At 65.0% G+C, this 57,671-nt stretch carries 46 protein-coding genes (1 of these 46 running past the window's edge); 32 read left to right on the top strand and 14 right to left on the bottom strand.

Annotation, left to right across the window (positions count from 1 at the left end; all coding sequences use genetic code 11):
* From RBA40_RS14350 to RBA40_RS14340, 3 genes are all read left to right on the top strand, one after another.
* On the top strand, positions 1 to 296 hold the 3' portion of the coding sequence (locus RBA40_RS14350; RefSeq protein WP_306648496.1) for a DUF2310 family Zn-ribbon-containing protein. Its footprint begins 466 nt before the window's first position; only the last 296 of its 762 coding nucleotides appear in the window; the start codon falls outside the window, past its left edge; its stop codon occupies positions 294 to 296.
* Positions 284 to 1,015 (top strand): ATP-grasp domain-containing protein, encoded by a 732-nt coding sequence (locus RBA40_RS14345; RefSeq protein ID WP_306648495.1) that lies wholly within the window; start codon positions 284 to 286, stop codon positions 1,013 to 1,015. Before RBA40_RS14350 ends, RBA40_RS14345 begins: the two co-directional genes overlap by 13 nt.
* 374 nt (positions 1,016 to 1,389) lie before the next feature.
* A complete protein-coding gene (locus RBA40_RS14340) occupies positions 1,390 to 2,790 on the top strand; it encodes an MbnB/TglH/ChrH family RiPP precursor modification enzyme (RefSeq protein ID WP_306648494.1) in 1,401 nt (466 codons plus the stop codon).
* Between the two features lie 17 nt (positions 2,791 to 2,807).
* On the opposite strand, the gene RBA40_RS14335 is transcribed toward RBA40_RS14340, so the two are convergent.
* A complete protein-coding gene (locus RBA40_RS14335; RefSeq protein ID WP_306648493.1) occupies positions 2,808 to 3,581 on the bottom strand; it encodes a glutaminyl-peptide cyclotransferase in 774 nt (257 codons plus the stop codon).
* Between the two features lie 136 nt (positions 3,582 to 3,717).
* On the opposite strand from RBA40_RS14335, the gene RBA40_RS14330 reads away from it, so the two are divergent.
* The 5 genes from RBA40_RS14330 to RBA40_RS14310 all read left to right on the top strand — a co-directional run bounded on the left by RBA40_RS14330 (position 3,718) and on the right by RBA40_RS14310 (position 11,851).
* The gene (locus RBA40_RS14330; protein WP_306648492.1) at positions 3,718 to 4,215 is read left to right on the top strand and encodes an arsinothricin resistance N-acetyltransferase ArsN1 family B; all 498 of its coding nucleotides are present in this window, start codon (positions 3,718 to 3,720) and stop codon (positions 4,213 to 4,215) included.
* 85 nt (positions 4,216 to 4,300) lie between these two features.
* A complete protein-coding gene (locus tag RBA40_RS14325; protein ID WP_306648491.1) occupies positions 4,301 to 7,582 on the top strand; it encodes a DUF2339 domain-containing protein in 3,282 nt (1,093 codons plus the stop codon).
* A gap of 17 nt (positions 7,583 to 7,599) precedes the next feature.
* Positions 7,600 to 9,018, top strand: coding sequence for a DUF3999 family protein (locus RBA40_RS14320; RefSeq protein WP_306648490.1), 1,419 nt, complete (start codon positions 7,600 to 7,602; stop codon positions 9,016 to 9,018).
* A gap of 118 nt (positions 9,019 to 9,136) precedes the next feature.
* Positions 9,137 to 11,539 carry a M66 family metalloprotease gene (locus RBA40_RS14315; protein WP_306648489.1) on the top strand — a complete coding sequence of 801 codons (2,403 nt, stop codon included), beginning with the start codon at positions 9,137 to 9,139 and terminating at the stop codon, positions 11,537 to 11,539.
* A 3-nt stretch (positions 11,540 to 11,542) separates the two neighbouring features.
* Entirely contained in the window at positions 11,543 to 11,851 is a 309-nt protein-coding gene (locus RBA40_RS14310) for a hypothetical protein (RefSeq protein WP_306648488.1), read from the top strand.
* 31 nt (positions 11,852 to 11,882) lie between these two features.
* Here RBA40_RS14310 and RBA40_RS14305 read toward each other — a convergent pair whose 3' ends face one another.
* Both RBA40_RS14305 and RBA40_RS14300 read right to left on the bottom strand, forming a co-directional pair.
* Complete coding sequence (locus RBA40_RS14305) at positions 11,883 to 13,115, bottom strand: DUF445 domain-containing protein (RefSeq protein ID WP_306648611.1); 1,233 nt, start codon at positions 13,113 to 13,115, stop codon at positions 11,883 to 11,885.
* Positions 13,116 to 13,129: 14 nt separating this feature from the next.
* Positions 13,130 to 13,633: a pyridoxamine 5'-phosphate oxidase family protein gene (locus RBA40_RS14300; RefSeq protein ID WP_099879016.1), complete on the bottom strand. Its 504-nt coding sequence runs from the start codon at positions 13,631 to 13,633 to the stop codon at positions 13,130 to 13,132.
* Positions 13,634 to 13,868: 235 nt separating this feature from the next.
* On the opposite strand from RBA40_RS14300, the gene RBA40_RS14295 reads away from it, so the two are divergent.
* From RBA40_RS14295 to RBA40_RS14285, 3 genes are read left to right on the top strand one after another with little or no spacing between them, the layout of a single operon-like run.
* Entirely contained in the window at positions 13,869 to 15,845 is a 1,977-nt protein-coding gene (locus RBA40_RS14295; protein WP_306648487.1) for a serine protein kinase, read from the top strand.
* A gap of 20 nt (positions 15,846 to 15,865) precedes the next feature.
* Entirely contained in the window at positions 15,866 to 17,035 is a 1,170-nt protein-coding gene (locus RBA40_RS14290) for a DUF444 family protein (protein WP_306648486.1), read from the top strand.
* Positions 17,032 to 18,411 carry a SpoVR family protein gene (locus RBA40_RS14285; RefSeq protein WP_306648485.1) on the top strand — a complete coding sequence of 460 codons (1,380 nt, stop codon included), beginning with the start codon at positions 17,032 to 17,034 and terminating at the stop codon, positions 18,409 to 18,411. The genes RBA40_RS14290 and RBA40_RS14285 overlap by 4 nt, the downstream gene beginning before the upstream one ends.
* Before the next feature lie 155 nt (positions 18,412 to 18,566).
* Here RBA40_RS14285 and RBA40_RS14280 read toward each other — a convergent pair whose 3' ends face one another.
* Entirely contained in the window at positions 18,567 to 19,625 is a 1,059-nt protein-coding gene (locus RBA40_RS14280) for an SDR family oxidoreductase (protein WP_306648484.1), read from the bottom strand.
* 357 nt (positions 19,626 to 19,982) lie between these two features.
* On the opposite strand from RBA40_RS14280, the gene prsT reads away from it, so the two are divergent.
* Positions 19,983 to 22,772, top strand: coding sequence for an XrtA/PEP-CTERM system TPR-repeat protein PrsT (prsT, locus tag RBA40_RS14275; RefSeq protein WP_306648483.1), 2,790 nt, complete (start codon positions 19,983 to 19,985; stop codon positions 22,770 to 22,772).
* A 387-nt stretch (positions 22,773 to 23,159) separates the two neighbouring features.
* On the opposite strand, the gene RBA40_RS14270 is transcribed toward prsT, so the two are convergent.
* A complete protein-coding gene (locus RBA40_RS14270; RefSeq protein WP_306648482.1) occupies positions 23,160 to 24,851 on the bottom strand; it encodes an FAD-binding oxidoreductase in 1,692 nt (563 codons plus the stop codon).
* Entirely contained in the window at positions 24,838 to 25,605 is a 768-nt protein-coding gene (locus RBA40_RS14265) for an N-acyl amino acid synthase FeeM domain-containing protein (protein WP_306648481.1), read from the bottom strand. The genes RBA40_RS14270 and RBA40_RS14265 overlap by 14 nt, the downstream gene beginning before the upstream one ends.
* 306 nt (positions 25,606 to 25,911) lie before the next feature.
* Between RBA40_RS14265 and RBA40_RS14260 the strand changes: the two genes are divergently transcribed.
* From RBA40_RS14260 to RBA40_RS14245, 4 genes are all read left to right on the top strand, one after another.
* Positions 25,912 to 26,853, top strand: coding sequence for an EDSAP-1 family PEP-CTERM protein (locus tag RBA40_RS14260; protein ID WP_306648480.1), 942 nt, complete (start codon positions 25,912 to 25,914; stop codon positions 26,851 to 26,853).
* A gap of 370 nt (positions 26,854 to 27,223) precedes the next feature.
* Complete coding sequence (locus tag RBA40_RS14255) at positions 27,224 to 28,753, top strand: XrtA system polysaccharide chain length determinant (RefSeq protein ID WP_306648479.1); 1,530 nt, start codon at positions 27,224 to 27,226, stop codon at positions 28,751 to 28,753.
* 16 nt (positions 28,754 to 28,769) lie between these two features.
* Entirely contained in the window at positions 28,770 to 29,537 is a 768-nt protein-coding gene (locus RBA40_RS14250; RefSeq protein WP_306648478.1) for an XrtA-associated tyrosine autokinase, read from the top strand.
* A 120-nt stretch (positions 29,538 to 29,657) separates the two neighbouring features.
* Entirely contained in the window at positions 29,658 to 30,842 is a 1,185-nt protein-coding gene (locus RBA40_RS14245) for a TIGR03088 family PEP-CTERM/XrtA system glycosyltransferase (RefSeq protein ID WP_306620250.1), read from the top strand.
* A gap of 23 nt (positions 30,843 to 30,865) precedes the next feature.
* Here the strand turns inward: RBA40_RS14245 and RBA40_RS14240 are convergent, their stop codons facing one another.
* Positions 30,866 to 31,930 carry a glycosyltransferase family 4 protein gene (locus RBA40_RS14240; RefSeq protein ID WP_306648477.1) on the bottom strand — a complete coding sequence of 355 codons (1,065 nt, stop codon included), beginning with the start codon at positions 31,928 to 31,930 and terminating at the stop codon, positions 30,866 to 30,868.
* Positions 31,931 to 32,113: 183 nt separating this feature from the next.
* Between RBA40_RS14240 and RBA40_RS14235 the strand changes: the two genes are divergently transcribed.
* A complete protein-coding gene (locus tag RBA40_RS14235) occupies positions 32,114 to 33,010 on the top strand; it encodes a polysaccharide deacetylase family protein (RefSeq protein ID WP_306648476.1) in 897 nt (298 codons plus the stop codon).
* 2 nt (positions 33,011 to 33,012) lie between these two features.
* Here the strand turns inward: RBA40_RS14235 and RBA40_RS14230 are convergent, their stop codons facing one another.
* Complete coding sequence (locus RBA40_RS14230) at positions 33,013 to 34,584, bottom strand: acyl-CoA ligase (AMP-forming), exosortase A system-associated (RefSeq protein WP_306648475.1); 1,572 nt, start codon at positions 34,582 to 34,584, stop codon at positions 33,013 to 33,015.
* Positions 34,585 to 34,840: 256 nt separating this feature from the next.
* Here RBA40_RS14230 and RBA40_RS14225 point away from each other — a divergent pair, with 256 nt between their 5' ends.
* Positions 34,841 to 35,689, top strand: a complete 849-nt coding sequence (locus tag RBA40_RS14225; RefSeq protein WP_306648474.1) for a hydrolase 2, exosortase A system-associated — start codon at positions 34,841 to 34,843, stop codon at positions 35,687 to 35,689.
* Positions 35,686 to 36,489, top strand: a complete 804-nt coding sequence (locus RBA40_RS14220; protein ID WP_306648473.1) for a hydrolase 1, exosortase A system-associated — start codon at positions 35,686 to 35,688, stop codon at positions 36,487 to 36,489. Before RBA40_RS14225 ends, RBA40_RS14220 begins: the two co-directional genes overlap by 4 nt.
* Here the strand turns inward: RBA40_RS14220 and prsR are convergent.
* Together prsR and RBA40_RS14210 are read right to left on the bottom strand one after the other, a co-directional pair.
* A complete protein-coding gene (prsR, locus tag RBA40_RS14215; protein ID WP_306648472.1) occupies positions 36,481 to 37,836 on the bottom strand; it encodes a PEP-CTERM-box response regulator transcription factor in 1,356 nt (451 codons plus the stop codon). The genes RBA40_RS14220 and prsR overlap by 9 nt on opposite strands.
* A gap of 29 nt (positions 37,837 to 37,865) precedes the next feature.
* Positions 37,866 to 39,257, bottom strand: coding sequence for a TIGR03013 family XrtA/PEP-CTERM system glycosyltransferase (locus RBA40_RS14210; protein WP_306648471.1), 1,392 nt, complete (start codon positions 39,255 to 39,257; stop codon positions 37,866 to 37,868).
* 183 nt (positions 39,258 to 39,440) lie between these two features.
* On the opposite strand from RBA40_RS14210, the gene nadB reads away from it, so the two are divergent.
* The 4 genes from nadB to RBA40_RS14190 are packed head-to-tail and all read left to right on the top strand — an operon-like array spanning position 39,441 to position 43,228.
* On the top strand, positions 39,441 to 41,057 hold the full coding sequence (nadB, locus tag RBA40_RS14205) for an L-aspartate oxidase (RefSeq protein WP_306648470.1): 1,617 nt from the start codon (positions 39,441 to 39,443) through the stop codon (positions 41,055 to 41,057).
* Positions 41,058 to 41,081: 24 nt separating this feature from the next.
* The gene (locus tag RBA40_RS14200) at positions 41,082 to 41,987 is read left to right on the top strand and encodes a DMT family transporter (protein ID WP_306648469.1); all 906 of its coding nucleotides are present in this window, start codon (positions 41,082 to 41,084) and stop codon (positions 41,985 to 41,987) included.
* A 10-nt stretch (positions 41,988 to 41,997) separates the two neighbouring features.
* On the top strand, positions 41,998 to 42,399 hold the full coding sequence (locus RBA40_RS14195; protein ID WP_306648468.1) for a PPC domain-containing DNA-binding protein: 402 nt from the start codon (positions 41,998 to 42,000) through the stop codon (positions 42,397 to 42,399).
* A complete protein-coding gene (locus tag RBA40_RS14190) occupies positions 42,389 to 43,228 on the top strand; it encodes an NAD-dependent protein deacetylase (RefSeq protein ID WP_306648467.1) in 840 nt (279 codons plus the stop codon). The genes RBA40_RS14195 and RBA40_RS14190 overlap by 11 nt, the downstream gene beginning before the upstream one ends.
* On the opposite strand, the gene RBA40_RS14185 is transcribed toward RBA40_RS14190, so the two are convergent.
* Positions 43,218 to 43,595, bottom strand: a complete 378-nt coding sequence (locus RBA40_RS14185; protein WP_306648466.1) for a hypothetical protein — start codon at positions 43,593 to 43,595, stop codon at positions 43,218 to 43,220. The genes RBA40_RS14190 and RBA40_RS14185 overlap by 11 nt on opposite strands.
* A 224-nt stretch (positions 43,596 to 43,819) precedes the next feature.
* Here RBA40_RS14185 and RBA40_RS14180 point away from each other — a divergent pair, with 224 nt between their 5' ends.
* Genes RBA40_RS14180 through RBA40_RS14150 form a run of 7 tightly spaced genes read left to right on the top strand, consistent with a single transcriptional unit; the run spans position 43,820 to position 51,823 of the window.
* A complete protein-coding gene (locus tag RBA40_RS14180) occupies positions 43,820 to 46,006 on the top strand; it encodes a TonB-dependent siderophore receptor (RefSeq protein WP_306648465.1) in 2,187 nt (728 codons plus the stop codon).
* A 10-nt stretch (positions 46,007 to 46,016) separates the two neighbouring features.
* Positions 46,017 to 48,209, top strand: a complete 2,193-nt coding sequence (locus RBA40_RS14175) for a TonB-dependent siderophore receptor (protein ID WP_306648464.1) — start codon at positions 46,017 to 46,019, stop codon at positions 48,207 to 48,209.
* An 18-nt stretch (positions 48,210 to 48,227) separates the two neighbouring features.
* Positions 48,228 to 48,956: a DUF4198 domain-containing protein gene (locus tag RBA40_RS14170; RefSeq protein ID WP_306648463.1), complete on the top strand. Its 729-nt coding sequence runs from the start codon at positions 48,228 to 48,230 to the stop codon at positions 48,954 to 48,956.
* 1 nt (position 48,957) lies between these two features.
* Positions 48,958 to 49,263 carry a DUF3649 domain-containing protein gene (locus RBA40_RS14165; protein WP_306648462.1) on the top strand — a complete coding sequence of 102 codons (306 nt, stop codon included), beginning with the start codon at positions 48,958 to 48,960 and terminating at the stop codon, positions 49,261 to 49,263.
* Positions 49,260 to 50,876, top strand: coding sequence for a PepSY-associated TM helix domain-containing protein (locus RBA40_RS14160; RefSeq protein ID WP_306648460.1), 1,617 nt, complete (start codon positions 49,260 to 49,262; stop codon positions 50,874 to 50,876). The genes RBA40_RS14165 and RBA40_RS14160 overlap by 4 nt, the downstream gene beginning before the upstream one ends.
* Positions 50,873 to 51,229 (top strand): DUF3325 domain-containing protein, encoded by a 357-nt coding sequence (locus RBA40_RS14155; RefSeq protein WP_306648459.1) that lies wholly within the window; start codon positions 50,873 to 50,875, stop codon positions 51,227 to 51,229. The genes RBA40_RS14160 and RBA40_RS14155 overlap by 4 nt, the downstream gene beginning before the upstream one ends.
* A gap of 12 nt (positions 51,230 to 51,241) precedes the next feature.
* Complete coding sequence (locus RBA40_RS14150) at positions 51,242 to 51,823, top strand: lipocalin family protein (RefSeq protein ID WP_445352052.1); 582 nt, start codon at positions 51,242 to 51,244, stop codon at positions 51,821 to 51,823.
* Here RBA40_RS14150 and nadC read toward each other — a convergent pair.
* From nadC to RBA40_RS14135, 3 genes are all read right to left on the bottom strand, one after another.
* The gene (gene nadC / locus RBA40_RS14145; RefSeq protein WP_099878956.1) at positions 51,813 to 52,679 is read right to left on the bottom strand and encodes a carboxylating nicotinate-nucleotide diphosphorylase; all 867 of its coding nucleotides are present in this window, start codon (positions 52,677 to 52,679) and stop codon (positions 51,813 to 51,815) included. The genes RBA40_RS14150 and nadC overlap by 11 nt on opposite strands.
* On the bottom strand, positions 52,676 to 53,809 hold the full coding sequence (gene nadA, locus RBA40_RS14140; protein ID WP_306648458.1) for a quinolinate synthase NadA: 1,134 nt from the start codon (positions 53,807 to 53,809) through the stop codon (positions 52,676 to 52,678). The genes nadC and nadA overlap by 4 nt, the downstream gene beginning before the upstream one ends.
* A 122-nt stretch (positions 53,810 to 53,931) precedes the next feature.
* Positions 53,932 to 55,530 carry an ABC-F family ATPase gene (locus tag RBA40_RS14135; protein ID WP_306648457.1) on the bottom strand — a complete coding sequence of 533 codons (1,599 nt, stop codon included), beginning with the start codon at positions 55,528 to 55,530 and terminating at the stop codon, positions 53,932 to 53,934.
* Positions 55,531 to 55,943: 413 nt separating this feature from the next.
* Between RBA40_RS14135 and RBA40_RS14130 the strand changes: the two genes are divergently transcribed.
* Complete coding sequence (locus RBA40_RS14130; RefSeq protein ID WP_306648456.1) at positions 55,944 to 56,345, top strand: RHS repeat domain-containing protein; 402 nt, start codon at positions 55,944 to 55,946, stop codon at positions 56,343 to 56,345.
* A 1,015-nt stretch (positions 56,346 to 57,360) separates the two neighbouring features.
* Positions 57,361 to 57,671, top strand: a 311-nt coding sequence (locus RBA40_RS14125) for a cache domain-containing protein (RefSeq protein ID WP_306648455.1), incomplete at its 3' end; no start/stop codon positions are given.

Raw genomic sequence — 57,671 nt, 5'->3', positions numbered from 1 at the left:
ATAGCGCACTGTCGCTGGCGGGCCGCGCATGCTGCGCCAGGTTGTCAGAACGGTCCGGTAAGCCATTCTATTATTATCTGTACCGGGGCAAGGGCCGCAGTGCTGCCCAGGAAGCGCTGCGACGCTGTCCGGGTTGCGATGCACCATGGCATTCGCCCGCGACACCGCATGGAGTTTTCGACTTGCGGTGCGACCAGTGCCGGCTACTGTCGAACCTTGCCTTTAATCTGCGCGGCAGCTATATGATGGCAGCCTCTGACACATTTTCCGACCCGATTTCCCCATGCCCACCCTGATCCTGACCCCGCGCCATACCGACGATTCGCTCATACTGTGGAAGGCGGCGGCGCGCCTTGGCTGGCAGGTGGAGCGGCTGGCCGCGTGGCGCGTGCCGCCGGCGCTGCAATCGCTGGCCGATCCGGTGCTGTACGGTGAAGCCCTGTTCGGCCCGACCCTCGCGCAGCAGCTCGGCCTGGCCTTGCTCAATCCGGCGGAAGACTGGCTGGTGCAGCTTCCCTTCGACTACCGCAAACGCGACATTACCCTTTCCACGCTGGGCGCCGCGCGTCAGCTTGCGGCGCCGGCATTCATCAAGCCGCCCAACGACAAGAGCTTTCCGGCGGCCGTCTATCGCGGATCGGAACTGCCTGCCGAATATGACGATGCCATGCCGGTCCTCGTTTCCGGCGTGGTCACATGGGAAATGGAATTTCGCTGTTTTATTCTCGGCCGGACCCTGTGCACCTATTCAATCTATTCGCGTTGGGGCGAGCTGCAGCGCGATGCCGGCTTTCACAGCACCCCTGAAGAGGATGCGCAACTGGAGGCCTTCATTGCCCGGCTGCTGGCCGACCCGGCCGTCGATCTGCCCGCCGCCACCGTGGTCGACGTCGGCGTCATCGCGGGTCTCGGCTGGGCCTGCGTGGAGCAGAACGCGGCCTGGGGCGCGGGCATCTACGGCTGCGACGCCGAACGCGTTCTCGCGGTGCTGGAGCGTGCCTCGGTCAAATGTTGATAGTGCTTATGCGAAAAACGCGGCGCAGCAAGTGTCGCAAATCAAGGACGTTTCGTGACCGCCTTTGATGCCGCGCAAAGTCGGTGCACTTGACGCGGGATGCACGGTGGGTGATGCCTATAATTTAATCCGCAGCCAGCCTCAGCATTAATGGTGAACGCGGCTCGGCCGGGAATACGCGCCACCTTTCCCGAGGAGCAAATTACTGACGGCATCACGAGGAGCATCACGCTATGGATACCAACGCTGTCGATCTGCGATTGACCTCATCGTCAACGCCCTTCCCGCCGTTCCGGCATCCGGTAAGGCGCTCGCGCCGCCGCACGTGCAGCTGAGCCCTTGCTATGCGGGACCTACCGGAATCTGGCGTTGGCATGGTCTGTCTTCCCGGCCTCGAAGCGTTTATCGATGCCAATAAAGACCTGATCGACGTCATCGAAATCGAGCCCCAGCCGCAGTGGTTCAAATCGGCCGCCGCCGGGGTGCCGTACGCAATCAACACCGACGTATTGGCGCAATTGCGCGCCGACCCTCACCCCAAACTGGTGCATGGCGTCGGTTTTCCGATTGGCGGCAGCGTGCCGCCTCAGCCTGAGCAGGTGGCGCTGTTTGTCGATGTCGTCAAGGCGCTCGACGTGGAATGGGCCAGCGAGCATCTGAGCTTTTCGCGCGCCAGCGGACCGGATGGCGTCTTCAATACCGGCTTTTTGCTGCCGCCGCTGCAAAGCGCCCAAACGGTGGCGCTGGCCGCAGCCAATATCCGCACGCTCAGCGCCCGGTTACCGGTGCCGTTCGCGTTCGAGACCGGCGTCAATTACCTGCAGCCGGTGCCTGGCGAAATGGCGGACGGCGCGTTTTTCGGCGCCATTGCCGAGGAAGCCGACTGCGCCATCCTGCTCGACCTGCATAACCTCTGGTGCAACGAGCGCAATGGCCGCCAGAGCGTGCTGGCGGCGCTCGACGATATGCCGCTCGAACGCGTGTGCGAAGTCCATCTGGCGGGCGGCGATTATCTCGACGGATATTATCTCGATGCGCATTCGGGGCTGGTGCCGGCCGACCTGATGCAGCTGGCCCACGCGGTGCTGCCACGCCTGCCCAATCTCAAGGCGCTGGTGTTTGAAATTGTGCCAGCGTATATGCCCGCGCGCGAGATCGCGCATCGCCATCTGACGGCGCAGCTGCACGAGTTGCACCGCCTCTGGGACGAGCGCAAGTCAACCCTGCAGGTAGCGTGCACGGCGCCGCGCGGCGTTGTGCCCCACGCGGCGGCAGCCGACGGCGCCTTGCCGTCACCGCCGCAATGGGAACGTGCGCTGGCCGGTAAAGTGCTGGGAATCGACCACGACGAGCCTTTTGCGCTGCCGCTCGATGCCGATGAAGGTATTCGTGTGCTGCGCCAGATGGTGGCGGCGGTACGCAGCGGAACCATCGTGGAGTCGATGACGCTCAGTTACCGCCTCATTTCGCTCACAATTGGCGAAACGGCGTTTCTCGCGCTGTTGCAGGCATTCTGGAAAACCCGGCCGCCGGAGCCGTTTGCCACCGAAGAAGCGCTCAACTTCGCTGAATTCCTGCGTACCCAGGCGCTCCACATTCCGCATCTGGACGAGGTGCTGGCGTTTGAAGTGGCCACGCACCAGGTGCGCATGTACGGGCAGCCAAAAACCGTGCGCTTCACCTGTTCGCCCATGCCGCTGCTGATGGCGTTGCGCACCGCGCGCATGCCCGACTTTACCGACCGGGGGGAATTCGCATTGACCATCGGCCCCTGAGCACCGCGCCCTGACGCTCAGCGCCCCTGGCGCCGCACCAGTTCGATTTCGAACAGCTTGGGCCAGAGCTTGCCGGTGACAAACAGACGCCGCTTCTTGCTGTCGTAAGCGATGCCGTTGAGGACATCGACCGTTCCGGCGGCCCGGCTTTTCTCGTCCAGCAGTCCGGCCAGGTCAATCCAGCCGACCACCTTGCCGTCGGCAGGGTCGATGCGCGCGATCACGTCGGAACCCCACACATTGGCAAACAGCTCGCCGTCGACCCATTCCATTTCGTTGAGGCGGTCGACCGGCTTGCCTTCGGCCGTGACCTGGATGCGCCGCACTTCCGCCAGCGTTTTTGGATTGAGCACGCGGATGGCGGCGCTGCCGTCGCTCATGAAAATGTCGCTGCCATTGTTCGCCAATCCCCAGCCTTCGCCGGGGTAGGAAAAGGTCTGCTTCATTTTCAGGGTCGTTTTATCGAACACGAAACCGACATGCGAGGTCCAGGTCAGGCTCACGATGTTGTTGCCGACGTCGGTAATGCCCTCGCCGAAGTAATCCGACGCGATGTCCGTTTTCATCAGCACCTTGCCGGTTTTCAGGTCGGTTTTACGGACCGACGACTTTCCGTTCAGGCCGGTGCTCTCGTACAAAATGCCATCGGAATAGAACAGCCCCTGGGTAAAGGCGTCCGGGTCGTGCGGATAGGTGTTCTTGACCACAAAGCCGTACACGGGGATGGCGGCCTGCGCCGCGCCGGCACAGGCCAGCAGCAAACTCAGTGCCGCAATTGGGAATCTCTTCAAATAACACCTCAGGTCGAATCGCTGAAACGGAAGCCATGCCATGCTTCAAGGCATGAATACTAATACAATTGTAGCGGGACGGCGCCGCGAGCGCGGCTGCCGCCATAAAAATGAACAGCCAACATGGGAGTCTGTCTTGAACATTCGTGATGCCGGAGCTGACGACGCCGCCGCAATCGTCGCCATCTATAACCACTATATCCTGACCACCAGCATCTCGTTCGAGGAAGAGAGCGTCAGCGAGGAGGCAATGGCCGGCCGCATCAGCGATATCCAGCAAGCCGGATTGCCCTTCCTTGCCATGACCGAAGGCGACACCGTCATCGGCTACGCCTACGCCACCAAGTGGCGGGTGCGACGTGCCTACCGCTTCGCGGTCGAGAGCTCGATCTATCTTGCCCCGGAGCTGGGCGGCAAAGGCTATGGCGCCGCGCTGTACCAGGCATTGCTGGCGCGTCTGGCGCAGGGTGAGGTTCACATGGTGATCGGCGGCGTTGCGCAGCCGAACGAGGCCAGCGTCGCGCTGCACGAAAAACTCGGCTTCAAGAAGGTCGCCCATTTCAGCGAAGTCGGTTTCAAGTTCGGGCGCTGGATCGACGTGGCGTACTGGGAACTGAAACTGCAAGGCGCGTAAAAGGCGACTAATCATCGAATGGTAGCAATTTCCGCTTGGAATGCTAACATGCAAAATTGCATAGTTTGCAACCCAAGGAAAATTGATGGACGTAATTCTGTTTTTGCTGCCGTTCGCATTCTATTATCACTTCCTGCGCTTTCGCAAGGCGGCGGCGCGACGGGCCGATGAGCTGGAGAAAACCGTCGCGGCATTGACCGCCGAGGTGATCGCGCTCAAGGAAGACAGGTCGCGTGGTCCATCCGTGGCGTCGGCTACCGCGACGGCTGCCATACCCGAGGCCGCGCCGGTGACCGCGCCGGTGACCGCGCCGGCTACCGCGCCGTCGGCTGCGCCCGATCCCGCGGCGCCACCCATGCCCGCGCGGGCCACTCCCGACGAAGCCAGGGTACTGTATATGCCGGTGGTGATGCGACCGGTCCGCGTACCCGCGCCGCATTCTGGTCCGGCGGTGCCGTTTAGGCCTGCCGATCCCCTGCCGGCGCCGCAGCCTGCCGCGCCCGCGCAGCCGATGCGCCGCCCGGAGCGTGTCGATCCGCCTCTGGCGCCGACCCCGGCGTGGATGCTGGCGGCGAAGAAATGGCTGTTTACCGGCAACCTGGTCGCCAAGCTCGGCCTGTTCATTTTGTTTATCGGCGTCAGTTTCCTTCTCAAGTATGCGGCCGAGCGCACCACGGTGCCGATCGAACTTCGCCTGGTCGGCATCGTCATTGCCGATATCGCCCTGCTGGTCTGGGGCTGGCGTATCCGCGATACGCGCCGTGGCATCAGCCTGCCCGTGCAGGGCGCCGCACTGGGTATCCTGATGCTGGTGACCTTCGGCGCGTTCCGGCTGTATCAGCTGATTCCAAGCGGCATGGCGTTCGGCCTGCTGTTCGTGCTGACCTTCTTCACCTGCCTGCTGGCGGTGCTGCAAAATGCTTTCTGGCTGGCCGTGTTCGGCATTTTCGGCGGCTTCCTGGCGCCGATCATGACCTCCACCGGCCAGGGCAGCCATATCGCGCTGTTTTCGTACTACGCACTGTTAAATGCGGGCATCCTGGGCATTGCGCTCAAGCGCTCGTGGCGCACGCTGAACCTGATCGGCTTCGCCTTCACCTTCGTGATCGGCACGGCCTGGGGCGTGCTGCGCTACACGCCGGAAAATTACCTGTCCACGCAGCTGTTCCTGATCGTCTTCGTGTTCTTTTACGTGGCCATCGCCATCGCTTTCGCCGCGCGCCAGGCGCCGGCGCTGAAGAACTATGTCGACGCCACGCTGGTCTTCGGCGTGCCGCTGCTCGCCTTCGGCCTCCAGTACGGGCTGGTCAAGGATACCCGTTTCGGTGTGGCGTTCTCGGCGCTCGGCCTGGGCCTGTTCTACACCACGGCGGCGCTGGCCATGTGGCGGCGCGGCGCGCAAAACTTCAGGCTGCTGGTCGAATCGTTCCTGGCCCTCGGCCTGGTGTTCGGCACGCTGGCCCTGCCGTTCGCGCTCGATGGCCGCTGGACCTCGGCCGCATGGGCGCTGGAAGGCGCCGGCGTGGTCTGGGTCGGCCTGCGCCAGCGCCAGGCGCTCACCTGCGCCTTCGGCCTGCTGGTGCAAGCCGGTGCGTGGATCTCGTTTATCGCCACCATCAGCGGTATCGATGGCCAGGCCGAGGCCGCGAATGCCAATCTGTGGCTCGGCTTCCTGCTGCTCACCGGCACCGCTTTCCTGATGGCTACCAATTTCCGTTCGCGCGATGGCGACCTGCCCGCACCGCTGCCGGCCTGGCTGGCCGGCGCGTTCCTCACCATCGCGGCGCTGTGGCTGGTGGGCGGCGCGTGGACCGAAGTCATGCTGCGCACCAGCGGCAGCACCCAGGCCGCGCTCATGGCCGCGAGTGGACTGGCGGCATCGGTCATCCTGGCGCTTATCGCCAAACGCATGCAATGGTCGCTGGCGCGCAACCTGGCCCTGGGCGTGCAAGTCGCTGGCGGCGCCGTCCTCGTGCTGCTCACGCTGGCCCTCTTGCTTACCTCGTACTCGCCGCGGGCCGAGCTGTTCCGCACGCCGTTCCTGGCCGCGCTGATCATCTTCGCCGGCGCGATCTTCAGCAGCTGGGCCATGCAGCGCGTGCCGGAGCAACAGTATCCCAAGCTGTCCAAGGCCATGCTGCTGTGGTCGGCGCTCTGGTGGTTCGCTCCCGTGCTGGTGTTTTTCTGCACCTGGCTCAACAGCCGCTACCAGCTGATCGGCGCCGGTGAGTCGGCCAGCGTTTCCCTGCTGTCGGTGTATGGCGTGGCCGTGGCGCTGTCGGCGCTGGCGTTTGCCGCTGCGGCACGCCGGCTGGCGTGGCACTCGCTGCGCTGGCTCAGCGTTGCCGGCTGGGCCGGGCTGCTGGTGGCGACCGTGACCATTCTGGTGGAACTGTACGAAGGCTACGCCATCGCGCTCGAAGCCGGGATTGCCCTGGGCAGCCTGTGGCTGACGTCGGAATACCTGCTCAAGCGCTGGCCGCTCAATGGCTGGACCATCCCCGCGCCGTGGCTGAAGGCTCTGCACACCCTGCGTACCGCCGGTCCGTGGCTGATGATCTGGCCGGCCGCCGCGATCGCGGTATCGCGCTGGCTGTACGGTGTCGACGACGCCGACGCAGTCCTGCTGAGCCAGGCGGGCTGGCACACCAGCGGCAGCTGGGCCAACTTCATCCCGGCCTGGCTGATGATGCTGGCCATCGTCTGGGTGAGCGCCCGCGCGCGCGCCGGCAAGTGGCCGACAGCGCCCGTGGCCAGCTGGCACCGGGGCGTGCTGATCCCGCTGGCGACCGGCTGGTCGCTGACGCTGGCCGCCGTATGGAACCTGACCCAGGACGGCGCCATGGCTCCCCTGCCCTATCTGCCGGTGCTCAATCCGCTCGACCTGACCAGCGGCTTCGCCATGCTGCTGGCGGTGGTGTGCTACCGCATGCGCCTGGCGGACCAGCCCGGCGAGAGCGAGCAGATATTCCTTGCGCGCGTACCCACGGCGCTGGCCTGGGCCGGCTACGCCTGGTTCAACCTGATGCTGCTGCGCACGGCGGCGCATTATCTGGGCATCCCGTACAACTTCGACACTTTGTTCGCGTCGCAGTTCATTCAGGCCATGCTGTCGCTGGTGTGGAGCGTGTCGGCGCTGCTGCTGATGTGGCGCGCGGCAAAGCAGGAATCGCGCAGGCAGTGGATTGTCGGCGCGGTGCTGCTCGGCCTGGTGGTCGGCAAACTGTTCCTGGTCGACCTGTCGAACGTGGGCGGGGTGGCGCGCATCATCAGTTTTGTCGGCGTCGGCTTGCTGATGGTCGTGATCGGCTATATTGCACCGTTCCCAACCCAACACGACACGCCGCCCGAAGCGACGGCAACATGAACCAAGGATCCGACTCGATGCTGAACAAACCACTGGCCCTTTTCTACGTGGCCGCACTGGCCGCCTCGGCCGCTCCGCTGGGCGCGGCCGAGGCGCCGGCCAGCGACAGGCCGGACGACTATCGCCACGCCCTGCCGCTGAGCGTGAGCGGCAAGGAATCGGTGGTGCAGCTGCGCCTGCCGAAAGAGGTCTACTTGCATGCGCGCACGGCCGACCTGCGCGACCTGCGCCTGTTCGATGCGCAGGGCAACAAATTGCCGTTCAGCCTGCAGGAACCGGTGGCGCGGGCCGAGCGTTCGCGGCGCGACCTGCCGGTGCGCCTGTTCGGGGTGCAGACGGCGCGTCCCGCAGGTTCGACGGCGGACATCGACATCGACGTGCAGCGCTCCGGCGACGGCACGGTGCTATCGGTCAGCACGCGTTCGCGCCCGGCCGCGGCCGCTTCCGGCATCGATACCCTGGTGCTCGACCTGGGCGCGCCGGCAACGTCGGTCAGCATCGATGCCCTGCGTTTCACCCTGCCAGCCGGGGTGAGCAGCTACAGCGCGCGCGTGGTGCTGGAAGTGAGCGACGATCTCAAGCGCTGGGATACGGTCGGCGAGACCGATCTTTCCTGGCTGGTCAATGAGCGCACCGAAACCTTGGCCAGCGACCGCATGGACTTCGAGGCACGGTCATTTCGCTACGCGCGCCTGGGCTGGCGCCAGGGCAAGCCGCTGCAGTTTGCCGCCATCAGCGCCGAATCGCCCTTGAATACGGCGCTGGCGCCGGCCGTGGAGCGCCTCGTCATCCAGCCCAAGCCGGGCCGTTTTCCCAATGACCATGTCTATCCTTCGTCGCTGGCCATTCCCGTGCAACGCATCGGGCTCGACCTGGGCGAACAGAATGTGGTGATGCCGGCCCAGCTGGGCCGTTACGTGGAATTGCCCGACCGCCAGGGCGGCCGGACGACGACCTGGCATTTCGAGCCGCTGGCGGCCGCCACCTTCTATCAGCTGACGCAGGGCGGCAGGCGGCGCGCCTCGGGCGACATCAGCATTACCCCAGCGCATCAGGCCGAGTGGGTTTTGCGCACCGAAACAGCGGGTACGGCGGCACCGGCGCTGCGCCTGGCATGGTCGCCCGCCACCGTGGTGTTCCTGGCGAATGGCAAGCCGCCGTACCGGCTCGCTTTCGGCCGGGCCGACGCCAAACCGGGCGCCAGCGCGCTGGCCCAGGTAGCGCCCGGATTCACGCCGGCGGAAATTGCCGCGCTCGAAAGCGCCGTGGCCGGCCCGCTGGAATCGGTCAAGGCGGGGGCCGCCGACGCTCCCGGCGCTGCGGAGAAAGCAGCCGCTGCCGCGCGGACCCGCATGTTCGGCCTGTGGGCCGCCCTGCTGGCCGGGGTGGGCGTGCTTTCCTTCATGGCGTGGCGCCTGATCAAGCAAATGAAGTAGAGAATCGGAAAGGACCGCATGCCGCGCGCTTGCGGTGCGACAGTGCCGGGCCCGGCTTTGCCGCCTACGCTGACTGACAGGGAGTTCAACGACTGGCAGTCATTCGGAGGAAATCGACATGGAGATCCGGCCTGGTTCATTCAATTTTGCGCGCACAAGCGACGATGGACCGCAGACGGCGGAAACGGCCGTGGTGTTTCCGCGCCGGGTGCTGCGCGCCACCGCCGGCATGGCCGGCTACTCGGCTACCTTCGACGACGGCGACCACCACCTCGGGCGCCTGACCGTCGAACTGAGCGCCACCATCGATCCGGCCGACGACACCCGGGTGCTGGTCGGCGCAACTTTCGGCTTGCGCGACTGGTCCAACGACTGGGATGACGATTACAGCGGCAACCTGCAGTTCGTCGTGCTGGCCGAGCTGGAACGGGTCACGCCGCCGACCCCGGGCAATCCGCGCGGCGACCTGATCATCGCCGATGCCGAGATCAGCCAGGTCATCCAGCACTTTCGCAGCAGCGCCCATCTGAACAGCGCGAACGTGTTTCCGGATAACTCGATCCGGCTGGTGGCGGACAAGCCGACCGCCGTGCGCCTGTACGTCGACTACGATGCCAGCTCCGGCCTGGCGCCCATCCCGAGCCTGAGCGGCACGCTCGACGTGACCGGCCCGGGCGGCACGCTCACGCTCACGCCGCTGGCACCCATCGTGCCGCGGCGCGACGCGCAGATTGCGCGCGGCCAGGCCGGCCATACCTTGACGTTCATCATTCCGCAGGAACGCTCGGTCGGCACGGTGACAATGCGCGCCCGCGTCTTTTCCGCGTTCGACCCGACCCAGTTCTCGGCCACGTTCGAGCGCACCCTGACTTTCGAGGCCATTCCCGCGCTGCCGGTGATGGCGGTCGGCATCAATTACACGGGACCGGACGTGAACGATGGCGCCACCCCGGCTTCCCTGGCCGCGCCCGGCCTGGCCGACTTCGTCAATACGGTGATGACGACCGAAAAGCTGTTCCCGATTCCGCAAGTGAACATGACCAGCTTCGTGACCATGGATTACGATGAAGAAATCGAGTCCGACATTAACGAGGGCTGCGACAAGTTCGACGACCTGCTCGATGCCGTGGCCGAGCTGCGCGGCGATTCGGAAGACATCGTGCTCGGCCTGTACAACACGGGCGTGCGCACCGGCTCGGTGGGCGGCTGCGGCGGCGGTGGCGCCGCCGTCGCGCGCAGCGGACGCGGCGCCACCGTGGCGCACGAGCTCGGCCACGCACTGGGGCGCGCGCATGCGCCCTGCGACAACGTGACGCGCTGCGCGACGCCGCACAATACAGACGACGGTTATCCGCGCTACAGCGGGTTTGACTCCGACAGCATCGGCGAGTTCGGCGTCGATACCGCCGACGGCAGCATCAAGGATCCCGCCAGCGCGCACGATATCATGGGTTACTCGGGCAACAAATGGATCAGCCCGTACACCTACAAGGCCCTGCTGAGCCGCATACCGGCCGTCGCCGGCCCCTCGCCGGCCGCCGCCAGCCGCATCGACGAGGACCGTGGCGACTGGATCAAGATCAAGACGCCGCAGCTGTTCCTGGTCATGAGCATCACCCGCAAGCGCGTGATCCGGATGGGGCCGGCCTTTCATTTTCCCGCCTATCCGCAACCGCTGGGGACGATGCCGACCAGCTTCGAGGTGGAATTGCAGGATGACAAAGGCAATATGCTCAAGCACGCCTGCCTGTTCGCCTCGGCGCATGCGGGCGCCTGCGCCTGCGCGCACGACGCATTTCCGCTGCGCATACGGCAAGCAATCGGCTTCGATCCGGCCGCCACGCGGCTGGTGATCTACGAATGCGGCGAGCCGCTGTTCGAGTGCCAGATCGGCGAAGCGCCGCCGCTGGAACTGGCCGTCGATGGGGCCGCGGATGCACTGGCGCCATCACTGAGCCTGCGCTGGAGCGCCGCCGCCGATCATCCTCTCTGGTATCTGGTGCAGTGGCGCGACGCCGTGGGCACCTGGCGCGGGCTGGCGCCGCGCACCACGGCGAACTCGCTGACGGTGCCGAAATGGGTGTTCGGGCGCCAGCAGGCGGTCGGCATCCGGGTGCTGGCCAGCAGCGGCATTGCCACTGGCGAAGTACGCTGGGAAGGCCAGTTGGCGCCGCCGCCCATCCTGCGCGCCGCGCGCGTGACGATCGGACTGGCCGGCATTTCCTCGGCGGCCAGCGGCACGGTCGCGATTCCGGCCTTGCTGCGCGCGAACGTCCGAACCGAACGCGGCGCGGCCCTGCCCGCCTCCCAGGTGTTCTGGTACGACCATCGCGGTACCGAAATCGGACGCGGCGGCACGCTCGACCTGCGTGTGCTCAGTCCGGGTTTTCACACGATCACTACGGTCGTGCTCGACGGCGGCCAGGGAGCGGGCAGCAAGGACTGGGACATCGAAGTACGGCGCGGCGGGCAATTCCTGCTGCATCTGAAGCAGCCTTCCTCTCACGACGCAAAGGAGTAAGCCATGCAAATCCTCAACGGCAATATCGCGTTCAACCGCAGGCGCAACGAAGGCCCACGGCGCGAAAGTACGGAAGTTGTTTTTCCGACGGCGGTCACGCAGGCCACAGCCTTGCTGATCGGCTTCGATGCGGCGTTTTCGCCGCGCGACGACCACCATGTCGGCAATCTGGAAATACGCCTGGAAACGGAGATCGATCCTCTGGCGCCGCGCCGGGTCAACGTGCACGCCGTTTTCGGCCTGCGCGACTGGTCGGGCGACTGGGATGATCATTACGAGGGGGAAGTGTTCTTCAGCGTCGTGGCGGAGTAAGCGGCGCGCGGCCAGGCGCCGCGCGCCCGTATTAAAACAGCAGCGAGACGCTATGCAGCGCCAGGCCCACCAGCCCGCCGACGATGGTGCCGTTGATGCGGATATATTGCAGATCGCGCCCGACATGCAGCTCGAACTTGCGCGCGATCGTTTCCGCATCCCAGCTGCGGATCACGCGCCGCACCAGGGCGATGATCAGCTCGCGCTTGGCCACGATGGTCTCGGCGGCGAAGGTGCGCAGCCAATCGTTGATGCGCTGCTGGATCGCCGGATTGCGCTCCAGCGCCCGGCTGAAGGCTTGCAGGGCCGATTGCAAGTGCGCGGACAGCTGCGAATTTTCCGATTCGGCATCGGCCAGCAAGCGCTCGCGTACGTCTTCCCACACCTGTCCGACGTAGGTACGGAACAAGGGATGGCTCAGGCTACTTTCCAGCAAGCCGCGCAACTTGGCTTCGTACTCGGGTGAATGGGCCAGGTTGTCGATCAGCTCTTCGGTGGCAGCCTGGAAACGCACGCGCCATTCGCTGTCTTCGCCCTGGATTTCTTCCAGGGTGTTCTGCACCCCTTCCATCAGGCGTTCGTAGAATTTCTCGTCGATCGCGCGGGGCAGCCAGCGCGGGCTGTGCTCGTGCACTTTCTGGCGGATATACGGACGGTGCGATTCGAGCGCGCCCGAGACGATCCCGAGCAAACGCTCCAGCAGCACATGGTGCTGGCGCCCGGCCACCAGCACCGACAACACTTGCGACAGGATGGGTGCGAGCTTGACGTCTTCCAGCGCGCCGGAGAGGGCTTCGCGCAGGAAGCCGGCGGCGTCCTTGTCGTCGATCATGCGCAGCAGCACCGGCACCGCGCTGACGGCCTGGTCTGCCACGGCGCGGCTGTTGGCGGGCTGCGCCAGCCAGTGCGCGGCCGAGCCGGCGAAGTCGATGCGCACCAGTTCAGCATGCACGACGTCGTAGCTCATGAAATTCGTTTCGAGGAAATTGCCCAGATTCTCGCCGATCTTTTCCTTATTCGTGGGAATGATGGCGGTATGCGGGATGGGCAAGCCCAGCGGATGGCGGAACAAGGCGGTGACGGCGAACCAGTCGGCAATCGCGCCGACCATCGCCGCTTCCGCGAACGCGCCCACGAAGGCGAAGGCCGCGTGGCGCGGCTCCAGCAGGCGCGCGACGACGAACAGCACGGCCATCGCCACCAGCAGGCCGGTGGCGATCAGACGCATGCGCGTCAGCCGGGCCTGCTGCTCGCTTTCGTGCACGGAGTGCAACTGGCTCAGAGGTTGATCTTGCCGTGTTCGCCCGGATCGACGTCGGGAGTCGTGCCGGTCAGCACGGCCTTGGCCATCTCGAACAGGCTGACCACCTTGCCGGCGCTGGAATCCCAGTACTCGGCGCTGCTGGAAACGACGCGCACCAGCACGACGTGCGGATCATCCGGACCGTGCGGGTACCAGGCCTGGACCGCCGGGTTCCACATGGCCTTGATCTTGGCGCGGTCGACGATGCGCTCGGCGCGGCCGCTAACCGAGACATACACATGGTCTTCCGGCTCGGCGAAGCTGACGTTCACCTCCGGGCGCGACACGATGTCTTCCCACAGTTCGGTATCGGTGGACGTGTAGAACCACAGGTTGCCGTCGTTGTCGGTTTCCTGGTTGGTCATCGGGCGGCTGATGAGGCGGCCCTGCTCATTGACGGTGGTGAACATGGCGAAGCGAATCGACTTGATCTTGGACCTGAGTTCAGCCACTTGATCGGAATGGGTAAATGCTGACATGGGCTTTTCCTTCACGCTGTTCTAGGTTATTAAGAAACTATATCGTAATCGCAATAGTCATGCGCTTCTGTGCGCAAGCGAACTTACCCCGCACGATGGCCGGATCAAGGGGTCAGATGCGGTTCAACACATCAGCTCGAAAAACTCCCCATAGGTTCAATTACGCACATTGATGTGTATCAGTCTGCGCATTGAGCGCGCGCTGATACTGAAAAAAGACCCACAAGGAGCCAACGTGAGTATTCCCGGCGATGATCCAGTGACGACCGTGCAAGAGACCGTGCAAGACCCGCATGCCTCATTCATCGAGAGCCTGGGCATCTTCACGCGCCAGCATCGGGCTGGCCACTGGTCGGGCACGTTTGCCCAGTTCATGGAACAGGTGCTGCCGCGCGCGCCGCATCAGCTTGCGCGCAGCTCGCACCAATACATCTGGGACATGATCCGCGCCACCTGTACCGACGCGGGCGACGGCCACTTCCGCTGCCGCCTGTTCGGCGAAGACCTGTTCGGCATCGACGACGCCATCGACCGCGTGGTCGACTACTTCAGGGCGGCCGCCGCCGGTTCCGAGGTCGGGCGCCGCCTGCTCTTGCTGCTGGGACCGCCCTCGGGCGGCAAGTCGACCCTCGTGATCCTGCTCAAGCGCGCTCTGGAAGAGTACAGCCGCACCGACGACGGCGCGCTGTACGGCATCGGCGGCTGCCCGGTGCACGAATCGCCCCTGCACCTGGTGCCGCACACCATGCGCGCCAGTTGCCGCAACACTTACGGCATTGAAATCAGCGGCGAGGCCTGTCCGCATTGCCGGGCGCGGCTGGAAGACCAGTACGCCGGCGACTTCATGCAGATGCCGGTCGAACGCTTCTTCGTGTCCGAATCCGGGCGCAGCGGCATCGGCACCTACGCCCCGCACGACCCCACCACGGCCGATCTGGCCGATCTGGTCGGCTCGGTCGACCTGTCCAAGGTGGCGCAGTACGGCGACGAGGGCGATCCGCGCGCATGGTCGTGGTCGGGCGCGGTGTACGCGGCCAGCCGCGGCGTGCTGGAAATGATCGAAATCCTCAAGGTCAAGCGCGAATTCCTGTACCTGCTGCTCACCCTCACCCAGGAAAAGAACGTCAAGGTGTCGCGCTTTCCGCTCATTTACCTCGACGAAACCATCCTGGCGCACACCAATCTGGCCGAGTTCCGCAAATTCCTGCAAGAGAGCGAAAACGAAGCGCTGCTCGACCGCATGGTCATCATCCAGGTACCCTACACGCTCAACTACAAGGAGGAAGCGCGCATCTACAAAAAACTCATTTCGTCGGCGGCGCCGGCATTTCGCGACGTGCACCTCGACCCGCATGTACTGCACGCGGCGGCCGTGTTCGCCATCCTGAGCCGCATCCAGGATGGCGATGAGAAGGACGTGGAGCTGGTCAAGAAAGTGCGCATTCACGCCAACGAAGAAGTCGAAGGCGTGAACCGCGCCGATGTCCGGCGTGTCAAAGAAAAGGACAAGGCGCCGGACGAGGGACCGGCCGGGGTCTCGCCGCGGTTCGTGATCAATGCGCTGTCGAACGCCATCATCCAGTCCAACCGCAAGAGCCTGTCGACCATGGACGTGCTGCTGGCATTGAAAGATGGAATCGAGAGCGATGCCCGCATCGACCCCAAGAAAAAGCGCAAATGGGTCGATTACCTGGTGCTGACGCGCAAGGATTTTTACAACCGCTGGGTCAAGGAAGACGTGCACAAGGCGCTGTTCGTCTCGTTCGAGCAGGAAGCCCAGGATTTGCTCAACAAGTATCTCGATGAGGTTGAAGCCATGCTCGACAATCGCCAGATCAAGGATCCAATCACCAATGAAGAGCGGCGGCCCGACGAGCGCTTTTTGCGCGCGGTCGAGGAAAAGATCCATATTTCGGAGTCCGGCAAGCAATCGTTCCGGCAGGAAGTCGTACGCAAGGCGATGGGCGCCTACAAGCGCGGCACCAAGTTCAGCCTGGAGAGCCATCTTCAACTGAACGACGCGGTACAACAATATCTGTTTGAACAACGGCGCGATGTGCTGCGGCTGGTCAGCTCGGCAAAGCGTCCCGATGACGACATCCGCACAAAAATTTCCGCCGTCGAGAAGCGGCTGGTCGATGAATACGGCTACGACAGCCACAGCGCGCGCGAAGCGCTGAACTACGTAACGACCCTGCTGGCGCAAGAATAGCCGGGTTTTGGAGAGATGGCGTGACGGCGACGATCAACACGGCATGGTACGACCTGTTCTCGCGCGGAGCGCGCGACTGGCTGCGCCACAACGACAAGGTGCGCGACGCCGTGCACAGCCACCTGCCCGAGCTCATCGCCGGCCCCGACCTGATCACCGGTCCGCAGGAACGTACCGTTCAGGTGCCGGTGCGCCTGCTCGAACACACCCGCTTCCGCCTCGCCGACAGCCGCAGCCAGACCGGCGCCGGCCAGGGCGTGGGCAAGCCGGGCGATGTGCTGCAGCCCGGCTCGCCGGAGGAAGAGGACGATGGCGGCACGCCGGGCGAAGGCGGCAATCAGGACGGCGAAGTGCGGCTGCTGCTCGAATTGCCGATCGACGACGTCATGGACTGGGTATGGGAAGAGCTCAAACTGCCCGAGCTCAGGCCAAGGACCAGCGCGCGCATCGACGAGGTGGAACTGGTGCGCGAGGGCTGGGACAAGCGCGGCGCCCGCTCGCGCCTGGACCGGCGCCGTACCGTCAAGGAAGCCATCAAGCGGCGCGCCGTGCAGGCCGATCCGGTGCCCTTCACAAACGACGACCTGCGCTTCCGGCAACTGGTGTCGCGGCTGCGTCCGAGCACCAGCGCGACCATCCTGTTCGTCATCGATGTCTCGGCCAGCATGAGCGAACACGAACGCAAGCTCGCCAAGTCCTTCTTTTTCTTCGCGCTGCAAGGCATCCGGCGCCAGTACGCCCGGGTCCAGACGCGCTTCATCGCCCACACCACCCACGCCTGGGAATTTACCGAAAGCGAGTTCTTCCAGGTCACCGGCACCGGCGGCACGATGGCGTCGAGCGCCTTCCGCCTGGTGCTGGAACTGATTCGCACCGAGCTCGACCCCGCCCAGAACAATCTCTATATGTTTTACGCATCCGATGGCGAAAATTTTACCGAAGACCGTACCGCGACCAGCGCCGCCCTGACCGAACTGGGCAAGCTGTTGAACTACACCGGCTACATCGAAACGCTGCCTGGCGCGCCGCGCACGCTGGAAACCGAGATGCGGCGCCTGTGCAATGAGTTGCAACGGCGTGGCGTCGCTATCGGCAGCACCGTCCTTAGCAATCCGGACGATGTCTGGAGCGCGCTGCGCAAGTTCTTTGTCAGCGAAGGCGAGCACGCGGCAAAGGAGGCAGCGCCATGAGCGACGCCAGCGCCATTCTTGCCGACTACTCCGCGCGCCTGGAAGCGCTGGCGATCGAACTCGGCATGGATTTCCATCCGGTCAACTTCGATCTGGTGCCCAGCAATTTCATGGTCGAGATTGCTGTTTATGGTTTGCCTGTTCGAATGCGGCACTGGTCCTTTGGCGTGCGCTACATTCACCAGCTGGTGCGCCAGCACATGGGCCACTCGAAAATATTTGAAGTCATGTTTCCCGGCGACCCCTGCCACGCGTTCATGCTTGAACAAAACTCCCTGGCCGAAAATACGCTGGTCACCGCGCACGTACTGGGCCACGCCGATTTCGCCAAGAACAATCAATTGTTTTCGCGCTTCATGGCGATGGCGGGCGGCCAGATCCTCGAACAGAGCGCGGCCCGGGCGCACCGCCTCGAACGCGCGCTTGGCGCGCATGGCCAGGATCGGGTCGAAGCGGTGCTCGATGCCGCGCTCGCGCTCGAAACGCATATCGACATCAATCAAGCGCTGCACCGGCCGCGCTATCCCGAATTCCTCACTCCGCGCACCGGTCCCGCGTTTGATCATTTCCACGCCCGCTTCGCCCGGCTGCCCGGCGAGCATGTCGAAACTGCACGCAACGATCCGCCACAACGAACGCCGCTGCCACCCCAGGCCGAATACGACCTGCTGTGGTTCATCGCCCAGTATGCGCCCGAGATGGAAGATTGGGAGCGCGACATTTTCCTGGCAGTGCGCGAGGAAGCCTATTACTTCCACCCGATCCATGCATGCCAGATCATGAATGAAGGCTGGGCCTCCTACTGGCACGCCCGGCTGCTGCGCGAGGCCACTTTCCTTCCGCACGATCTGTACGTATCGGCAATCAAATCGCATTCGGACGTGGTGCGCCCGTTCGCCAGCGGCCAGCAGCTTGCGCTCTCGCTCAACCCGTACCACCTCGGTTTCTCGTTGTGGGAACACATCATCGACAAGCACGGCCTGGAACAGGCGCGCCGGATTTGCCGCGAGGAAGACGATTTTGGCTTCGTGCGCAATTACCTGGACAAGGAACTGGCCGACAAGCTCGACCTATTCGTCTATGAAACGCGCCAGGATGGCGATACCAGAATTGCCAGCCGCGACATTCACCAGATCCGCGAAGCGATTCTGGCGCCGAAATTCAACTATGGCGCGCCGTGCATCGCGGTCAGCCAGGTCGGGCCCGACGGCGCGCTGGCCCTGCACCACGATTACCTGCGCGACGGGCGCGGCCTCGAACTGCCGCAGGCGGAGACAGTGATGGAGTACGTGAAAAGGGTATGGCGCCGCCCGGTGACATTGCACACCGTCGACTTCCGCGGGGTGGTGCGTGTGCTGCCGGCACGAAAACTTTGACGATGAACGGGGCCGCAGTGAGCGCGCCGCCATTGGGGTGCGGCCCGAGACGCCGGCCGAGCACAAGATGCGTACCGAGAGGACAGTCCCTGGCGTATCGTCCATCGGTGATCCGGCTACGCGCGTCCACTGCGGGCGCTGGGGCGACATTGCGTTCATGCTGCTGGCGCACCCGTATGGGCGACATACCATTCCAGCGCCTCATGCAAGCCGTCTTCCAGACGGTGCGTCGGGTGGTAGCCGAGCAGGCGCGCAGCTTTTGAGATATCGGCCTGCGAGTGACGCACGTCGCCCGCCCTGAACGCGCCGTATTCCGGCTGGTAGCCCTCCATGTGCGGAAATCGCTCGGCCAGCAGCGCACGCATCATGGCGAACAGTTCATTCAGGCTGGTACGTGCGTTAACCGCTACGTTGTACACCTGATTCACGGCCGCCGGATCGTCCACCAGACCGGCGAGCAGGTTCGCCTGCACTGCATTGTCGACGAAGCAAAAATCCCGGCTGCTGTCGCCATCGCCGTTGATGCGCAACGGACGGTTATGGATCATCGCATCGAACCACTGCGGAATGACGGCCGCGTACTCGCCTCGCGGGTCCTGGCGCGGGCCGAACACGTTGAAGTAGCGCAGGCCGATCGCATCGGTACCGTAGCAGCGGGCAAACATCTCCGCATACACTTCATTGACGTGCTTGGTGAGCGCATACGGCGATAATGGGCGGCCGATATGGTCTTCCACCTTGGGCAAGCCCGGATGGTCGCCATAGGTCGCGCTCGACGCCGCGTACACGATGCGCCGCACGCCGGCGTCGCGCGCGGCCACCAGCATGTTCAGGAACCCGATCAGGTTGACGTCGCTGGTGAGGATCGGATCGGCGATCGAGCGGCCAACCGAACCGAGCGCTGCCTGATGCAGCACGATATCGACGCCCTGGCAAGCGCGCCGGCAACTGTCCAGGCAGCGGATGTCGCCCTCGATGAAGTCGAACCGCGCCCACGCTTCGGCCGGCACGACGGCGCGCACCTGGGCGAGGTTGGCGCGATAGCCGGTCATCAGGTTGTCGAGCCCGGTGACCCGCTGGCCAAGCCGGAGCAGCGTTTCCAGCAGATTCGACCCAACGAAACCGGCCACGCCGGTGATGAGCCAGTGATGCGGCGTCTCGCGCAAACCGGCGAGGGCATGCTGGTAGCGGCTATTTACAGGGGTGCTCGGCATCAACGTCTCCAGACTGGGCAGACCGCGCCATCGCGGCGCGGTCTGCGGCGTACTGCGGCATCGCATCGGCCTCGGGCCGGCACGAAGCCAATAATCGGGACACCGGCCAACCACGCCGGCAACAGCGGCACTCACGTTTGCACAATCAGACCTTGCAACGCAGTGCCCGGCCGCAACAAAACGGCGTCCAAAGAAATTCTACGGAGCACCGCCTGTCAACTTTTGATTTACAGCAACTTCACACGGATCAGGCCGTCATTTGCACAAACGAAAAACGTTGATACCACACAAGGACTTGCCGTACCGACACCCTACCCTGTGAGGGATGCCAGTGCCCTGGCCCGTCAGGAGAATGTTATGTCCCACTCTTTATCCAGGTGGCCACGCCCCTTGGCCGCCACCGCCACCGCCGTCGCCCTTGCCGTGCTGTTCGCCACCCTCCTCGGTGGCTGCAAAGAGACCGACCCTGCTGCCATGCTGAAGCAGGCCAAGGAGCTTCGCGCCGAGGGCGATGCGCGGGCGGCGGTCATCGTGCTCAAGAATGCAATACAGAAAAACAGCGCCGATCGCGACGCGCGCCTGCTGCTGGGCGAGGTCTACCTCGAGCAAGGCGACGCCCCGTCGGCTGAAAAAGAGCTGCGGCGCGCGCGCGACCTCGGTGCGGCCTTGCCCGAACTCCCCCTGCTCATCGGCCAGGCACTGTTGATGCAGGGCCAGTATGAGCGCCTGCTGACCGACATCGATCCGGCGCCGCCGCCGGCCCAGCGTCCCGCGATCCTGGCCTTGCGCGGCCATGCCCTGTTGGGGACCGACGATCCCGCCGGGGCCACGGCGCTGTTTGCACAAGCGCTGTCGCTGCATCCGGACTTGCCGGACGCCCTGCTCGGCATGGCCCGCCTGGCCGTGGCCGGCAACCAGCATGACGAAGCTGCCAGGCTGATGCGACGCGCGCTTGCCGCCAATCCCGACAATATCGATTGCCTGCGCTTTCACGCCGACTTGCTGCGCGCCGCGGGCAAGCCCGATCAGGCCCTGGCCGCGCACGAGCGCATTCTGGTCAAGCGGCCGCACAACGTACAAGCCCGGCTGGACGTGGCCAATCTGCACCTCGATGCCGGCCGCTTCAGTGCCGCGCGCGAAGCCATTGCCGCGGCGCGCAAGGTGGCCGGGGCGTCCCTGGCGGTCATCTACGCGCAAGCCATGGTCGACTTCCGCGAGCAGAAACTGGCCGCGTCGCTGCAATCGGTGCAGCAAGTCCTGCGTGTTGCGCCCGACCACTACCCGGCGATTCTGCTGGCCGGTGCGGTGCAGTCGGCCTTGGGCGCGACCGGTCAGGCTGAACAGCATCTGCAGAAGTTTCTTGCGGCGTATCCGCGCCATGTGTATGCCACTAAGCTGATGAGTTCACTGCAGGTGCGCGCGAATGCCCCCCAGGCCGCCCTCGACCTGCTCACGCCGCTGCTCGCCGACCATCCGAACGATGTCGAACTGCTGACCCTGGCCGGCGAAGCGCGGCTGCGCGCGCGCCAGTTCGGCGCCGCCACCGCTCTTTTCGAGCAGGCCAGCGCCCTGCAGCCCCAGGCTGCCGGTTTGCGGACCTCGCTCGCGCTCAGCCGTCTGGGCAGCGGCGACACCGGTCGCGCCGTCGCCGAACTGGAGCGCGCTGCCGCGCTCGACGCCAACGCGCCCCGTGTCGGCATCCTGCTGGTCATGGCGCATCTGCGGGCGAAGAACACGGAGAAAGCACTTGCCAGCGTGCAGGAAATGGAACGGCGCGACGACAATCCGCTGGTCCAGAACTTGAAAGGCGGCGTCTATCTGGCCCGCCGCGAAGCCAGCCTGGCACGCGCCAGCTTCAACCGCGCGCTGGCGCTCGAACCGCTGTATCTGCCCGCGCTGGCCAACCTGGCGCAGCTCGACTTGACCGAGCGCAAACCCGCCGACGCCCGCAAGCGCTACGAAGCGGCACTCGCGAAAGCGCCACGCAATCGCGCACTGCTTGAAGCGCTGGCCGGACTGGCGCAGCGCGAGGGAAAAACTGCCGATGCGCTCGCCTGGCTCGTGCGTGCCCGCCAGATCGAACCCGACGCCCTGCCGCTGGGATTGCGCCTTGCCGATCTGTATGCGCGGGCGGGCAACAAGGCTAAAGCGCTGCAGCTGGCACGCACGCTGGAAACAGCCAATCCCTCCAGCCCTGAAGCGACCGCGATGTTGGCGCAGATTTACGTGCTCAACCAGGATCTGGGCGCGGCCCTTGATGCTTATTCACGCCTCGCCGCGCTGGTACCGACCTCGCCCATGCCGCTTGTCCGGATGGCAAGCCTGCAACTGGAACGAGGCGAGGATGATGCCGCCCTCACCTCCCTGCGCCAGTCGCTCACCATCGACCCGAACCTGTTCGATGCACAGTTGACCATGCTCAATATCTTGGTCAGGCAACAAAAATTTACCGAAGCGCGCGCGCTGGCCCGTGATGTCCAGCAGCGCAAACCGGAGTCGGCCAATGGATACAAGCTCGAAGGCGACGCGCTCGCGGCCCAAGGCCAGCATGCCGGCGCGCTCGCTGCCTGGGAGCGCGCGTTTGAACGCAAGCCCGATGGCGGGCTGCTGATCCAGATACATGGCGCTCTGCACAAACTCGGCCGCGCCGCCGACGCCGATGGGCGCATGGCCAACTGGTTCCGCGACCGGCCGGCCGATGTCCCGGCGCGGCTGTACTATGCCAGCAGCAAGCTCGTCGCGGGCAACTACAAGGCCGCCATCGGCCATCTGGAAGCCGTGCTCAAGGTCGAGCCGGACAATGTCATCGCGTTGAACGACCTCGCCTGGGCTTGTCAGCAGAACGGCGACAGCCGCGCGCAAGCTTTCGCCGAGCGCGCTCACGCGCTGGCGCCGGGAAACCCTGCCGTGCTCGACACCCTGGGCTGGATCTACACCGAACGCGGCAATCTGGCGCGCGCCCTGCCCCTGTTGCAGAAGGCTAGCGCGCTGGCGCCCGCAGCCGGGAATATCCACTTCCATTTCAGCACGGCTCTGGCGCGCGCGGGCGACAAACGGGCTGCGCGGCGCGAGCTGGAGCGCTTGTTGGCGCAACCGCAGCGTTCAGCGCATCACGAAGAGGCAGCCGCGCTGCTGCGCACGCTGTAATCACGCGCCGTGCGCAGCCGGGCATGTCAGCCGTCGAACTGCCCACGGGCAGTTCAATCGGGCACGACACGCTGCGCGGCAGTGCGACGATAGGCCGCGTCCGGAGCAGGCAAGTGCTCCGGACTGGCTTGCCTCCTTACCCAGCCACGCAAGGTTTGTGCGCGGCAATTGCCCCCTTTCCGGCCATTTGGGCCAATGGACTCCATACCGGGCGACGCGCCGGCTGTGCGCGGCAATACCTCCTCTCCAGCCCCCAGGGCCGATAGTCTGCGTTCTCGCTTGTCCACGTTCCAAGGGACCTTGGTGTCCGACGCAAGCAATCCGTCGAGTCCGAGCCACAATCGCCAATCGGAAAAACCCGTCAGTTTGCCGCAGCACGCTATCCGTTCAGCCCGTGCCGCCCGCCACCAGCCCCTTCGCACGGCCCGGCTCGTAGCGTCCGGGGGCGATCAGCCCGTCCGGGTCAAGCGCTGCCTTGATCCGGGCCACGGTGTTCCAGTACACATCGCCGCCCGGATCGAGCGCAGCCATCGACTGGTTGCCGACGCGATAAGGAATGTAGCCAGCCTCCATCACGCTCTCGAACACCGCCTGGTAGCACTCCCTCGCCCGGGCCACCTCGGCCTCATCCTCCTTGTCATAGGCAATCGTTAATACCGCGCCCAGCGCGCGTTCGTTGATCATGCTGAACGTGACGAACAAATCAAACCCGTGCGCGGCGAACAGCGGCTCGACCAGCGTGTGCAAGTTCAGCACATCGTTCCCGCGCAGCGGCAGCACCGGCGAAATCCAGAGCATGCCGCAGTTATCCAGTGCCGGATCAGCCTTGTGCGGAAAGCCGGGTGGCAGCGCCTCGCGCCGTCGCCAGTAAGCGCCGGCGAGAAAGCGTCCGTTCGGCTTGCCGCGATTCATGGCAAACAGCGCCTCGCCCAGGCCGACCTGCGCGCGCAAGCGCAAGCCGGGCCGCGACGATCCAAGAACCCGCGCCATGGCAGCGCCCCAGCGCAGTTTGCGTTCGCTCAAGAACGCTGTCCGCGCGCGCGTGCCGCGCAAGGCTGCCTTGATTGCCGCGCGGGCAGCAGCCACCTGCGCGGCACTTCCGTACAGCGCCCCCGACACCGTCCATGCGCCAACCGCCGCCGCCTCGCGCAAGCTGCCACGCACCGCCGGCGGCAGGCAGGCCTGATCCGGCGCCAGCGATCGGGGAAACACGCGGCCGCCCGAAATCACGCGCAAGTCATTGCCAATATGAACAATGCTGCGCAGCGTGCCGTTCATGCGCAGGGGGCGCAGTGCATCGACTACGGGACCGATATCTTCATGTTCAGACATCGTGCACAGAAAATGGTTCACGCAGTCGGCGGCGGGCTGCAGCCAGATGCCGATGCGCGTGACGATGCCGAAATTGGACTGCGTGAACATCCCGTCCAGAAACGGCCCTACACCATAAGGAAACAGATGGGCCGCACGCGCCTGCGGATAGTGGCCGAAGCCGGTCGCCAGCACCTCGCCGCTCGCCAGTACGATGTGCATGCCGGACACGTGCTGCAGCCGGTTGCCGTACGGCGAGTGACCGAAGCCGCGTTCCAGGATATTGCCCATGAAGCTGGTGTCGGGGCCGGCACCGGTGCAATCGATCCACCAGTTCAGTTTTTCGCTGTGCAAATAATCCGACAACTGTTGCTGGGTCACGCCCGGTTCGATCACCGCGTAGCCGAGTTCGGCGTCCACTTCGACAATGCGGTTCATCCTGCCCAGGTCGACGATGAGCTGGGCGTCGCCCACCGCGCAGGCGTCGCCGTAGCCCCAGTTGCGTCCGGTGCTGAGCGGATACAGCGGCAGCGTGCGCGCCCCGGCCAGCCGCACCAGCGCGACCACCTCGGCCTGCGTACCCGGGCGCACCACCGCCAGCGGCACGGTGCTGCGCGCGGCCGTGCTGCAGGTGTAGCGCCGCAGCGCGGCCGGGTCGTCGCTGGCATGCTCGGCGCCGACGATGAGACGCAGCGCCGCCAGCACGCCGCGCTTCCACCCGGAATCAGGCTGCTCGTGTCGGAATTTTTGCTCCTCAATAATACGCATCGCGGCCTCCAGTGGCGTGATACCCGCCGTTCAGGCGCGCGGTAATGCCCGGCTCGTCATGCTGCGGAAAGAAGTAGGGATAAAAGGAGCGCTCCTCGCCATGCTGCTCCATGAGCCCGCCCCATTTGCGGATCTGCTCGCCCATTTCCGCCAGCGGCAGGCGCAGCAGCACGGCGGGCGCGCCAACCCGGTGGCACGGGCGCTCGCTGCCGAAGTCGCTAAAGCCCAGCATGCGTTTGTAGAACATCACGTGGCGCGGATTGACCTCGATCACGTAATCGGTGAACCCATGCAGCTTGTGCGAGTACAGATAAGAGATATGGATCAGCGAAGCGAACACGCGCTTGGTCACGCCCTTGTCGATCGCCAGGCGCGACGGCTCGCACAAGCGCCGTCCCTGGCTGCGCAGCAGGTCGAGCTTGTCGCGAAAATTGTCATCGGCCGGCAGCCGGAATTCGCTGTCCAGGCACAGGCTCATGGTGCCGACCAGCACCCCGCCCGTTTCCGCGTACAGGGTGACCTTGTGCGGGTCGTGATGCAGGCTGGGCTCGAAGGCGTAGCCGCGCCAGCCGTACATCTTGCGGATCAGCAGGCTGGCGGCTTCGCGCCGTCCCGCCGAATTGGCCAGGCGGATATGAAATGCCTGCATTGCCTGGCCCGGATCGGGTTCCGTCGCCGTGGCGACGCCCCCGTCCGGCTCGCGTAAGCCCGCCGGCATCTCGAACGTTGCAATCGGTAGCTCGTCTTGAAACATGGCTCTCTTTCCTTCCACGTGATCGTGCGTGCCGCCTGCCAGCCCGCGCGCAAAGTTGTGTAGGTCAGACAGGGCCATCCGTACGGAAGTTCACGCTGTCCCGCGCGCCATTGTTCTGCAACAAACGCGCGGCGTCGGGAATTTTGGCAGACCCGCCCGGAACCGGCGTAACTGCCGAGATCGGATTCGCAAGTCGTTGATTTCATGAGTGAAATCGAGCTGGCACGCTTGCTGCATACAGGGTAGGCACGGCGGCGCCGCAAGCTGTCGACGCTTCCCCACTTCATCCCCACCGGAGAGTTCACTATGAAACTAGTCCCGACATCACTGTTGAAAAACGCGGCGATTGCCGGCCTTTGCCTGGCCGCCATGAACGGTGCGCGCGCCGATGCATTTGCCCAGGCCGTCCTCGTTGTCGACAATTTCCGCCTGCTCCATTCCAGCGGTGCTGCCTTCAAGTCGACGGATTTCACTATGCTCGACGGCACCAATTCGGCCCATGCCACCGCCTCCCTCGACGGCGTGGTGTTGGCCGCAAAACCGCAAAACCGCGGCATCCTCAGCGGCACCGCGCCCGACGTCGCCCATCAGTTTGTCGGACTGCCCAATCCGCCGCGCGCCGAAAACAACTTCACCGCCTTTTCCGGCCCGCCACCAGTGCCCGGCACCTTCGGCTACGCCGACCAGAACATGACCGGCAGCGCCATGAGCATCGGCACGAAAGAAGCCGGCGTGCGCGCCGAAACGCGCGCCGACGCCTCCCTGGCGACCGATGGCGAGGCCGCCGGCGACTCCGACGTGGGCACCTCGACCTCGTTCAACTTCACTCTCGGCGTGGGCGAAACCATGACCATCGCCTTCGACGGCACGCCTTTCACCCAGGCCTATGCCAGTACCGGCGCTGGTATGGAGACCAATGCCATCGCGCGCCTGTCGTGGAGCATGAACATCATGAACATGAGTACCGGGCAGGTCGTGTTCGCCTATCAGCCGGGCGAACTGAACAGCTTTGGGAATGTCAGCCGCACCGACAGCTTCCCCGGCATGTCGACCTATAACCCGGGCAAGATGAGCTTCTCGGCGGTCACGCCCTGGCTCAACAAGGTCGACACGTACCAGCTGACGATCAACCAGACCACCCTGGCCAATGCGCTGCAGGACACGGTGGCGGTGCCGGAACCGGGCAGCCTGGCGATTTTCGGCCTCGGCCTGCTGGGCATGTCGCTGCTGGCACGCCGCCGCAAGTAAGCCGCCGCAAGTAAGCCGAACACGATGCAAATAAGAAGAAGATGGCTTGGTCGTCCGAAGCCATCGCAGGGTCCGCAACCGCTGCTGCGCCGTCCGCGCCGGCCGGGGATGCGGGCGCCGGATGCCCGGCGGGGATCCTGATGCACGGCTCGTTGGCAGCCTGCATTTTTCCGGTCAGGAGCGCTCCTGACCGGGCTGTTTTTTTTTGCACGAGGGTGCCGCGGACATCCGCTTTTTCCGCCCCTTGACGCGAATCAACGCGGCCGTGATCAGCGGAATCTTACTGTTTCCTCAGACATATAATCGAACGCGTAGTGAAGCTGGCAGGTGCCCTTCCGATCGCTGCCCGACTTACGGAGACCCACACGATATGGAGGACTTCATCAGCCAGATGCTGCTGCATGCAAGGGGCATCTGGAAATATCGCTGGCTCGCCGTCGGCGTCATGTGGGTGGTGGCGGGCGCCGGCTGGATCGTCGTACTGCGCTTGCCGAACGACTACCAGAGTTCGGCGCGCGTGTTCGTCGATACGCAAAGCATCCTCAAGCCGCTGATGGCGGGCATGACCAGCATCCCGAACGTGCAGCAGCAAGTCTCGATCATGAGCCGCACCCTGCTCAGCCGCCCGAACCTGGAGCGCGTGCTGCGCATGGTCGACCTCGACGTCGACGCCACCACGCCGCGCCAGCGCGAAAGCCAGGTCGAGGAGTTGGCCGCGCGCCTGAAAATCACCGGCACCAGCACCAACGATATCTACTCGATCACTTACGGCGGCGACAATCCGAAGCAGGTGCACGACGTGGTGCAATCGCTGCTGACCATCTTCCTCGAAGGCAGCTTCAAGGGCAAGAAGGGCGATTCGCAGCAAGCCATCCGTTTCATCGACGAGCAGATCAAGAATTACGAGCAGCGCCTGGTGGCGGCCGAAAACACGGTCAAGGAATTCAAGCTGCGCAACAGCGCCCTGCTGCCGCGCCAGGGCGTCGATTACAGCGCCCAGCTGGCCATTGCCAGCGACGCGCTCAGCACCGCGCGCATCGACCTGCTCGAAGCCGAACAGGCGCGCCTGGCGATCCAGGCGCGCATCAATGGCGATCCGCAGCCGGCCGGCGTTGCCGCGCGTGCGCGCACTATCGTCAATCCCGACATCGATGCGCGCATGGCCGCGATCAACAAGAATCTCGACACCCTGCGCCTGCAGTACACCGACCTGCACCCGGACGTGATCGCCGCGCGCCGCCTGCTGGCCCAGCTCGAAGCGCGCAAGATCGAGGAGAGCAAGCAGGCCGAGCGCGACGGCGACCCCGGCCGCTTCTACAGTCCCATGCTGCAGCAGCTCAAGGTGGCCCTGACCGAAGCGGACGCCAAGGTGGCGGCCATGCGCGTGCGCGTGCACGAATACAGTGTGCGCCACGACCGCTTGCAGGAGCAGAGCAATGCCGTGCCCGAAGTCGAATCGCAGCTGGCCCAGCTCAACCGGGACTACGAGATCAACAAGGATAACTACGAAAAGCTGATCGCGCGGCGCGAGTCGGCCAAGCTGTCGGGCGATCTGAGTTCCTCGACCGAAATGATGACCTTCCGCATCATCGATCCGCCCACCATGCCGGTCGCCCCGGTCGGCCCCAACCGCCGCCTGTTCTACAGCGGGGTGCTGGTCATCGCGCTGTGCGCCGGGCTGGGCGTGGCGTTCCTGATCAGCCAGGTCCGTCCGACCTTCGTCAGCCCGAGCGCGCTGCGCGAAATCACCGGACTCAATGTGATCGGCACGGTCTCGATGAGCTGGACCGATGCCGAACGGCGCAAGCTGCGGCGCGGCCAGTACCTGCTCGGGCTGGCTTTCGCTGGCCTGCTGAGCCTGTACGGCGCGGTCATGCTATCCGGATTTCTTACGGGTTAACCTCAGGGAGTACAACGTGGACAGTTCCCTCATTGCGCCCGCCGACGGCCACAGCGCCGAGCCGGCGCGCGACGTCGACATCAACCTGGCGCGCCTGCACCAGATGGGCATGGTCACCCACGATGGCGGGCGTACCAGCGTGGCCGAGGATTTCCGCATCATCAAGCGGCCCTTGCTGCGCAATGCGCGCGCGGCGGTCTCCGGCGGCGTGCGGCACGGCAATCTGATCGTCGTCACCAGCGCCCTGCCCGGCGAAGGCAAGACCTACTGCGCGATCAACCTGGCGATGAGCATCGCCATGGAAAAAGACCACACGGTGCTGCTGATCGACGCCGACGTGGCGCGGCCCTCGGTGCTGAGGGTGCTGGGTCTGGCGCCCGGACTGGGCTTGATGGATATTCTGCTGGGGAACGACCTGAGTCTGTCGGAAGTGATCCTCAAGACCAATATCCCGACCTTGAGCCTGCTCCCGGCGGGCCGCAACAACAAGCACGCCACCGAACTGCTGGCCAGCCATGCAATGAGCAAGCTGCTCTCCGAAATCGCCAGCCGCTATCCGGACCGGATCGTCATCTTCGATTCGCCGCCCTTGCTGCTGACCACGGAAGCGGGAGTGCTGGCGTCGCAAATGGGCCAGGTGGTGATGGTGGTCGAGTCCGAAACAACCACCCAGCGCCAGGTCAAGGATGCGCTGGCCCGGCTCGACAACTGCGCCCGCGTCGACCTCATTTGCAACAAGGCACGCGCCTTCCCGGGCGAGCACTACCACGGCTATTACGACTAGCCAGCGCTGGCGCGAGCCGACGCCGGCGCTGGCATCCGGACCAGGCCGGTACCGTGCGGCCTGACAGCGCGCCCGTCCCGATTCTCCCCGTTCGCCCGATCAACTTTTGCGGAGTCGACCATGACAACTTTCCTCGAACCACCCCGTCTTGTGGTGCACCTGATCCACCAGCTCGACATCGGCGGCCTCGAAAACGGCTTGATCAACCTGATCAAGCACATGCCGCCGGACCGCTACCGGCACGCCATTGTCTGCCTCAAGGATTATTCGGAGTATCACGCCCACATCAAGACGCGCGGGGTCGAGATCATCAGCCTGAACAAGCGCGAAGGCAAGGACTGGGGCCATTACCTGCGCCTGTTCCGCGCCCTGCGCGCGCTGCAGCCGGACCTGATCCACACGCGCAACCTGTGCGGCATCGAAGGCCAGCTGGTGGCCGCCCTGGCCGGGGTCAAGCTGCGCGTGCACGGCGAGCATGGCCGCGACATGAGCGACCTGTACGGCAAGCGCCTCAAGTACAAGCTGTTGCGCCGCCTGCTGCGTCCGCTGATCGGCCACTTCATCGCCGTCAGCGCCGACCTCGAACACTGGCTGATCGACAGCGTCGGCGCCGAGCCGCAAAAGGTGTCGCAGATCGCGAACGGGGTCGACAGCATCCAGTTTCACCCGCGCCTGGGCCCGCCGGCCGCAGTCGGACCGGCCGGTTTCATGCAGGATAACGCCTTCGTCATCGGCAGCGTCGGCCGCATGGATGAAGTCAAGGATTACGGCACCCTGGTCGAAGCCTTCCTGCGCCTGATCGCCTCGCCGCACCCGGCGCACCAGCGCATGCGACTCCTGATCGTGGGCGACGGCCCGCAGCGCGCCGCCTGCCTCGACACCCTCACCCGCGCCGGCGCCGCGCACCGCGCCTGGCTGCCGGGCGAGCGCACCGATATCGCCCAGTTGCTGCGCGCCATGGACCTGTTCGTGCTGCCTTCGCTGGCCGAAGGCAGTTCCAACACCATCCTCGAAGCCATGGCCAGCGGCCTGCCGGTGGTGGCCACCGCCGTGGGCGGCAATCCGGTGCTGGTGCATCCGGGCTTCACCGGCATTCTGGTGCCGCCCCGTTCGCCCGAGCTGATGGCCGCCGCCATCGCCGACTATTGCCGCATCCCCGACATGGGCGCGCGCCACGGCATGCGCGCGCGCAGCCACGTCATCGCCAACCACAGCCTGCCGGAAATGGCGCGCGGCTACCTGCGCGTGTACGACGCGCTGACCCATCCGCACGGGCCGTGCCCGGGGCCGGCGCCGCACTCCTAGCGCCCCCGGCTTGCCGCCCCGGCCTAGACCAGCGCCGCCTGGCGCAGCGCGCCCGCGTCCGCGTAGCAGGCGGCCAGCTGGCGCGCCACCCGCTCCCAGGTGCAGCTGCGCACCAGCGCGCGCACCTGTTCGCGCGGCGGCGACACCAGGAGGCGCAGCACTGCGCGCTGCTGCGCATCGGTATCGTTCCAGTCCACCCGCACCAGCGCGAAATCGCCCCCGCCCAGGCTGAAAGGCGTATCGTGCGCCATCAGCACGGGCGTACCGGCCGCCAGCGCATCGAGCACCGCCAGCGGCGCGCCCTGCCCCTCGCCCGGCGGCAGGAACACCGACGCTCCCGCATACGTACTGGCCAGCATCGGCCCATCCTGGCGCAGCGCGCCCAGGCAAGTCACCCCGCGCACGGCGCGCAATTGGCGCAGGTAATCCTGGTCGCGTTCGCCCGCCTCGCCCACCAGCACCAGCGGCAGCGACAGCGCGCCCATCGCCTGCGCCATCGCCAGCTGGTTCTGGTACGGCGAAATGGGGCCGGCCATCAGCGCATACGGCCCGCTGATCCCGGTGCGCTTGCGAAACAGCTCGCCATCGGCCTCCAGCAAAGCCGGATTGACCCCGTTCGGCAGCACCCGCACCTTCCCGCCATCGATCAGGAAACCCGCCCCAATGGCCTGTTTCTCGGCCTCGCCCAGCGCCACGATCAGGCTGGCCTGCTGCAGCGCGCGCCGGGTGCGGGCATAGCCGGTCTGCACATTCCACGCCGTCAGGTTGCCCAGCCGGTGGTCGCCGGCGCGCGCGCTGGTGCCGCTGGCGCGGTCCCAGCCGGGCGAAATCAGCGGGGTGAGCACCACCGGCACGCCCTGCTCCGCGGCTGCGTCCACCAGCCGGTGGTTGCCCTGGGTGGCCGAAAACACGTGGATCAGGTCGAATTCATCGATCCGCGTGGCGTGCGGATTGATCACCTCCACCTCGATCGACGAGTCAATCTGGGCGCCCAGCTGCACCAGCGCGCGGATGGTTTCGCGGACCTGTTGCTGAACGCCATCGTCGCGCTCGAACAGCATGGGATAAGACAAGATACCGATACGCATGCACGCCTCCGTTTGTCAAACATGGGCCGGGCCCCAGTGCATCAGCAACGCGGGCGGCATGAGAATGCTCAACAAGCCGCCATCTGCGCTGATTTAGTATTGCCTCAGCTTAAAAGTCCAGTGTACCGATGGGCACAGGCGGTTCATTGATGGAAGTCAATTAGTTTCGCCAAAGAAAATCACATGCGCGCACCGCTCTCCATCCTGATCTACCAGCGTGTGCTGGCCGCGCCCGATCCGCTGTTTCCCGAGTGCCTGCACGCGCGCCGCTTCGAGCAGCACCTGCGCCTGCTGACGCGCTGGTTCCGCCTGATGCCGCTCTCGCGCGCCGTGGCGCACCTGGCCGACGGCACCCTGCCGCCACGCAGCGCCTGCCTCACCTTCGACCATGGCTACGCCGAGCACGCCTCCGTGGCCCTGCCGCTGCTGCAGCGCTACGGCGTGCCGGCCACGTTTTTCGTCGCCGCCAGCTATCTCGACGGCGGCTGCACCTGGAGCGACATCGTCACCGAGGTGGTGCGCAACGCGCCCGGCGAGCGCCTGAACCTGGCGCGCAGCGGCTTTGCCAGCTACGACATCGGCTGCCCGCAGCGCCGCCGCGCCGTCATCGAGACGCTGCTGGCCGCCCTGCGCCTGCTGCCCCCGCACGAACGGCTTTTGCGCGCGCGCTCGATGGCGCGCCGCGTCACCCCGACCATGCTCAGTTCCGACCAGCTGCTGGCCCTGCACCGGGCCGGCATGGAGATCGGCGCCCATCCGCTGCACCACACGGCGCTGGCCAGCCTGTCCAACGCCGCCGCCCGTGCCGAGATCGCCGAAGGGCGCGGGCGCATCGAAGACATCCTGCAAGCGCCGGTGCGGCTGTTCGCCTATCCCAGCGGCAAGCCGGGCCAGGATTTCGAGCACCGCCACGGCCTCATGCTGCGCGCCCAGGGCTTCGAAGCGGCCGTCGGCATGGGCCCGGGCGCGGCCCGCAGCGGCAGCGACCTGTTCGCGCTGCCGCGCATCGCGCCGTGCGAGCACGCCGGCGGCGGCGCCTTCCTGCTGCGCATCGCCGGCAACCTGTTCACGCGCGCCTGACATCAAGCGCCGGGCGCCATCTGGGCGGCCAGCAGGCGCCGGTCGAACTTGCCGTTGGGACCGCGCGGCAGCGCCGCCTGGCGCACCTGGGCCAACAGCGGCAGCATGTAACCGGGCAACTTGGCGCGGCAGGCGGCCAGCAGCACGGCCGGCTCCAGCAGGCAGCCGCGCTGCGGCGTGACGGCCAGCGCGATCGACTGCCCCAGCACCGGGTGCGCCAGCCCCAGCGCCGCCGCCTCGGCCACCAGCCCGGTCGCGTACAGCACCTCTTCGATTTCGGTCGGACTGACCCGGTAGCCGCCGGTGGTGATCATCTCGTCGCTGCGGCCGATGAAGTACAGATAGCCATCCTCATCGATCCGCACGATGTCGCCCGACCACACCCCGGTCTCGGTGAACGGCAGCCCGGGTTGCGCCGGCAGCGGCCGGAAGCGCTCGGCCGTGCGCGCCGCATCGTTCCAGTAGCCGAGCGCCACCAGCGGCCCGCGGTACACCAGTTCGCCGGGCTCGCCCGGCGCGCACGGCTGGCCGTCGGGCCGCAGCACCAGCACGTCGGCGTTGGGAATGGCCTTGCCGATCGAGTCGGGCCGCGTGTCGAGCTGCTCGGGCCCCAGGCAGGTCGCGCGGAACGCTTCGGTCAGCCCGTACATCAGGTACACCCGGGTGTCCGGCAGGCGCCGGCGCAGCGCATCGAGGGCCGCGCGCGGCATGGCGCCCCCGGAACTGGTGATGTAGCGCAAGTTGTGCGGCGTATCCCAGTGCAGCTCGGCCAGCTGGATCCACAGCGGCGGCAGCGCCGCCAGCGCCGTGATGCGCTCGCGTGCCACCATGGCCGGAATGTCGCGCGTCAGCAACGGATTCATCAGCACCACGGCGGCGCCGGCGGCGAAGGCGCTGGTCAGCTGGCTCAGGCCGTAGTCGAAGCTGAGCGGCAGCAGCGCCAGGATGCGGTCGTGCGCCGTGTGGCCCAGGTAAGCGGCCACGCTGCAGGCGCCCGCCACCAGATTACGGTGCGACAAGACCACGCCTTTCGGCGCGCCGCTGCTGCCCGAGGTGTACAGCAGCGCCGCCATGTCGCTATCGATGCAGCGATGGGCGTCGCGCGCCGCACCGGTACCGGCGCGCTTCATCCAGCCATCCCAGGCCAGTACGCCCAGGCCCGGCAGCATGCCGTCCTCGGCCCCGGTCTGCAGCACGCAGTACAGGTCCGGACAGCGGGCCAGCTCAAGGTCGAGCGTGGCCAGCCGCCCGGGTGAGGTCAGCAGCACGCGGGCGCCGCAGTCGCGCAGGATATGACCGACCTGGGCCGGCTTGAGCAAGGGATTGACCGGCACCAGCACCAGGCCGGCCGCCGCCGCGCCGAACAGGGCCAGCACGGCTTCCTCGCACTTGTCGAGAAACACCGCCACCCGCTCGCCGCGCGCCAGCCCCAGGCCCAGCAAGCCCTGCGCGGCCACCTCGACGCAGCAGGCCAGTTCTTCGTAGCTGAGGCTATTGTCGAGATAGCGCAAGGCTGGCGCATGCGGCGTACGCCACGCGGCCTCGTTGATCAGATCATGCAAGAGCTGGGCCATATGTTCCTCTGAGTAAATTGTTTCCCAATGGCATTCATGATTGAGAAAAACGGCCCACTCGGCATTGACAGGAATCAAGCAATGCGACGGCACTCTTCCTCTTGTGCGCGCTCAATAAGCCCGCAATTTGCGGGGTGTTTAATGAAACCGGTTCCGCGGACAGGACAGGGGCGAGGGAACCGACCATTCCTTCATCAGTGCGCCCGCAATCTTGCGTCCCGGCCAGCCCGGGGTGCGTACAGGAGATAAGAACACCATGAATGCTCCCCTGCTGTCCCTTCCGCGCGTGCTGCCGTTTTTCTTCGACGCCGAGCCGGGCACCCGTTTCAGCCTGTATCACGCGCCGGCGCCGCAGGTGCGCACGCGCGGCGCCATCCTGTACGTGCACCCGTTCGCCGATGAATTGAACAAATCGCGCCGCATGGCCACCTTGCAGGCGCGCCGTTTTGCCGCCGCCGGCTACGCGGTGCTGCAGATCGATATGTTCGGCTGCGGCGACAGCTGCGGCGATTTCAGCTCGGCGCGCTGGGAACTATGGAAGCGCGATCTCGAGATCGCGCGCGCCTGGCTCGCCGAACGCGCCGGCGGCGGCCCGATGCACCTGTGGGGCATCCGCCTGGGCGGCCTGCTGGCGCTCGATTTCGCCTGCAGTGCGCCGGTCGACGGCGTCATCCTGTGGCAGCCTTTCCTGAACGGGCGCACCTGCATCAACCAGTTCCTGCGCCAGGGCCTGGCGGCGCGCATGCGCGCCGGCGACCCGGCGCTGTTCGGCACCACCAGCCAGCTGCGCGCCGACCTGCTCACGCGCGGCATGATCGAAGTGGGCGGCTACGAACTGGCCGCGCCGCTGATCCAGGCCATCGACGCCTGCGACGCGGCGGCATTGCCGCTGCCGCCCTGCCAGGTGCACTGGTTCGCCAGCGCCTCGCCGGCCCCGTCCCGGCTGGCCGCCAGCGCCGCGCGCATCGCCCGCCGCTGGAGCGCGCGCGGGGCCACCCTGCATTTTCATGCGGTCGAAGGGGCGCCGTTCTGGGGCGCCAACGACATCGTCGAGTGCCCTGCGCTGCTGGACGCCACCAGTGCCGTCTTCGTACCGGAGGCATGATGGAAGCAACCCAACGCGCACTCCAATTTAACTGCGGCGGCAATGCACTGGTCGGCATCCTCGACCTGCCCGAACGGCCGCTGTCGCGCGGCGTGCTGGTCGTCACCAGCGCGCCGCAGTACCGCATCGGCAACCATCGCCATTTCACGCTGCTGGCGCGCCTGCTGGCCGCGCGCGGCATCCCGGTGATGCGCTTCGACCACCGCGGCATGGGCGACAGCGAAGGCGAGGCGCGCACCATCGACGCGCTCGGCGAAGACACGCAGGCCGCCATGCGCGCCTTCTTCGCCCAGATGCCCGGCATGCAGGACGTGGTGCTGTGGGGCCTGGGCGACGCCGCCACGGCCGCCGTGCTGTATGCCCAGGCCGACGCGCGCGTCTCGGGCGTGGTGCTGCTCAATCCCTGGATGCACACGCCCGGCAGCGCGCCGCGCGCGGACGGCTTGCCGCAACTGCTGGCGCGCCTGGGGGAACTCGATTTCTGGAAGCGCGTGGCCAGCGACAGCGGCGACGGCCAGGCCAGCGTGGCCGCGCTGCGCCAGAACATGCGCGCCGCCGCGGCCGACGCCAGCCTGCCGCTGCCGCAGCGCGTGCTGGCCAGCCTGTCGGGCTTCGACGGCGCGGCGCTGGTGATCCTCGGCGGCGACGAACCGGGCGCGCAGCACGTGGACGCCCTGCTCAAGCGCCACGAGGTGCGCTGCAAGTGCGTCACCATCGCCGGCGCCGACCGCACCTTCGCCAGCCGCGCCTGGCGCGACGCGGTGGCGGAAATCAGCGCGAACTGGATTGCGTCATGGTGAAATCCTGATGCCGTGATGGTGCATCAGGTCGTACAGGGTCGGGCGGCTCACGCCGAGCAGCTCGGCCGCCTTGACGATCGAGCCGTTGGTGCGCGCCAGCGCCGTCACCATCACCTTGTACTCGGCGGCGTCGCGCACCTGGCGCAGATTGACGGGCGTGCCTGACTGCGGCGCTTCGGCCAGGCCCAGGTCGCGCGCGCTGATCTGCGGCCCTTCCGACATGATCACCGCGCGCCGGATGCAGTTTTCCAGCTCGCGCACATTGCCCGGCCAGCCATACTGCTCGATCGCCAGCACCGCGTCGTCGGTGAACGCCGGCACGCTGCGCCGCTCCGTCAGGCAAGCCTGGTGCTTGAAGTGATGCGCCAGCAGCACCGCGTCGCCGACCCGCTCGCGCAGCGGCGGAATGGCCAGCACCACTTCGCTCAGGCGGTAGTACAAATCCTCGCGAAAGCGCCCTTCGCGCACCAGCTTGGGTAAATCCTGGTGGGTGGCGCACACGATGCGCGCATCGATCGCGATTTCGCTGCGTCCGCCGATACGCTCGATCACGCGCTCCTGCACGAAGCGCAGCAGCTTGGCCTGCAGGGCCATCGCCATGTCGCCGATTTCATCGAGGAAGAAGGTGCCGCCCTGCGCCATTTCGATCTTGCCCAGGGTTTGCTGGCCGGCGCCGGTGAAGGCGCCCTTTTCGTGGCCGAACAATTCGCTCTCGAGCAGGTCGGCCGGAATGGCCGCGCAGTTGATCGCCACGAAGCGTTTTTCGTGGCGCGCCGACAGGTCGTGCAGCCCGCGTGCGAACAGTTCCTTGCCGGCGCCCGAGTCGCCCAGCAGCATCACCGTGGCCGACGACGGTGCCAGTTTTTCGACGCTGCGGCACAGGCGCAGCATGCCGGGGTCGCGCGTGACGATGCGCGCCAGCGGTGAGTCGGCGGCGATCTGCAGCATGCGCTGGTTCTCTTCCTGCATCGCGTGCAGATAAAACGCCCGCTCCACCACCAGGCCCAGGGTATCGGCGTCGAAGGGCTTCTGGTGAAAGTCGTAGGCGCCCATGCTGATCGCCTTGAGCGCGTGAGCGCGGTCCTGGTTGCCCGACAAGACGATCACCTTGGTGCCGGGCGCTTCGGCCAATATCTGCTTCAGGGTGGCCAGGCCCTCGGTGGCGCCGTCCGGATTGGGCGGCAAGCCCAGGTCGAGCGTCACCACCGCCGGGCGATGGCGGTGCAGCTGCGCCAGCGCGCTCTCGCGGTCTTCGGCGATGAGCACATCATAGCCATCGAAACTCCAGCGCAGCTGCTTCTGCAAGCCTTTGTCGTCTTCGACCACCAACAGCTTCTTTTTGCCCATTATGCAGCTCCTTGAAAGAGGGTTCACGTTCAGCGGCTTCCCTTGCCCAGCAAAACCACCTGCACCGTATCGATCAGGATCAGCAGATCGAGGAACAGGCTGTTGTTCTTGACGTAATACAGGTCGTACTGCAGCTTCTGGACGGCGTCGTCGACCGAGGCGCCGTACTGGTAGCGCACCTGGGCCAGGCCCGTCACGCCGGGCTTGATGCTGTGCCGGACGTTGTAGTAAGGGATATCGCGCGCCAGCTGGTCGACGAAGAAGGCGCGTTCCGGGCGCGGCCCGACGAAGCTCATCTCGCCCTTGAACACATTGAGCATCTGCGGCAGCTCGTCGATGCGCAGCATGCGCAGGAAGCGCCCCACGCGGGTGACGCGCGGATCGTTGGCTGACGCCCAGGTGGGCACGCCGGGCGCCTCGGCATTGATGCGCATGCTGCGAAACTTGAGCACATTGAAGATGCGGCCATCTTTTCCGACCCGCTCCTGCTGGTAGAACACCGGCCCGCCATCGTCGAACCTGATGGCCGCCGCGGCCAGCAGCATCACCGGCAGCGACACCACGGTGATGCAGCCGCTGGCCACCAGGTCGAAGCAGCGCTTGACGCTGGCGCGCCAGAAGCTCTGGTCGAAGCCGCCGCCGAAAATCAGGTAACTCGGCTGCAGCGAATCGAGCCGGATCTGGCATGCCTCGCGCTCGAAGAAGGTGGCGGCGTCGATCACGCGCACCCCGCCCAGCGCGCAGGCCAGCAAATCGCGCACCGGGAACTCCTTGCTGCGCCGGTTCGTCACCGTCACCACCAGTTCGCGCGCCTCGTAGCGGCGCGCCATCTCCAGCAGCGACTCGCCCACCGGCAGCAGCGCGGCGCTGGGCACGCAGCTTTCTTCGCCGGCGATCGGCACGCAGCCCACCACGCTGAACTGGTGCAGGCCGTTCTTGCTGTGCGCCAGATCCATGCACTCGCGCGCCAGCGGCCCGCTGCCGACGAAAATGAGGCGCGCTTCGAGCAGCGCCGACTCGGCCGACTTGAACACCACCAGGCGCGTGAGCACCACGGCGGTGGCGCCGATGGCGAAGATCACGCTGCTGATCCCGCGCCCGAAATAGATCTCGGGGCGCACCGCGATCAGGGCGCTGAGCAGCGCGAAACCGAGCGCGAACGACGGCATGATGCGGATCAGGGTGGTGCGGATGCCCTCGCGCGAGCCGTGCTGGTACATCCCCAGCGCGCTCATGCTGAAGATGATCACCAGCGCGAACGTCAGCGACGACAGATACAGATTATCGGCGCGGAACTGGCCGTTCTGGTCCGAAAACCACAGGACCGAGGCCACGCTGGCCGAGGTGAGCAGCATGAGCAATTCGAGCAGCAGCAGCACGAACGCCATCTTGGATACGTAGTGACTGAAAATCCGGATCACGGTCCCTCCATGCCAGCGATACTTTGTCGTGTCCATGCCCGCGGCACGGCGTGGTAAATAATCGCTTACAGACTCACAAGAGGTATTGACTACGAACAAGCATTTTCGGGCATTTCCTGAAGGCCAGACACAGTGCAGCCAAATAGACTATAGTGATGCTTCTGCACTAATTACTCGCCCAACATGAAATTTGACGTCGCTATTGTCGGCAGCGGACTGGCCGGTCTGTCGGTTGCCCTGCATCTTGCGCAAACGCGCACCGTTGCCATCATCTCCAAGCGGGCACTGCTCGACGGAGCCAGCAACTGGGCCCAGGGCGGCATCGCCGCGGTGCTGGACTCGGGCGACAGCCACGCCCAGCACATCGACGACACCCTGGTGGCCGGCGGCGGCCTGTGCGACGAGGCAGCGACGCGCTTCATCGTCGAACACGGGCGCGAAGCGATCGAATGGCTGATCGACCAGGGCGTGCCGTTCACGCGCGACCCGACCGCCGAAATGGGCTTTCACCTGACCCGCGAAGGCGGCCACAGCCAGCGCCGCATCATCCACGCGGCCGACGCCACCGGCCACGCGGTCCAGGTCACGCTGGAGCAGAAGGTGCGCGCGCATCCGAACATCACCCTGTTCGAGCAGCACTGCGCGATCGACGTCATCACCTCCGACAAACTGGGACCGAAGCCGGCGGCGGCCAGCGCCGGCCAGCCGCACTGCTATGGCCTGTACGTGCAGGACGAGAAAACCGGCCAGGTGCTCACGTTCGAGGCCGAGCACACCGTGCTGGCCACCGGCGGCGCCGGCAAGGTGTATTTGTATACGACCAACCCCGACACCGCCACCGGCGACGGCATCGCGATGGCCTGGCGCGCCGGCTGCCGCGTCTCGAACATGGAATTCATCCAGTTCCACCCGACCTGCCTGTACCACCCCTACGCCAAGTCGTTCCTGATCACCGAAGCGATCCGCGGTGAAGGCGGCTTGCTCAAGCTGCCGCCGGAAGCCGGCGCCGCGGCCGGCACGCGCTTCATGCCGATGTACGACGAGCGCGGCGAACTGGCCCCGCGCGACGTGGTGGCGCGCGCCATCGACTTCGAGATGAAAAAGCGCGGCCTCGATTACGTCAACCTGGACATCAGCCACCAGAGCCCTGAATTCCTCAAGGAGCACTTCCCGACCATTTATGCGCGCTGCCTGGAGCTGGGCATCGACATCACCAAGGAACCGATTCCGGTGGTCCCTGCGGTGCACTTCACGTGCGGGGGCATCGTCACCGACCTGGCCGGACGCACCGACGTGCCGGGCCTGTACGCGGTCGGCGAAACCGCCTGCACCGGCCTGCACGGCGCCAACCGCCTGGCCAGCAATTCGCTGCTCGAATGCCTGGTGGTGGGACGCGCCTGCGCGCTCGAAATCGCGGCCATGCCGAAAGGCGAAACGCGCGACCTGCCGGCCTGGGATGAAAGCCGCGTCACCAACGCCGACGAGGAAGTCGTCATCGCCCACAACTGGGATGAGCTGCGCCGCTTCATGTGGAACTACGTCGGCATCGTGCGCACCACCAAGCGCCTCGAACGCGCGCAGCACCGCATCGCGCTGCTCAAGGAAGAAATCGACGAGTACTACCGTAACTTCCGCATCACGCACGATTTGCTGGAGCTGCGCAATCTGGTCGACGTGGCCTCGCTGATTGTCAACAGCGCGCTGACACGGCGCGAAAGCCGCGGCCTGCATTTCAGCCGCGACTATCCGAACACCTTGCCGAAAGCCTTGCCAAGCGTGCTGACACCACCGCGCCGTTAACGCAGGTCGCGCGCCGACGCGGATATGAACCAGAAGCTCACGCCCGCGACCATTGGTTTACTGACCCTGCCCCCGCTTCTGTGGGCAGGCAACGCCATCGTCGGCCGGCTGGTGCGCGAGGCGGTGCCGCCGATGACGCTCAACCTGCTGCGCTGGTCGATCGCCATGCTGATCCTGCTGCCGCTGGGACGGCGCCTGTTCGCCAGCGATGCGCTGCGCAGCAACTGGCGCCGCTTCGCCCTTCTCGGCCTGCTCGGCATCGGCCTGTATAACTCCCTTCAATACCTGGCGCTGCAAAGCTCCACCCCGATCAACGTCACGCTGGTGGCAGCCGGCATGCCGGTCTGGATGCTGCTGATCGGCGCGCTGTTTTTCGGCGTGAAGGTCGGCCGCCAGCAAGTCATCGGCGCGGCCATGTCGATCGTCGGGGTGCTGGTGGTGCTGTGCCGCGGCGAGTGGAGCCAGCTGGCCGCGATGCGACTGGTTGCCGGTGATCTGTACATGATCCTGGCCACCATCGCCTGGTCGTTCTACAGCTGGCTGCTGACCCGGCAAAACGATCCGCCCGCCGTGCGCGCCGACTGGGCCGCCTTTTTGCTGGCCCAGGTCATCTACGGCGTGCTGTGGTCGGGCGCCTTCGCCGGCGTCGAATGGGCCGGCGGTGCAGTCGCGATCCACTGGAGCTGGACCGTCGCGGCGGCGCTGCTGTACGTTGCCATCGGCCCGGCCATCATCGCCTTTCGCTGCTGGGGCGCCGGCGTGCAGCGCGCGGGGCCCAGCGTGGGCGCGTTTTTCAGCAATCTGACCCCGCTGTTCGCGGCCATGATGTCGTCGGCCTTCCTGGGCGAACTGCCGCACTTGTACCACGGCGTGGCCTTTGCGCTGATCGTCGGTGGGATCGTGTTCTCGTCGCGCCGCAAGGCCGGGTAAAATCAGGCACATGAAAACACTTCCACTCAGGCTGGTTCCGGGGCAGGACCTGCGCGCCGCCCTGGCCGGCGTGCTGGCCGCGCATGGCACGGCGGCCGGTTTTGTGCTGCAGGGGATCGGCAGCCTGAGTGGCGCGAGATTGCGCCTGGCCGGCGCCGCCCAGGCCACCGAGGTCGAAGGCGACATCGAAATACTGACCCTGGCCGGCTCGCTCTCGCCGGACGGCCCGCATCTGCACATGTCCGTGGCCGATGCCGCCGGCCGCGTGCTGGGCGGCCATGTACTGGCCGGCTGCACCATCCGCACCACCGCCGAAATCCTCATCGCCCTGCTGCCCGACCACCGCTTTGCACGCGAAGCCGATCCCACGTCCGGTTTCGACGAGCTGGTGGTGCATTCCCATGACTGCTGACAGCACGACGCTTGACCGGCTGGCCGGTTTCGTGGCTCGCCACCAGCGCATCCTGGTGCTGACCGGCGCCGGCATGAGCACCGCCTCGGGCATTCCCGACTATCGCGACCGCGATGGCGTACGGCGCGGTAAAACGCCGGTCCAGGGGCCGGACTTTCGCAAGCTGGAAGCGGTGCGGCGGCGCTACTGGGCGCGCAGCATGGTCGGCTATCCCACGTTGTCGGGCGCCGCGCCGAATGCCGGACACGCCGCGCTGGCCGGATTGCAAGCGGCGGGACGGCTCGGCGCCCTCATGACGCAGAATGTCGATGGCCTGCACCAGCGCGCCGGCAGCGCCGACGTACTTGAACTGCACGGGAATATCCACAAGGTGGTGTGCCTCGACTGCCACGCCAGTTTTCCGCGCGCCTTCGTGCAGGGCCAGCTGGTCGAAGCCAATCCGGCGCTCGCTGGTGCCGTGGCCACGCCCGCGCCGGACGGCGACGCCCATCTGGAGCCGGACGCGCTGGCCGAATTCCACCTGCCTTACTGCGTGCACTGCGGTGGCACGCTCAAGCCCGACGTGGTGTTCTTCGGCGACGGTGTGCCGGCCGACTGCACGCGCGAGGCGCTGGCACGCATGATGGAGGCCGACGCCCTGCTGGTCATCGGCTCGTCGCTGGTGGTGTATTCGGGCTTTCGCTTTTGCCGCATGGCCGCCGACTCAGGCAAGCCGATTGCCGCGATCAACCTGGGCAAAACCCGCGCCGACGAATTGATATCGTTGAAGGTCGAAGCCAGCGCTGAAGATGTCCTCCCAGCGCTGCTCAGGCAGTTTGCTAGCGATTAAGCGCGCGTTCCCGCTCGCGCTCGGCCATAAACTGCGCAAGTGATGCGATGGTTTCCTGACGGAGCTCGATCTCGGCACTCAACCACTCGTAATCGGCCCGGTCGCTGAAAGCGTTGAGCCGGGATCGGGCCTTTTCCATTCGTTTTGTTTCCGCCTCCAGGCTGAAACACCGGGGCGAGACGCGATACACCCATGCATGCGCTGCAGCATACAGAGCGAAAAAAATACCGAATGACCACAGCAGCCACGACGACGGATCCCAGACAACGATCGCTCCACACACTACCGCGCCAAGTACAAGCATGAGAACGGCCTCCGCTTTTACTCTTAGCAAATACCGTCGCTCAGACTCCAGGAATGCTTGCATTATTGCCCCTGCTCATTAGATTCATCATTAGTTGCGATGAGGAATGTAATTATATGGCAATACGTGCGACGCGAGAGTATTTACACGCTGCAACATTCATTCTTCACGCATGAATGTTGCCTTGCTGAATTTCTCACCTCCCGTTATAATTGAGAATAATTCTCATTCAAAAGCCAGCCAGCACGACCGTAGCCAGCCATTGCACTCATTTTCAGGATGGCTCCATGGCGCACTACGCACCTTTCGGCCCGGCGTACGCCGGCGCCACGCACTGCATTCCCCTTCCCTTGGCCGCCGCAGTCCGTTCGGCACTCGTTTTCGCCGCTCTGGCCGGTCCCGGTGCCCTGGCGTTCGCCAGCGAGGTCGCCGACGAGGCCGTGGCGATGCCGGTGATCACGGTCGACGGCAACAGGGAAGACAACGGCTACGTCGCCAAACGCAGCGGCGCCGGCACCAAGACCGACACGCCGCTGATCGAAACGCCGCAATCGATCAGCGTCATCCCGCGCGAGCGCTTCGAGGAGCAAGGCGCGCAAACGCTGCGCCAGACGCTGAACTACAGCGCCGGCCTGGTCTCCAGCTACTTCGACAGCCGGGTCGATTCGGTCACTTCGCGCGGCGGCAATCCGGCCATGCTGCAGGATGGCGTGCAATCGAACTTCGGCAGCTACAACACCACGCGTCCCGACCCGTACACCCTGGAGCGCGTGGAAGTGCTGCGCGGCCCGTCGTCGGTCCTGTACGGCCAGGGCGGCATCGGCGGCGTGGTCAATCTGGTCTCCAAGCGGCCGATGGCGACGTCGCAGCGTGAAGTCCAGGTGCAAATCGGCAGCAACAGCCGCAAGCAGCTCTCGCTCGACATCAACCAGGTGCTCGATGCCGACGGCCACTGGCTGGCGCGCCTCGTGGCCGTGGGCCGCGACAGCGGCACCCAAGTGAACATGGTCGACGACGACCGCAAGCTGCTGGCGCCCTCGCTGACCTGGGCGCCCAACGCGAACACCTCGCTGACGATGCTGGCACTGCGCCAGGAAGACCACAGCGGCTCGATGATCGGCTTCTTTCCGTGGCAGGCCACCCTGCTGCCGTCGAAGTTCGGCCAGATCCCGACGAGCACTTTCACCGGCGAGCCAGGCTGGGATGCCTACGACACCGAACAGAGCGCGCTCGGCTACCTGTTCAGCCACCGCTTCAACGATACGCTGAGCGTGCGCCAGACCCTGCGCAAGACCAAAAGCGAAGTCGATTACCGCAGCGCCTACACCAGCTTCACCGCCGTTGCGGCCACTGGCCGGCCGGCGCGGCCCGTGTTCAACGCCGACCAGCGCACCATCAACCGCGACCTGGTGCAAAACCTGAACAACCTGGAAACGCTGCTGGTCGATACTCAATTAGAGGCGAAACTGGCCACCGGCGCGCTGCAGCACACGATCCTGCTGGGCGCCGACGTGCAGCGGGTGGAAACGCGCCAGGCCAACGGGCGCGGCGTGGCCGCACCGCTGGACGTGTACGCCCCGGTCTACGGCAACTACACCGTACCGAAGGTGCTGACCCACCTGCCGACCACCAATCTGCGCCAGAACGGCTACTACGTGCAGGACCAGATCAAATACGGCCCGCGCTGGGTAACTGTGCTGGGCCTGCGCCACGACGGCGTCACCAACGATATCGAAGGCCGCGCGGCTGCGCGCACCGACGACAGCGCCAACACCAGGCGGGTCGGCCTGCTGTACCTGGCCGACGGCGGCTGGTCGCCGTACGTCAGCTATGCCGAATCGTTCCTGCCGCTGGGCGGCGTGGACCTGAACGGCCAGGCATTCCAGCCGCAGCGCGGCGAACAGTGGGAAGCGGGCCTGAAATGGCAGCCGCCGGGCCGCAGCCTGATGACCACCCTGGCCGTGTACGACCTGCGCGACACCAACCGCAAGACCGCCGATCCCGCCAATCCGCTCAACAGCATCCAGATCGGCGAAGTGCACGTGCGCGGGCTAGAACTGGAAAGCGCCGGTAAGCTGGGCCGCGACTGGGACTGGACCGCCGGCTACGCCTATACCGACGCCACCGTCTCGCGCAGCAATGGCGCCGACAACGGCAAGCGCCTGAGCGGCATCCCCAAGCACAACGTGTCGGCCTGGCTGACGCACCGCTTCTCGATCGCGCAGCAGGATGGCTTCAGTGCCGGTGCCGGCGTGCGCTACCTCGGCTCGTCGATGGACGGCCTCGATCAGCTCGAAACGCCGGACATCACCCTGCTCGACGCCATGCTCTCTTACAGCAGCGGGCCGCTGCGCGTGGCGCTCAACGTCACCAACCTGACCGACAAAGTCCAGATTTCGACCTGCCTGGCCCGCGGCGACTGCTTCTATGGCCAGCGCCGCGCCGTCGCCCTGAGCGCCCGCTACACTTTTTGAGTACCCCTCAATGAACATGACCTTACATCCCCTCGCGCTGGCCGTCCGCTCGGCACTGCTTTTCTCGATGGCGGGCGTGGCCCACGCCGCCGCCCCCGACGCCCCGCTCGACGAAGCGTCACCGGTCAGCGTGGTCGAAATCCGCGCCGACAGGCAGGACGACAGCACCTCCTACGGCGCGCGCGCCGCCAGTACCGCCACGCGCTTCAAGCTGTCGCTGCGCGAAACACCGCAGTCGGTCACCGTCATCACGCGCCAGCGCATGGAAGACATGAACCTGACCAGCATCGCCGACGTGCTGGTGCAGACGCCCGGCATCACGGTGCAGGAAAACGACAGCGAGCGCACCGGCTTTTCGTCGCGCGGCTTCACGGTCAGTAACTTCCAGGTCGACGGCGTGGCCGCCAACTACAGCTCGGGCAACAGCGCCCTGTTCGATACCGCCCTGTACGACCGCATCGAAGTGGTGCGCGGCGCCACAGGCCTGGTGACCGGCGCGGGCGACCCGTCGGCCACGGTCAACATGGTGCACAAGCGCCCCACGCGCGAATTGAGCGGCTCGGCCTCGGTCGGTATCGGTTCGTGGGACATGCGGCGCGTAGAGGCCGATATTTCAGCGGCCCTGAACGCATCGGGCAGCGTGCGCGGGCGCGCCATTGGCGTCGTGCAGAACCGCCATTCGCACCTGGACCTGTACAAGGAGCGCAAGATCGTCGGCGGCGTGCTGGTCGAAGCGGACCTGGGCAAGGACAGCCTGCTGACCGTGGGCGCCGACTACCAGCACAACACGCCGAAAGGCACGACCTGGGGCACCACGCCGCTGTTCTTCAGCGACGGCACGCCGGCCAACCTGCCCCGCTCCTTCAACGTGGCGGCCGAATGGAGCAGCTGGGAACGCACCTACCGCCATGTGTACGCCAACCTCGAACACCGCATCAACGACGACTGGAAGGTGAAGGTCTCGTACAACCGGCTCGACTCGACCTCCGAAGGCGCGCTGTTTTACGGCGGCAGCGGCTACCCGAACCGCGACGGTACCGGGCTGGCCGTGTGGAACGGCACCTTCCCGTACGAAGAAACGCAGGATAACCTGGACCTGTACGCGACCGGCGCCTTCAATCTGTTCGGCCGCAAGCACGAGCTGGTGGCCGGCTGGAACGGCTGGCGCCGCGAAGGCGTGACGCCGGCTGTCGCCACCGAAAGCCCGCTGCCGTTCCCGCTGGTGATTCCGGACTTTCGCAACTGGACCGGCAAGGTGCCGCAACCGGTCAGCTGGCGCACGGGCGCCAGCGCGGCGGCGGTGACGGAGCAGTCGGGCGCCTACCTGGCGGCGCGCCTGCGCCTGGCCGACCCGCTGCAGGTAATCGCCGGCGCGCGCCTGAGCACCTGGAAGACGCGCACCGACAACTTCAACACCAGCGGCGACTTCGTCAACGCCACCGGGCGCTACGCCTCGAAGGACGTGCTCACGCCGTACGCCGGCGTGGTCTTCGACCTGGCGCCGAACACCTCGCTGTACGCCAGCTACAGCGATTTGTTCAAGCCGCAGAACTACAAGGACAAGGATAACAACTTCCTCGACCCGGTCACCGGCAGCAACGTGGAAGCCGGCGTCAAGGCCGAATTTTTCGGCGGCCGCCTGAATGCCGCCGTCGCCGTGTTCGAGGCCAAGCAGGACAATCTTGGCGAGGATGACAGCTCGGTGCCGCTGGGCGTCTTGCTTCCCGACGGCACCCGTCCGTACGTCTCGACCGGCAAGGGCACGAAAAGCCGGGGCGTGGAAGCCGAAGTATCGGGCACGCCGATGCCGGGCTGGCAGCTCTCGGCCGGCGCCACGCGCAGCACGTCGCGCAACGCCAAGGATGTGGTGATCAATACGATCCAGCCGCGCGACATGGTACGCGTCAGCACCACCTGGCGCCTGCCGGGCGAATGGCGCGATGTGACCGTGGGCGGCGGCGTGAACTGGCAGAGCGAAATCTACACCACGGCCACCGGGCCGGCCGGCAAGGTGCGCACCAGCCAGGCCGCGTACACGCTGCTTAACCTGATGGGCCGCTACCAGATCACACGCCAGCTTTCGGCCGGCGTGAATATCAACAACCTGCTCGACAAGACCTACTACCGCAAGGTGGGGTTCTACAACGGCGGCTATTACGGCGAGCCGCGTTCGGTGTCGGCCAATCTGCGCTATCAATATTAATCACAACCAGGATACTCCATGAAAAACCTCGCAACCACCCTCTTCGCCACGCTGCTGTGCGGCGCCTTTGCCAGCGCGAGTGCGCACCAGATCTGGATCGAACAGGATGGCAAGACCGCCGCCGTCTACTTCGGCGAATTTGGCGACAACCTGCGCGAAGCCTCGCCCGGCCTGCTCGACAAATTTGTCGCGCCGAGCGCCACGCTGATCGGCGCCGGTGCCGACCGCAAACTGAAACTGGACAAAACCGCCGGTGCGTTCGTGCTGTCGGCGCGCGCCGCCGAAGGCCAGAGCATCGTGGCCGAAGAAGCGAGCTACCCGGCCTTTGAAAAAAAGACCGGCGACACCGTGGTGCGTTCGATCTGGACTCCGGCCGCGCGGCTGGTCAACGGCAGCGCCGCGCAGCAGGCGCGCCTGACGCTCGACATCGTCCCGACCGGAAAAGCGGGCCAGTTCCAACTGAGCTACCAGGGCAAGCCGCTGGCGAAAACCAAGGTCGGTGTGGTGGCGCAGTCGGGTTGGGCCAGGGAAGCGCAAAGCGACGAACAAGGCATGGTCAACTTCAGCATGCCGTGGAAAGGCACTTATGTGCTCGAAGCGCGCCACACCGACAAAACCGCCGGCCAGCGCGACGGCAAACCGTACGACGTTGCCACCTACGTCACCACCATGAGCATGGTGCAAACGGCCGGCGCGACTGCCATCGCGGCGCCGCCGGCGGCAAAACCGAACGTCATTACGCCGTAACATGCGCCTGTCCGCCCCTCTCGCTTACCGGCTTGGCGTCGGCTCGCGCGCGCTGGCCGCCATCCTCGGCGGCTACCTGCTGGCGGCGGCGGCCAGCGCCCTGCTTGCGCTGCTGCTGCCGCGCGTGCTGGGTACCGGACGCGCGGACGCCGTCATCGGCGCGACCCTGGCCTCGTTTGCCATCTACGCCGGTGCCGTGATCTGGGTGTTCGCCGCCCGCAGCGCCACGCGCGCCTGGCTTGGCTTGCTGCTGCCGGCGGCAGGCATGGCCGCCATCGTCTATCTTTTGTACCGGAACGTCCCATGAAAGAAAACCTTCGCCAGTCCATGGCCTGGCTGCATACCTGGTCGGGCCTCCTGGTCTGCTGGGTGCTGCTGCTGATCTTCGCCGGCGGCACCGCCAGCTACTACCAGGAAGAAATCACCTTATGGATGGAGCCGGAACTGCATGGCGTGGCCGCGCACAAGGCCAGCAGCGTCGATGCCGCCGACATGGCCGTCAAGGCGCTGCAGCAGCGCGCGCCGGACGCGCAGCGCTGGTTCATCAACCTGCCGACCGAGCGCAGGGGCGCCGTGCGTATCGCCTGGACCGCGCCCCCGCCGCCCGAGGGCGCGCCGCGCAAACGCCAGCGCCTGCGGACGGCCCTGATCGATCCGGTCACCGGCGCGGCCATGGCGGAGCCACGCGACACCCGTGGCGGAGAATTCATCTACCGCCTGCACTTCGACCTGCACTACATGCCGCCGCTGACGGCGCGCTGGATCGTGGGCTTTTGCGCCATGTTCATGCTGGTGTCGATCATTAGTGGCGTCATCACGCACAAGCGCATCTTCAAGGATTTTTTCACCTTCCGGCCCAACAAGGGACAGCGTTCCTGGCTCGACGCCCACAACGCCACTGCGGTGCTGGCACTGCCGTTTCATCTGATGATCACCTACACGGGCCTTGTGACCCTGATGTTCATGTACATGCCGGGCGCCGCCCAGGTGGCATACAAGGGCGACCGCGATAGATTTACCGAAGAAGTCTTCCCGAGCGCCGGCAAGCCTGCCAAAAAGCCGGGTGAAGCGGCCGTGATGGCGCCGCTGCGGCCGATGCTGGAACAGGCCGAGCGCCATTGGGGCGGCAGCCACGCCGGCGCGATCACGGTCAATCATCCGAACCACGCCAACGCCAGCGTCTCGATCACGCGCGCGGGCGGCCGCGAGCTGTCGTACAAGCAGCCGGCGATGCAGTTCGACGCCGTCAATGGCGCGCTGCTGGCCAGCGCGGGCGACCAGCTGGCGCCGCCGGCGGCAACCCACGGCGTGATGTACGGCCTGCACGTGGCGCGCTTTGCCGACCCGCTGCTGCGCGCACTGTTCTTCCTTTCGGGGCTGGCCGGATACGCCATGGTGGCGACCGGCGCGATCCTGTGGGCGGTCAAGAGCCGGCAGACGCAGGCCAAGGCGCTCAAGGCCGGTGCGTCCATCGGCGTCGGCACGCGCCTGGTGGAGGCGTTGAACATCGGGGCGGTGGCGGGTTTGCCGATCGCCTTTGCCTGCTACTTCTGGGCCAATCGCCTGCTGCCGGTCGTGATGGAAAAGCGGGCGGAGAACGAGATTGCGGTGTTCTTTGCAGCCTGGGGTGCCGCGGCGCTGCTGGCGCAGATGAAGCCCGACCGCGCCATGTGGCGCTTGCAGCTGGCCGCCGGGGCATTCCTGTTCGGCGCGATCCCGCTGCTCAATGTATTTACGACGTCATCGCACCTCGGCGTGACCCTGCTCAACGGCCCGAGCGCGGTGGCGTGGTTCGACATCACGGTGCTGGCACTGGGGCTGCTGCTCGGTTACGGCGCGCTGCGGCTGGGCCGGGGCAAGGTGAAGAGAAATGACGTCAAGGCGCCGGCGGTTAGCGCCGGGGTCGGAGCGGCATCATGAGCGGCGTGTTGTATCTCGTCGCGGTGTTCGGACTCAGTTACGCCGGTTTCGGTGCGCTGAGCGTGGCGATGCAGCGGCATTACGCCGATATGCATGGACGCGGGCAGGAAGCCCCGCCAGCGTTACGGCGGCGTTTGCAGGCAGCCGGCGCGGGTGCGCTGGTGCTCGCGTTTGCGGCCGCGGTGCTGAAGGCTGGCGGCGGCCACGGGCCGCTGATCTGGCTGGGCGGCATGACCGCGGCGGCGCTGGCGCTGATGATGTTGCTGACCTACGCGCCGCAGCTGGTCGCGCGCCTGGCGCGGGCGACAGGCGTGGTCGGAGCAATCGCCTTCGTGTTGGGCGGGATCGCTTAGCAATCGCGCAAGGTGCGCGCCACCCCGTGGGCTACAATCGAAATCGACATTCTTAGTGCGGAGTTCATCATGAAAACATTGTTCGTGGTAATGGCGTTCCTGCTCGCGGGCTGTGTGTCCAAGCCGGCGGACATTGAACCGGTGGCCAATTTCGAGTCCGCGAAATATCTCGGAAAATGGTACGAGATCGCGCGGCTGGATCATTCTTTCGAACGTGGCTTGAGCCGAGTGACCGCCGAGTACAGCATGCGCGACGATGGCGGCATCAAAGTCATCAACCGTGGCTATAACGCCGAGAAAAAGGAATGGAAACAGTCGGAGGGCAAGGCATATTTTGTCGAGAAGCCGGACACCGGTTATCTGAAGGTGTCGTTCTTCGGTCCCTTTTACGGATCGTACATCGTGTTCGACCTGGAACGCGAGAATTACAGTTATTCGCTAATCAGCGGGCCCGATAAATCGTATTTCTGGCTGCTGTCGCGCACGCCGACAATGGATGAGGCAACAAAAAAGCGCCTGGTCGCTAAGGCCCAGGCGCTCGGTTTCGATACGTCGAAACTGATCTACGTCGACCAGAATCCGGTCAGTCAATAATCCGCAGCGAGAAATCGGTGGCCTTGATGTCCTTGGTCAGGCTGCCGATGGAAATGCGGTCCACGCCCGTTTCGGCGATCGCGCGCACACTGTCCATATTCACCCCGCCCGATGCTTCCAGCAGCGCGCGGCCCGCATTGAGCGCGACCGCGTGGCGCATCGTGGCCAGCTCGAAGTTATCGAGCAGGACCGATGTGGCACCGGCTTCGAGCGCTTCGCTCAGCTGGGCCAGGGTTTCGACTTCGATCTGGATCGATACGCCGGCGTCCAGCGCCTGCGCCGCCGCCAGCGCCTTGCCCACACCGCCCGCTGCGGCGATATGGTTTTCCTTGATCAGAATGCCGTCGTACAAAGCCATGCGCTGGTTCTTGCCGCCGCCGACCCGCACCGCGTACTTTTGCGCCTGGCGCAGACCCGGCAGCGTTTTGCGCGTGTCGAGGATGGATGCCTTCGTGCCCTCGACCACCTCGACGTAACTGCGCGTGACGGTCGCTACGCCAGAAAGCAACTGCATGAAGTTCAGCGCGGCGCGCTCGGCCGTCAACAAGGCGCGCGGTGGCGCTTCGATGGTGCAGACCACGCTGCCGGCGTTCATCAGGTCGCCTTCGGCATATTGCCAGTCGACTTCGATGCTCGGATCGAGGGCCAGCATCACGCCTTCGAACCACGGTCCGCCGCAGAGTACGGCTTCTTCGCGCACGATGACGCGGGCGCGCACGCGGGTGTCGTCGGGCACGAGCTTGCCGGTCAGGTCGCCGCTGCCGACGTCTTCGAGCAAGGCGGCCAGCAGGTTCGATTCAAAGGCGGTTTGCAGCGCCGCATCAAAAACGGCGTAAGGATTACGTAAATTGCTCATGCTGGGCCCACTCCGGAAAACAGTGTTGCTTCGTTGGCCAACGCGCTGGTCGGCAAGGCTTTGGCTTTTTTCGCGGCGGCGAAGTCGAGCATGCGGTCGATGGCGCGCACGGCTTGCTTGCCGACTTGCGGATCGACATGGATTTCGTTGCTGCCACTCTCTAACACGTCGGCCAGGTTCTGCAGCCCGTTCATGGCCATCCACGGGCAGTGCGCGCAGCTCTTGCAGGTGGCGCTGTTACCGGCGGTTGGCGCTTCGATGAAATGCTTGCCCGGCGCGGCGGCGCGCATCTTGTGCAGGATGCCGTTGTCGGTGGCAACGATGAAGGTCGTTGCATCCATCGTTTGGGCGGCGTTGATCAGTTGCGTGGTCGATCCGACCACATCGGCCAGGGCAACCACGCTGGCAGGCGACTCCGGATGGACCAGTACCCTCGCTTCAGGATGCTCGGCCTTGAGCAAGTCGAGTTCGACACCCTTGAATTCGTCGTGCACCAGGCACGAGCCCTGCCACAGCAGCATGTCGGCGCCGGTTTGCTTTTGAATGTAGGAACCGAGGTGCTTGTCCGGTGCCCACAGAATTTTCTTGCCCTGCGCATGCAGGTGGGCCACGATGTCGAGGCCGATGGACGAGGTCACCATCCAGTCGGCGCGTGCCTTGACGGCGGCGCTGGTGTTGGCGTACACCACGACCGTGCGGTCGGGATGGGCGTCGCAAAAGGCCGAGAATTCGTCCGCCGGACAGCCCAGGTCGAGCGAACAGGTCGCGTCGAGGTCGGGCATCAGGATGCGTTTTTCGGGACTGAGGATCTTGGCGGTCTCGCCCATGAACCGCACGCCGGCGACCACCAGCGTTTTTGCCGGATGATCGCGGCCGAAGCGCGCCATTTCGAGCGAATCGGAGACGCAGCCGCCGGTTTCCTCTGCCAGGTCCTGCAGGTCGCCGTCCACGTAATAGTGGGCGACGAGCACCGCCTCGCGTTCTTTCAGCAAGCGCTTGATGCGTTCCTTGAGCGCCGTTTTTTCGGCGGCGGACGGCGCGGCCGGCGTGCGTGCCCAGGCTTGCGCGGTGCAGCTCAGGCCGGCTTGAGGATGCTCGTATTCAATGGTTTTGATAGGGAGAATGTTCATGTCGGTACTATCTCACAAGAGAGAAATCGTTGCAGGAGGCCTGCCGTGAAATGGCGCGCGGGCACCTCGGTGCCCGCCCTGCCCCACAAAGCCGAACGGGACGCCAGGCGCCCCGCCCGGCCTTAGTCGATACCCTGGCTCGTCAGGTAATCTTCGTAGTTGCCGCGGAAGTCGACGATTTCGTTTTCCTTGATTTCGAGGATGCGGTTGGCCAGCGAGGACACGAACTCGCGGTCGTGGGAGACGAAAATCAGGGTGCCGGTGTATTTTTCGAGCGCAATGTTCAGCGACTCGATCGATTCCATGTCCATGTGGTTCGTCGGCTCGTCGAGCAGCATGACGTTGTGGCGGCCAAGCATCAGCTTGCCGTACATCATGCGGCCTTTTTCACCGCCGGACAGCACGCGTACCGATTTCTTCACGTCGTCGCCGCCGAACAGCAGGCGCCCGAGGATGGAGCGCACGGCCTGGTCGTCGTCGCCTTCCTTGGTCCACTGGCCGATCCAGTCGGTCAGGACCGCATCGGTGGCGAATTCCTCGGTCGGATCTTGCGGCATGTAGCCGACGTTGGCGTTCTCGGCCCACTTGACGCGGCCGGTGTCCGGCTGCAAACCGGTCAGTTCGCCACCGATCGAGCGCAGCAAGGTGGTCTTGCCGGCACCGTTGGCGCCGATGATCGCGATGCGCTCGCCGGCTTCGACCATGATGCTGAAATTCTTGAACAGCTGACGGTCGTATTTCTTGGAAATGCCTTCAACTTCCACCGCCAGGCGGTGCAGTTTCTTCTCGGCTTCGAAACGCACGAACGGATAGGCGCGCGACGACGGCTTGATGTCGTCGACCTTGATCTTGTCGATCTGCTTGGCGCGCGATGTTGCCTGGCGCGCCTTGGATTTGTTGGCGGCGAAGCGGCGCACGAAGTCTTGCAGCTCGGCGACTTTTTCTTTCGCCTTGGCATTGTTGGCCAGTTGCTGGTTGCGCGCCTGGGTCGAGGCGAACATGTACTCGTCGTAGTTGCCCGGGTACACCTTGAGCGTGCCGTAATCCATGTCGGCCACGTGCGTGCACACCTGGTTCAGGAAGTGGCGATCGTGCGAAATGATGACCATGGTCGAATTGCGGTCGTTGAGCACATCTTCGAGCCAGCGAATCGTGTTGATGTCCAGATTGTTGGTCGGCTCGTCGAGCAGCAGGATGTCCGGATTCGAGAACAGGGCCTGCGCCAGCAGCACGCGCAGCTTCCAGCCTGGCGCCACGGCGCTCATCGGGCCCTGGTGCTGGTCGATCGAGACACCGGCGCCGAGCAGCAGTTCGCCGGCGCGCGCTTCGGCCGAGTAGCCGTCGTATTCGGCAACCTTGCTTTCGAGCTCGGCCGCGTGCATGTAGTCGTCGTCGGTCGCTTCCGGATTGGCGTAGATGGCGTCGCGCTCGGAGATGGCGTTCCACAGCTCGGTGTGGCCCATCATGACCACGTCCAGCACGCGCATGTCTTCGAACGCAAACTGGTCCTGGCGCAGCTTGCCCAGGCGCTCGTTGGTGTCGAGCATGACAGTGCCGCCCGATGGCTCGAGGTCGCCACCGAGGATCTTCATGAAGGTCGACTTGCCGCAACCGTTCGCGCCGATCAGGCCGTAACGGTTGCCGTCACCGAATTTGACGGAGATGTTCTCAAACAGCGGCTTGGCGCCGAACTGCATCGTGATGTTAGCTGTGGATAGCATGCTGGATTGGGTCTTTTGCGAATGGAAACGGGCGCTGAGCGCTAATCGACCATTATACAATATGCGCCGCCCGCCGCTGTACATCGCATCGAAAACAATGGCTTGGCGCGCACTCTGCGCGGGCTGCCCGGCCGCGGCCTGAGCCGGCCGCGCCGCCAGGATCGTGGCCGGGTTTGCTCCGCCGTGCTTGCCTCGACGCTCTAGTCCACCGTCCTCGATTTTTGACTGTGCTGCACATCCGTACCGCTCAACCGACGTTTCCGTTCCTCACATTTCCGGCGTCGCGCGACATCTCGTGCATAGCAGAAGTTCCCCCGATTCCTTTGTTCGAAAACAGCTCCCACTTATGCCAGCTTAATCGATAGAAATCCGTGCTCTGTAAGGCGAACATGGCGCTCTGAATGGGAGTCGATATGAATATGAAACTGGTGTGGAAAACTATTTCAGCTTTCCTGGTACTCAGTCTGGCAAGCGCTGGGGCCACCCCGGTAGCGCCTGTTGAGAGCCCGGCGCTTACCATAAAAACACAGGAGAAGCGCTCACCTGAAAACGATGCAATTTTTTACACAACGGCTAAGCTCGCCCTGCAGCTGGCTCAACAAATCGAACGCACGCTTGTAAACGGGAAGATTCAGTCTCAGACCCGGCCAGACGGGAGCGTCGGGACATATCTTTACGGACACGATGGGCGCTTCCAAGGAATCACATACGCTGATGGCAGGGCCCTGTCGGCCATCTGCGATGAAAGCGGAAACATTAAGCAATTCTGGAAACCGGATCTGGGCGAAAAATTGTTTTTGGGAAGAATCCGGTGATTATTACGGACCGAAAAAATCAAGAGCTTAGGAACCATTTCGCAATTGAAATGGGAATGTCAGCGCTGATAGAACAGAAGCTGGAAAGAAGTGACGGCGGCGTTGGCCATCCCGGCTGCGTAGAGCGCAGCCCGATTCCCTGTATCGCTAAGGTGCCCGCCGACGGAGGGGGCGGTGGCGGGCACCATCGCAAGCCATCAGACGACGGTGGTGTCAGCAGCGGGAAAGAATATGGCGGGCCGTCTAAGACCTTTGCGCAATGGTCTCAAGATCCACCAAAGTGCGTAACCGAGCTGTGCATTCCCAGCGCTACGCGGATGGACTACATCTGCACCGTTACAAGAGCTAACAAACAACGTCGAGAAAAATGCAGGGTAGGAGCAGCTGTGTTTTATAAACGATGCTCAGACGGTTGTCATACAGGTGATCGGAGGTGGCTGGAAGACTGGGGAAGGACCAAGGGAAGCTAGTTGTTAATACCAATTATGCCATCAGAAGCGCGCTATGAATCAAGAATTGCCGACCGTCAAATGTTGGGTTTGATTTTAACTCAACATTATACTTCTAGCCAGATTTACTTTTTAAATGCTTAGCAGCGTCTGCTGCTGGTGATTGTTTCAATATTGCCTGCACATCAACTCCCCGGTCGGGCATGCCCGCCTTTGATTACCTCCCGGAAAATATATTCCGCCCCCCCTCCTGAATAATCGAAAGGCGCGCTGCGGCAATGCCGATCACGGATGCAGCCAGGGTTGCTGGCCGCTTACCTCGTTCGCACCCCGGCGGGCAGAAAAAACAACAGTAAAGACCATAGTTGTCGCAATTTCCCGGGATAGATGTAACACTGAAACATCTTGCCGTTCAATCCGCGCTCAATCGATGTCGACATAAGGGTCGCAATTGACGGCATTCATGAGCTTTAATAATTCCTGATGTCCATCGTCAGCAGACATGGATATTGGCGCGCCCAACGGGCACGTATCATGCCCTTGTTTCATAACATAGTGGAGAAATCATGATTATTAATAACATCCTGCGCACTGCCAGTGTCCTGCTGATTTCAGCGAGCTTGCACAGTTCTGTATTCGCTGCGGAGCGCGGCACCGCTGAAGAGGCAACGGCTCTCGTCAAGAAAGCGGTCGCTTATCTCGAGGCCAATGGCAAGGACAAGGCATTTGCCGATTTCAGCAATCCGAAGGGCGCATTCGTCGATCGTGATCTGTATATCTTCGTCATCGACATGGACGGTTTGGAGTGGGCCAACGGCGCTAATGCCAAGATTATCGGCAAGAATGTGCTGGAACTGAAGGACGCCGATGGAAATAC

This window comes from Massilia pseudoviolaceinigra (assembly GCF_030846505.1).
GTDB lineage: Bacteria > Pseudomonadota > Gammaproteobacteria > Burkholderiales > Burkholderiaceae_D > Telluria_A > Telluria_A violaceinigra.
This window is presented reverse-complemented; position numbering and strand designations above follow the sequence as displayed.

What these genes read in the sequence shown, in the direction of transcription:
- RBA40_RS14345 (WP_306648495.1), top strand. Translation starts at nt 284, where the DNA reads ATGCCCACCCTGATCCTGACCCCGCGCCATACCGACGATTCGCTCATA.
- RBA40_RS14340 (WP_306648494.1), top strand. Translation starts at nt 1,390, where the DNA reads ATGGTCTGTCTTCCCGGCCTCGAAGCGTTTATCGATGCCAATAAAGAC.
- RBA40_RS14325 (WP_306648491.1), top strand. Translation starts at nt 4,301, where the DNA reads ATGGACGTAATTCTGTTTTTGCTGCCGTTCGCATTCTATTATCACTTC.
- RBA40_RS14320 (WP_306648490.1), top strand. Translation starts at nt 7,600, where the DNA reads ATGCTGAACAAACCACTGGCCCTTTTCTACGTGGCCGCACTGGCCGCC.
- RBA40_RS14315 (WP_306648489.1), top strand. Translation starts at nt 9,137, where the DNA reads ATGGAGATCCGGCCTGGTTCATTCAATTTTGCGCGCACAAGCGACGAT.
- RBA40_RS14310 (WP_306648488.1), top strand. Translation starts at nt 11,543, where the DNA reads ATGCAAATCCTCAACGGCAATATCGCGTTCAACCGCAGGCGCAACGAA.
- RBA40_RS14300 (WP_099879016.1), bottom strand. Translation starts at nt 13,633, where the DNA reads ATGTCAGCATTTACCCATTCCGATCAAGTGGCTGAACTCAGGTCCAAG.
- RBA40_RS14285 (WP_306648485.1), top strand. Translation starts at nt 17,032, where the DNA reads ATGAGCGACGCCAGCGCCATTCTTGCCGACTACTCCGCGCGCCTGGAA.
- RBA40_RS14280 (WP_306648484.1), bottom strand. Translation starts at nt 19,625, where the DNA reads ATGCCGAGCACCCCTGTAAATAGCCGCTACCAGCATGCCCTCGCCGGT.
- prsT (WP_306648483.1), top strand. Translation starts at nt 19,983, where the DNA reads ATGTCCCACTCTTTATCCAGGTGGCCACGCCCCTTGGCCGCCACCGCC.
- RBA40_RS14270 (WP_306648482.1), bottom strand. Translation starts at nt 24,851, where the DNA reads ATGCGTATTATTGAGGAGCAAAAATTCCGACACGAGCAGCCTGATTCC.
- RBA40_RS14265 (WP_306648481.1), bottom strand. Translation starts at nt 25,605, where the DNA reads ATGTTTCAAGACGAGCTACCGATTGCAACGTTCGAGATGCCGGCGGGC.
- RBA40_RS14260 (WP_306648480.1), top strand. Translation starts at nt 25,912, where the DNA reads ATGAAACTAGTCCCGACATCACTGTTGAAAAACGCGGCGATTGCCGGC.
- RBA40_RS14255 (WP_306648479.1), top strand. Translation starts at nt 27,224, where the DNA reads ATGGAGGACTTCATCAGCCAGATGCTGCTGCATGCAAGGGGCATCTGG.
- RBA40_RS14245 (WP_306620250.1), top strand. Translation starts at nt 29,658, where the DNA reads ATGACAACTTTCCTCGAACCACCCCGTCTTGTGGTGCACCTGATCCAC.
- RBA40_RS14240 (WP_306648477.1), bottom strand. Translation starts at nt 31,930, where the DNA reads ATGCGTATCGGTATCTTGTCTTATCCCATGCTGTTCGAGCGCGACGAT.
- RBA40_RS14235 (WP_306648476.1), top strand. Translation starts at nt 32,114, where the DNA reads ATGCGCGCACCGCTCTCCATCCTGATCTACCAGCGTGTGCTGGCCGCG.
- RBA40_RS14230 (WP_306648475.1), bottom strand. Translation starts at nt 34,584, where the DNA reads ATGGCCCAGCTCTTGCATGATCTGATCAACGAGGCCGCGTGGCGTACG.
- RBA40_RS14225 (WP_306648474.1), top strand. Translation starts at nt 34,841, where the DNA reads ATGAATGCTCCCCTGCTGTCCCTTCCGCGCGTGCTGCCGTTTTTCTTC.
- RBA40_RS14220 (WP_306648473.1), top strand. Translation starts at nt 35,686, where the DNA reads ATGATGGAAGCAACCCAACGCGCACTCCAATTTAACTGCGGCGGCAAT.
- prsR (WP_306648472.1), bottom strand. Translation starts at nt 37,836, where the DNA reads ATGGGCAAAAAGAAGCTGTTGGTGGTCGAAGACGACAAAGGCTTGCAG.
- nadB (WP_306648470.1), top strand. Translation starts at nt 39,441, where the DNA reads ATGAAATTTGACGTCGCTATTGTCGGCAGCGGACTGGCCGGTCTGTCG.
- RBA40_RS14200 (WP_306648469.1), top strand. Translation starts at nt 41,082, where the DNA reads ATGAACCAGAAGCTCACGCCCGCGACCATTGGTTTACTGACCCTGCCC.
- RBA40_RS14195 (WP_306648468.1), top strand. Translation starts at nt 41,998, where the DNA reads ATGAAAACACTTCCACTCAGGCTGGTTCCGGGGCAGGACCTGCGCGCC.
- RBA40_RS14190 (WP_306648467.1), top strand. Translation starts at nt 42,389, where the DNA reads ATGACTGCTGACAGCACGACGCTTGACCGGCTGGCCGGTTTCGTGGCT.
- RBA40_RS14185 (WP_306648466.1), bottom strand. Translation starts at nt 43,595, where the DNA reads ATGCAAGCATTCCTGGAGTCTGAGCGACGGTATTTGCTAAGAGTAAAA.
- RBA40_RS14180 (WP_306648465.1), top strand. Translation starts at nt 43,820, where the DNA reads ATGGCGCACTACGCACCTTTCGGCCCGGCGTACGCCGGCGCCACGCAC.
- RBA40_RS14175 (WP_306648464.1), top strand. Translation starts at nt 46,017, where the DNA reads ATGAACATGACCTTACATCCCCTCGCGCTGGCCGTCCGCTCGGCACTG.
- RBA40_RS14170 (WP_306648463.1), top strand. Translation starts at nt 48,228, where the DNA reads ATGAAAAACCTCGCAACCACCCTCTTCGCCACGCTGCTGTGCGGCGCC.
- RBA40_RS14165 (WP_306648462.1), top strand. Translation starts at nt 48,958, where the DNA reads ATGCGCCTGTCCGCCCCTCTCGCTTACCGGCTTGGCGTCGGCTCGCGC.
- RBA40_RS14160 (WP_306648460.1), top strand. Translation starts at nt 49,260, where the DNA reads ATGAAAGAAAACCTTCGCCAGTCCATGGCCTGGCTGCATACCTGGTCG.
- RBA40_RS14155 (WP_306648459.1), top strand. Translation starts at nt 50,873, where the DNA reads ATGAGCGGCGTGTTGTATCTCGTCGCGGTGTTCGGACTCAGTTACGCC.
- nadC (WP_099878956.1), bottom strand. Translation starts at nt 52,679, where the DNA reads ATGAGCAATTTACGTAATCCTTACGCCGTTTTTGATGCGGCGCTGCAA.
- nadA (WP_306648458.1), bottom strand. Translation starts at nt 53,809, where the DNA reads ATGAACATTCTCCCTATCAAAACCATTGAATACGAGCATCCTCAAGCC.
- RBA40_RS14135 (WP_306648457.1), bottom strand. Translation starts at nt 55,530, where the DNA reads ATGCTATCCACAGCTAACATCACGATGCAGTTCGGCGCCAAGCCGCTG.
- RBA40_RS14130 (WP_306648456.1), top strand. Translation starts at nt 55,944, where the DNA reads ATGAATATGAAACTGGTGTGGAAAACTATTTCAGCTTTCCTGGTACTC.